We start from the raw sequence: 57,671 nt of genomic DNA on the forward strand, positions 1-57,671 counted from the left end.
AATATAATTTTGTTTATATATGATTGATGTCAAATATTATAAGCAGAAATTTCTTATATTTCGAAACATACAGTTCTGTTAGATGGTAAAACTGTATGAATTTTTTAAAAAGAATAATGCAGAGGGATTTTTTTGCCTCAAAAAATAGTTGTAAATGAAAAGGAATTTAGTGTATTTGCTCGCGGCCATACTGGTTTCTGCGGCATCGTGTAGTTTTACTAGCAAGTTTGACAACCCTGATAAAGACAAACTTTTACTCGATTTGATATCGTATGTGCTGGAAAATGGTCATTACAATCCGAGGACAATCGATGACGATTTCTCAGAACATGTTTATGATGATTATATTGAAGCGTTAGACCCGCTTAAAAGATATTTCTTGCAAAGCGATATTGACGAGTTTAAAAAATACAGATCGACAATCGACGATCAAATAAAAACATCAGATCTAACATTCTTCAACCTTACCTACGACAGGCTAATGCAACGTATGGACGAGGCATCTGTAATGTACAAGGATGTTTTGGAGAAACCTTTTGACTATTCAAAAGAAGAAAACATAGATGTAGATTACGATAACTTGCCATATGCAAAGACCAAAGAAGAACTTTGGGAACGTTGGAGGAAGCAATTAAAGTTTTCAACTTTGGAGCGTTATGCCTATGGAATAGAAGGCATAGAAAAGAAAAAAGAGCCCCAAAAGAAAATGACCAAGCAAGGGGTAGAAGATGTTATTGAAGAAGATCCAATTGCGCCCGGTTTGGAAAATGACGACGATTTGCCCGATGACCCTATTGCCTTGGAAAAGAAAACCAGGGAAGATACCCAAAAAACAATTGGTGAATATTTTGACTTTATGAACGATTTGGAGCGCAAAGATTGGTTTGTGGTTTATCTAAATTCTATAGTTGAAGAATTCGATCCGCATACGTTTTATTTCGCACCCGATGAAAAAGAACGGTTTGACGTGGGAATTTCTGGTAAATTTGAAGGAATAGGAGCTAGGCTTCAAAAGAAAAACGACCATATTAAAATTGTAGAAGTTATCTCGGGCGGGCCGGCCTGGAGAGGCGATAAAGTAGAAGTGGGAGACGAAATAATGAAGGTAGGCCAAGAAAACGAAACTCCAGTGAGTATAGTGGGAATGCGACTTGAAGACGCCGTTAAGCTTATTAAGGGGCCTAAAGGAACCAAAGTAATACTTACCATAAAACGCGTAGACGGAACCATTGCCGAAGTGCCTATTGTAAGAGACATTGTGGAACTGGAAGAAACCTACGCCAAATCGTCTATTGTAAAAAAGGACAACAGGACTTTTGGAGTTATCAACCTTCCTAAATTTTACATAGATTTTGACGATTATAACAATAGAAATGCCGCTTCTGATGTGGCCAAGGAAATTACCGAACTTAAAAAGGCAGGAGCCGAAGGGCTTGTTCTGGATCTTAGGGACAATGGCGGCGGGTCTTTAAAGACAGTGGTGGACATGGCCGGGCTTTTCATCAAAGATGGCCCTATTGTGCAGGTAAAATCTACCGGAAAGCGCAAAGAAGTGCTTGCCGATACCGATAAAAATATTCAGTGGGACGGACCTTTGGTTATCCTTGTAAACGAGTTGTCGGCTTCTGCCTCAGAAATATTGGCGGCCGCAATGCAAGACTACAAAAGGGCTATTATTTTAGGAAGCAAGCAAACCTATGGAAAAGGAACGGTTCAAAACGTAATTGACCTAAACCAATTCTTAAGGGGCGATAACGAATATGGAGATGTCGGAGCATTAAAAGTTACCACCCAGAAATTTTACAGGATTAATGGTGGCTCGACACAATTGGAGGGTGTTAAGAGCGATGTGGTGGTTCCAGATAGGTATAGTTACAGGGATATTGGCGAGAAAGATCAGGAAAACCCTCTTCCGTGGGATAAAATAGATGCCGTGCAGTACAACGATTGGGCCGGTTATATTGATTATGATGAAACCATTGAGAAAAGCAAAGAAAGAATGGCCAAAAATAGCCAATTAACACTTATAGACGAAAATGCCAAATGGGTGAAGAAACAACAGGAAGACAAAGAATACCCGCTTAATATAGACCAATATCTTGCAGAAACAGAAAAGGACGAGCAGGTTTTAAAAGAATTCAGGAAAATATCCGATTATAAAACCAACCTTACCTACGAATCACTTCCTTATGAAGTGGAACTGATGGCAAAAGATAGTGTACTTAGACAAAAAAGAGAACGTTGGCATGCCAATCTTTCCAAGGATGTTTATATGGAAGAAGCCTTAAATGTTTTGGAAGATTTAAAAATGAACAATATCAAGAATAATAAGGTAGCCAATATCAAGGATTAATAAAGAAATTAATAGAGGATAAAAACCCGTGTCACTTATCTGTGGCACGGGTTTTTTGCATATATGTAAAAGTATCGTTCCTCTATTGTTGTTATTTTACGTGCTTATTTTTATGTATAAGATGTTGTAAATCAGAAAATAATAAATAAATTTAAAAAATTTTGATATTGAAATAATAAAACACGAATGCCTTAAAACTCATAAAAACTAATCGATTAACTAAAAATAACGTATATGAAATTTCTTAAAAATTTATTGATTGTTATCATTGTAATTATAGCAATTCCATTGATTGCTGCCTTATTTGTTAAAAAGGATTATAAAGTAACTCGGGATGTAATTATCGAGCGGCCAAAAGAGATGGTCTTTGATTATGTAAAGTATCTAAAAAATCAAAACAATTATGGTAAATGGGCAAATATAGACCCAAACATGAAGCAAACCTTTGAAGGGACCGATGGTACCGTTGGCTTTGTGTCTATGTGGGAAAGCGATAATAATGAGGTAGGAACAGGGGAGCAGGAAATTACCAAAATTGATGAAGGGAAAAGGATAGAATACGAATTCCGATTTAAAAAACCTATAGAATCAACCTCGCCAGGATTTATGAGTACCGAAGAAATAGCCGATAACCAGACAAAAGTTACTTGGGGATTCAATGGGCACATGAATTACCCCATGAACCTTATGATGCTTTTTATGGATTTTGAATCGCTTATTGGTAATGACCTGCAAGTAGGCCTGGACAAACTAAAAGAAATATTGGAATCTCAACCTATAGAAGCAAAAGTAGGAACAAAGGCATTTTTGTTGCAGTACTTTAACCAAACCACCGACAACCTTATTGCCGATGTAAGTACTCTTACCGAAGCACAATTAACCTTTAAGCCCGCACCAGACAGTTGGTCGGTAAGTCAATGCCTCGAACATATTGTTGCTTCAGAAAAAATGCTTTTTGATATGGCCAAAAAGGAAATGGAAAAGCCTGCCCAGCCCGAACTTAAAGATCAGGTTAAAACATCGGATACGGCATTGATAAGCATGATGACAGACAGGAGCAAGAAGTTCCAGGCCCCGAAAGAATTGCAGGGCACCGGGGAATACAAAGATCCGCAAGTGGCCATAAACGATTTTTTGGCAGCCAGGAAACCTGTCTTGGAATATATAGAGAATACAGATGTTGAAAACATGCGAAACCACATAAGCGATTATCCAACCGGAAAGTCCGACGGTTATCAAAACCTATTGTTTATTGCCGCACATTGTGCAAGGCATACCAAACAGATAGAGGAGGTAATGGTCAATCCTAATTTTCCGAAGGGTTAATGTTAACTGAAATAGAAAATTAAAAAATAATGCTTCTGATAAAATTGTTTTGGAGGCATTATTTTTTTACCATTCATTAATTCTGTTGGCATCGAGTTTTATAAAAATAAATAGCAAAAGGGTAAAACCCAATAAACCGGAACCTCCATAACTAAAGAAAGGGAGCGGAATTCCAACTGTTGGCAACAAGCCAATAACCATCCCGATATTAATGGCAAAATGAAAAAATATAATCGAGGCTACCGAATAGCCGTAAATTCTGCTGAAAGCTGACTTTTGCCTTTCGGCTACAATTATGAGGCGTAAAATTAATAAGGTAAACAATACCACGACCAAAGCACTGCCAATAAAACCCCATTCTTCGCCAACAGTACTAAAAATATAATCTGTATGTTGTTCGGGTACAAAATTTCCTTTGGTGCGGGTCCCCTCTAAAAAACCTTTTCCAATAAAACCACCAGAACCAATGGCCGATTCGGATTGATAAGTGTTATAACCAATGGTTTTACGTATTTGCTCTAGCTTAACAGGGTCTTTTTCTAGCCGCAACCATAAACCAAAACGGTCCCTGTGCCTTTGCTCGAAAACATTGTTGTAGATAAAATCTACTGAATAAGAGAATAGGCAAGTAGTAATAAGGATGAGGATTAGCTTAAAAACCGATACTTTTTTCTTTCTTTTTTTAGAAATAAAATAAGTGATTGCCAATAAAATAGCAGCTCCAATAAAAACCCATATCGTGCCGTAAATTAATGTAGAGACAAATAGTATAACTGCAAAAACGCCAATAAGTAAATAACTGGCAGGAAGCCCTTCGCGGTAAAGAACAAAAAAGAAAGCAGCATATACCAAAGCACTTCCGGGGTCTGGTTGCGGTATAATTAAAAGTGCCGGTATGCTAATTATTACAAAAGCCCTAAATAAATCTTTTATATTGTGGATGTCTGTTTGAATGTCGCATAAAAACTTGGCTAACGCCAAAGCCGTGGCTGCCTTTGCAAATTCTGATGGCTGAAGGGTCATGCCCCCCATGGCATACCAGGAAGTAGCCCCGTTTACATTTTTTCCAAATAAAAATAACCCGGCGAGCGAAAGTAGGGAAATAAGGTATATTACGCCCGAAAAGCGCTCGTAAAATTTTGCTTCGACAGAAAGTACAAGAATAATCAATACAAGACTTGCCCCTATAAAGAAAAGTTGTTTTCCATAAAAGGCATCCGTGTTAAAAATAGACGAAGTTTCGCCACTGTAAGAAGCAGAATAGATATTTAACCAACCAATAAAAACCAAGAAGAAATAGATGAGAATACTTAACCAATCTATTTTTTTTAAAAAATTGCTCATTTATGGTATAGGTTTATCATTATTTGGGACTTTAATGTTTACGGTATCCTTAACGGGCCATTTTATAAATTTTCCATCATTAATTGTAAAGGATTTTCCACTCAATGGTTTGGCGTATTCTTCTTCAAGGCTACCGTTTAACACATATTCTTCCATATCTGTCCTTGTAATTTCGCCTTTTATGTATTTTTCAATCATCAGACCTGCAATTCTACCGGCCCATCTGCTTCCCCAATAACCATTTTCAACAAATACTGCGATGGCTATTTTAGGGTCTTCCACAGGAGCAAAGGCCACAAATATGGAATGGTCTGTAAGCTGTACCCTTTTGTCGTTTATTTTGGTAAAGTTTTCTGCGGTACCTGTTTTTCCCGCCATGGATATATCGGGGATTTTTATCCATTGGGCCGTTCCTTTTTCATACACGTCTCGCATGCCCTCTACAACGGGTTCAAAATACTGTGGATCTACCGTTGTTTGATGTTTTTCTACAAATTTATGGGCTATGGTATCGTTTTCTATTTTTTTAATAATATGCGGGGTAAAATAATATCCCCTATTGGCTATGGTGGCCGTTAAATTTGCCAATTGAATGGGCGTTGTTAAAACTTCCCCTTGCCCTATAGCGTTAGAGAGGGTATTGGTTGCAAACCATCTTTTTGGACCGTATACCAAATTGTAATAATCTTCATCAGGTACTTTTCCAGATTGCCCGGTTGGAAGGTCGTATCCTAAATAATTTCCCAGACCAAAACTCTCCACATGTTTTTGCCATGCATCCATTCCTTCGGCAGCCGATGGATATTTTTCAATAATGCGCCTGTATGTATTTGCAAAATAGGCATTACAGGACATATAAATTCCCCTGTCAAGGTTGTTTACGCTCCCATAAGGGCAATGACAGCCCATAAAAGAGTTTCTTCCGTATCGGTAGCCATGATAACAGGTAAAGGTAGTTTGTTCGTCTATAACGCCCTCTTGAAGTCCTATTAAAGCATTTACTGTTTTAAAAGGAGATCCGGGGGGGTATGTAGCATTGAGTGCCCTATCGTAAAGTGGCTTTGCAATAGAGTCGTAATAAAGTTCGGTATAATTTTTAGAGCGTTTTCTACCAACCAACAAATCCGGATCGTAATTTGGGGCGGTAATCAAAGCCAATATTTGGCCTGTCTTAGGGTCGAGGGCAACAATGCCTCCCCGCTTATGGATCATTAATTTTTCTCCATAAGCCTGTAATTTATTGTCTATTGTTAGTTCAATATCTTTTCCGGGAACGGGAAGCGTATCGTAAATTCCTTCTTTATAGGGCCCAATAACCCTGTTAAAGCGATCTTTTTGAATAAATTTCACTCCTTTTCTCCCTCTTAATACTTCTTCATATTGTTTTTCAACTCCTTGTCTTCCTATAAGCTCCCCCGATTGGTAATAAGAATACTCTTTTAAGTCCCAGTCGTTTACTTCACTAATGTAGCCCAATATATTTGCCCCGACGCTGGTCATGTAATGCCTTAAGGATCTCTTTTGAATGTAAAACCCTTCGTATTTCCTCATTTTCTCTTGAAGGATGGCATATTCTTTTTTGGATAATTGAGGAACAAATACCGACGGAAGCCTTGGGGAATAGGTATATGCTTTTTCAAATTTTCTGCTGAAGTCTTCTTTGCTAATGTTCAGAAGCGTGCAAAATTCTACCGTATCCAAAGGCTTTACATCCCTTGGGATTACCATAACATCATATGAAGGTTGGTTTGCAACTAGCAATTCCCCATTTCTATCGTAAATATAGCCACGTTCGGGATAGTCGTAAACCGCTTTTATTGCTGTATCGTCTAGAGGATTTTTATTGGTATTATCCAATAACTGCAAATAAGAAAGCCTTCCTATGTAAACAATAGCAACAATAACGATAATGGACGATAAAAGTAATTTCCTCATGAACTCTTCCTACTAAACAACGAGATAAAAATTAAACACAAAATTAGTGTGAATATTGCAGAAAATATGGTTTTTTTTAGAATTAGCAAAATATGTGCAAAGCTAAAAATCTCTAAACTGAAAAGTATGAAATGGTGTGTTAAAATTAAGATAATTAAGTAGTTAACCCGTTGCCCAAAATGTGTTTTCTCTATTTTTATGGTGTGGTAGTCGTAACTTAGCCCAAATACCGAGCGCATCATGAGTGGCCGACAATAAGCAGTACAAACACAGGCGGCAGCATGTACGCCGCCACTGTCGCAAAAAATATCGATACTGAGCCCCAATAGAAAAGAAAAAAAGAGGAACAATATCCTATTGTCCTTATCAAATGGAAAAAATATAATAAACAGTATGTAGATATATGGGTTTATATACCCCAAAAAATTAATGTTGTTAAAAATTATTACCTGTAAAAGTATCAACAATATAAAGCGGACCGTATTTATAAAAGTTGTTTTATTCATCGATACTATTTTCCAGGTTCATTATTTCATTCCTGTCCAGATTTTCAATAACATATACATGATCAACGGTGGTCATGTCATTAAAAAGTTCAACATCAATAAGGTAGTAATTTTCTGAAACGTCTAATGAAAAATCTTTTATGGTCCCTATTAAAATCCCTTTAGGGAAAATGCTGGACATACCGCCGGTAATAATGGTATCTCCTTTTTTAATGGGGGCAGCCCTTAAAATATCTACCAATTGTACTGTATTAAAATCTTTGCCGTTCCATTTTAAAGAACCAAAGTTGTTGGTATTCTTAATGGAAGCGTTTATTTCTGAAAGCGAGTTTAAAACAGATTGTACATTGGCGTAGTTGCTCGATGTATTCTCTACAATCCCAACTATACCGTTGGAAGTAATTACTCCCATGTCTTGGCGTATACTGTCGTTGGAACCTTTGTTTATAACCAGGTAATTGCGTTGTAAATTGTAACTGTTTTTAATAACAGCAGCTTGATGCAACCTGTAATTTGAAGACAGCGAATCGGTATACGATATTGAATCGTTGACATTTAGTCCTTCCTTTAACAATAACTTTCTTAACCGAAGGTTTTCTTCAACTAACTGTTTGTTATAATCTTTTAAGTGAAAATAGTCTGAAATATTGTTGGTACTATTGTAAATACCTCCTGAAACCCAATTTGCAGAGTTAAGGAGTTTTGTTTTTTGATATGAATGCGATTGTACAATAAGAAAAAGTGAGAAACTAAAAAGCAATAGAAAGGTAATAAAGGTCTTATTCCTTATTAAAAAATTGACAATCTGTTGCATTCACTAATTCTATTTTATCAAGATTGGTTTATACTTTTCTAAATTCTTTAAAGCAATTCCCGTTCCACGCACAACGGCCCGCAAGGGGTCTTCTGCAATATAAACAGGAAGGTCGGTTTTTTGCGAAATACGTTTGTCCAACCCGCGGAGCATCGATCCACCGCCGGCTAAATAAATACCGGTATTATATATGTCGGCAGCCAATTCTGGCGGGGTCTGCGATAATGTTTCCATAACGGCATCTTCAATCCGTAAAATGGACTTATCCAAAGCCTTTGCTATTTCCCTGAACGAAATTTGTACCTGTTTGGGTTTTCCGGTAAGTAAATCGCGTCCTTGAACACTCATTTCTTCCGGTGGAATTTCTAAATCTTCCGTTGCGGCACCAATGGCAATTTTTATATTTTCGGCAGTTGTTTCCCCAACATATAGGTTATGCTGGGTACGCATGTAATAAATAATATCGTTTGTAAAAACATCACCGGCAATTTTAACCGATTTATCGCATACAATACCGCCTAATGCAATTACTGCAATTTCGGTGGTACCGCCACCTATGTCCACGATCATGTTCCCTTTTGGCTGCATAATGTCCAGACCAATACCAATAGCGGCGGCCATAGGTTCGTGTATTAGGTAAACTTCTTTCCCGTTTACGCGTTCGGCCGATTCTTTTACCGCCCGCATTTCTACTTCCGTAATCCCGGAAGGGATACAGATAACCATTTTTAAGGTAGGCTGAAAAAAGCGCTTTTTTAATGCCGGAATCCCCTTAATGAACATGTTTATCATTTTTTCAGAAGCATCAAAATCGGCTATTACACCATCTTTAAGCGGCCGTATGGTTTTTATGTTTTCATGGGTTTTCCCCTGCATCATGCTGGCTTCTTTTCCAACTGCTATAATTTTGCCGGTCATTCGGTCTCTGGCTACAATAGACGGGCTGTCCACAACAACTTTGTCGTTGTGTATAATCAGCGTGTTGGCTGTTCCGAGGTCTATTGCAATTTCTTCGGTTAAGAAGTCAAAAAATCCCATGAATTATTCTGGTGTTAATCTGGTTATTCCTTTTAATTTTCCGGCATTAAAACCGGCTGTTTATATTTTATTGAATCCCTTACAGAAAACCTATAAGGGATTTTTATTTATAATCTTTCAAATGTAATAAAATTAATGTTTAAAATGGCGCGTTCCGGTAAATACCATTGCAACATTATTTTCATTACAATAATCTATGCTTAATTGATCTTTTATCGAGCCCCCTGGTTGGATAACGGTTGAAATCCCGGCTTTGTGAGCAATCTCAACACAGTCTGGAAAAGGGAAAAATGCATCGCTTGCCATGGCTGCCCCGTGAAGGTCGAATTTAAAAGATGCTGCTTTCTCTATTGCCTGCCTCAATGCATCAACCCTACTGGTCTGTCCTGTGCCGCTGGCGCATAATTGCTGGTTTTTGGCGAGGACAATGGTGTTGGATTTGGTGTGCTTGCATATTTTGGAAGCAAATAGCAAATCATCTAACTCCTTTTCGGATGGTTTATTGTTGGTTTCGTAAGAAAGGTCTTCTTTTGTGTCGGTTTTTAAGTCTTTTTCCTGAACCAAAACCCCGTTTAAGCATGAGCGTACCGACGAGTTAGGAAGGTTGATGTCTTTTTGAACCAATATAATCCGGTTTTTCTTTCCTTTTAAAACTTCCAACGCTTCATTGGTATACGAAGAGGCGATAACCACTTCGCAGAACAAATTATGAATTTCTGCTGCCGTCGCTTTGTCAATTTCAGTATTTGCAATTAAAATCCCACCAAAAGCCGAAACAGGATCGCCAGCCAAGGCGTCTACATATGCCTGATGGATAGTTTTTCTGGTTGCAACTCCACATGCATTGTTGTGTTTTAAAATGGCAAATGTAGGGTCGTCGTTTTTAAATTCTCCAATTAAATTAACGGCCGCATCAACATCCAGTAAATTATTGTAAGATAGTTCTTTTCCATGAAGCTTGTCGAACATTTGGTCGAGGTTTCCGTAGAAATATCCTTTTTGGTGCGGATTTTCTCCATATCTCAATGTTTGTCCTTTATGTTCGCTAACTTTAAATGCTTCCAGCTTTTCGGTCTGGTTGAAGTAATTAAAGATAGCACTGTCGTAATGAGAGGAGATATTAAAAGCTTTGGCCGCAAAGCGTCTTCTGTCTTCTAAAGAAGTTTGTCCGTTTTGGTTTACTAAAATGCTTAAAGTTTCGTCGTAATCTTCCATGGAGGAAACACAAAGCACATCTTTGTAATTCTTGGCAGCGGCCCTTATTAAAGAAATTCCGCCGATGTCAATTTTTTCAATTATATCTTGTTCGCTTGCTCTACTGGCCACTGTTTTTTCAAAAGGATATAAGTCTACAATAACAATGTCCAATTGGGGAATTTCGTATTTTTCAAGCTCGGCAGCATCGCCTTCATGGTCTTGACGGTTCAAGATTCCGCCAAAAACTTTAGGGTGAAGTGTTTTAACCCTTCCTCCCAAAATGGAAGGATAACTGGTAACATCTTCTACGGGAACTACTTCTATGCCAAGGTCTTTGATGAATTTCTCGGTTCCTCCTGTAGAATAAATAGTTACACCCAGTTCGTCTAATTTTTTTACAATGGGTTCCAGGCCGTCTTTGCTGAATACGGAAATTAAAGCTGATTTAGCTTGTTTTAAATTGTTCATTGTTATTGAGTTGTTTTGGAGTGCAAAAGTAGTTTTTTTTGCTTTAAAATGTTGTGTTGTATCTATGGAAAATCTTGGTTTTATTGCTAAACCCCAGCTGATTTACAAAATTTTTGCAACCTCGCCGTTTACAAATTCCAAAAAATCTTCGTCTTTATGGGTAAAAGGGTCTGCCGTATGCGAATCGATATCGATCTGCCCCACATTTTCACCATTTACAAACAATGGTATAACTATTTCTGCTTTTACAAAAATACTGCAAGCTATATAGTTGTTTTGTGCTTTTACATCGGGAACTACAAAATTCTTATTGGAAACCGCTACTTGCCCACAAATCCCCTTTCCAAACGGTATAATGGTGTGGTCTGTTGGCTCTCCCGCAAACGCGTGGAGCTTTAACTCATCTTTGTCGCCATTCTTAAAATAAAAACCTACCCAATTGTAGTATTCTATATTTTCTTTTAAAAGTTCGCATATTTTGGAAAGCTTTTCTTCGGTAATCAGTACTTTGTCATTAATTATCGAGGAAACCATGGGTTTTAGAGCTTCAAATGTCATAAGAATTTAATTTTGGCAAAATTAGGATAAAGTTTATTGCTGATGAAGTTTGTGCCGCAAAAGTTTTCTGTTATAAAAGACATCCTGCATGACAAGGCGTATTTTTTTAATGAAGGCGCTATCCGTTATCCTAAGACATGCAGAAATGGGTTTATATACTGTTATGGCTTGGTTACTTTTAACAGGAATTTTTTTACTTCTAGAAAAAAACTTATATTGTTGATTTATAAACTTATAAAAACACACAATTATGAAAAAGATTGTATTAAGTTGTGCCATGTTGTTATTTTTCGGTGGCACATTTATTTCCTGTAAAGAGAAAACAAAAGAAAAAGAAGTGATAATTAAAGAAGAATCCACAACCACAGAAGATGTGGAGGAAGAAGGTGTTCTTGAACGTGTTGGAAAAGAGGTAGATGAAGAGGTGGACGAAGAAGTAGATGAAACCATCGACAAAATAGGCGATGAATAATTGCAAACAAATATGTTGGTCAAGCCCGTTAAAGCAACTTTAACGGGCTTGTTTTTTTAGATGTTTTGCAGTTGTTTAACCGGGCATTTTTATATAAGAATCGTCGTTGGCCACTTTTGGAAATTATTTGTTTTTCCATCGTAGTTTTGCCTTTTCAATGGTTTCTTGAGATGAAGCTACAAAATTCCAAAAAATAAAGCGTTCCTCGGGAAAGGCCTCGCCGCCAAACAATAATAAATGGCTGTTTGGGGCAATCGTTACCTTGCAGGCATCTTCTGTTTTTGAAACAATCATATTGCCTTCTTCAATTTTTTCACCATAGGCCATGATATTCCCTTTTACCTGGTCTATGATTTGCAACGGGGTTTCGTTACTGGTTTTTACCTCAATCATAAATAAAGGAGAATGTACGGGCACGGGCGATTTTCTTGCGTAACCTTCGCCAGCTATTAAAGTGAAATCCGCACCGTTTTCTTCCCACTTAGGAAGTTGTTCTTTTTCAATATGATGGAATTCGGGTTCCATTTGTTCCAGTTCTTTGGATAGGGCAACCCAAATTTGAAAACCATGCATGGAATATTATCCGTTGTCCCGCAAATGTTCGGGGGGTACGTTCGGTGTGCATTACAGCGTTTCCGGCAGTCATCCAGTTTACCACTCCAGCCGTAATTACCTGGTCGCTCCCTAAACTATCGCGGTGCCTTATTTCGCCTTCAAATAGATATGTTAAAGTAGAGAGCCCGATATGTGGGTGCTGACCAATATCTACGTAACTGTTTTTTTTAATGGTTGCAGGCCCCATATGATCGATAAAAATAAACAGACCCACCATTCTTTTTTTCTGAAAGGTAGTAATCTTCCAACGAGAAAGTAGCTAATATCGAGGGCGCGTTCTTCTATAATTAAACCTTTGTTGGACATGGAATGAGTTTTTTATAAAGATAGTTATACTTAACGGACCCGTTTAAGCTTTTTCGCTACAACCGAAAAAAATAAACCTGGGTTCAACAAAAAACCGCACTGAATTTTCAATGCGGTTTTAGAAAGTTTTACGGAAAGTATGATTTTTACATCATTCCTGGCATTCCGCCACCACCCATTGGAGGCATTGCCGGAGCATCTTCCTTGATATCTGTAAGTGAACACTCGGTAGTTAAGATCATACCAGAAACAGATGCAGCATTCTCCAGTGCAATTCTTGTTACTTTGGTAGGGTCTATAATACCTGCTTTTAGCATTTTTACGTATTCGTCTGTTTTGGCATTGTAACCAAAGTCGCCTTTTCCGTCGTATACCTTGGCAACAACTACAGAGCCTTCTTTACCTGCATTCTCTACAATAGTCCTTAATGGTGCTTCAATGGCGCGTGTTACAATTTGGATACCTGTTTCTTCGTCATCGTTATCGGCTTTAACTTTGCCAAGTACCGATTTGGCGCGTAACAAGGCCACACCGCCACCGGCAACAATACCTTCTTCTACGGCTGCTCTTGTAGCATGTAGTGCATCGTCAACACGGTCTTTTTTCTCTTTCATTTCAACTTCAGAGGCTGCACCTACATAAAGAACGGCAACACCGCCGGCCAATTTGGCCAAACGCTCCTGAAGCTTTTCTTTGTCATAATCAGATGTAGTTGTGTCTATTTGTGCCTTAATCTGGTTTACTCTTGCTTTAATGGTTTCTGCATCTCCGCCACCGTTTACAATTGTAGAGTTGTCTTTATCGATGGTTACGGTTTCGGCAGTACCAAGCATATCTAAAGAAGCATTTTCAAGAGAGAATCCTCTTTCTTCAGAAATTACGGTACCTCCGGTTAAAATTGCAATATCTTCAAGCATTGCTTTACGTCTGTCTCCAAAACCAGGAGCCTTAACGGCAGCAATTTTTAACCCGCCTCTTAATTTGTTTACCACCAACGTAGCCAATGCTTGACCGTCTACATCTTCAGCAATAATTAAAAGAGGTCTTCCAGATTGGGCAACAGGCTCAAGGATTGGAAGGATTTCCTGAAGGTTCGATATTTTCTTGTCGAATAAAAGGATGTACGGATTATCTAGGTCGGCAATCATTTTATCGGTATCGGTCACAAAGTAGGGAGAAAGGTATCCTCTGTCAAACTGCATACCTTCAACAACATCTACATAAGTGTCTGTTCCTTTGGCTTCTTCTACGGTTATAACGCCTTCTTTGCCGACTTTGCCAAATGCCTGAGCTATTAATTCTCCAATGGTATCGTCATTATTGGCAGAAATAGCGGCAACTTGTTTTATTTTTTCTGAAGAATCCCCAACTTCCTGTGCTTGTTTTTTAAGGTCGGCTACAATAGCGTCAACAGCTTTGTCGATACCTCTTTTAAGGTCCATTGGGTTAGCACCCGCAGTAACGTTTTTAAGGCCTTCTTTTACGATTGCCTGAGCAAGTACGGTTGCAGTTGTTGTACCATCTCCGGCAAGGTCGTTGGTTTTAGAGGCTACTTCTTTTACCATTTGCGCTCCCATGTTTTCAAGCGCATCTTCCAATTCGATTTCCTTTGCAACAGAAACACCGTCTTTTGTTACTTGTGGGGCACCAAAGGATTTGTTTATAATTACATTACGTCCTTTAGGGCCTAAGGTTACTTTTACTGCATTTGCCAAAGCGTCAACACCGCGCTTTAGTCCGTCGCGTGCCTGAATGTCAAATTTTATATCTTTTGCCATGATTTTATTTGCTTTATGCCTAAAGTTGTTGTGCTTTAAGCTTGTTTAACTTGTTATTAAATTTTTGTTTTAAGTTTTTGTAGCGAATTGCAAGCTTAAACAATTGCAAGGATATCGCTTTCACGCATAATTAGGTAGTCTGTACCTTCAAGCTTTAGTTCGGTACCTGCGTATTTCCCGTATAAAACAGTATCGCCAACTTTTACAGTTACTTTTTCGTCTTTAGTACCTGGGCCTACTGCTACCACGGTTCCCTTTTGAGGTTTCTCTTTGGCGTTGTCTGGGATAATAATTCCTGAAGCCGTTTTAGTTTCAGCTGCTAAGGGTTCTATAAGAACTCTGTCTGCAAGTGGTTTAATGTTTAACTTCGACATATTTTTTAATATTTGATTAATTAATTTTAAAATTTACTTTCAAGTATGAGGCAGAAATTATGCCATTGAAAGGAAACTGACAATTTTACTCACTTAAGTGTATATGGTTGCATATTTTGTCGTATACGGTAGGGAAGGAAGCCATTTTTAGGGCTTTTATGACTGGTGACAGTTATTTGGACAACAAAAAATGCCAGCTTAGTGACAAGCTGGCATTTTTTTATATGGTATTATAGTTTTATTGTGCTTCTGTAGTGTCTGAAGTGGTGTTGGCTGGTGCTTGTTGTTCAGCAGCAGGCAACGTTGTGTTTGGTGCCGTATTTTCAACATCGCTGTTTTCTAGCAATTTTGAGTCGGACGTATTGTTGTTTGACATTAATGTAATGTTTGACAGCAAGATTAAAGCTACCAAAACAGTTGCCAAAGTCCAGGTGCTTTTGTCCAAGAAGTCTCCTGTTTTTTTTACACCGCCAACTATTTGGCTCCCGCCACCTCCAAAAGAAGAAGACAGCCCGCCTCCTTTAGGGTTTTGCACCATAATCACTAAAACTAACAAAAAGGCTACTATTATAATTAGCACCAAAAAAATTGAAAATGTACTCATTTCTATATCAATTACTTTCTTTTAATTTCTTTATTGCATTAATTTGGTCTGCAAAGAAACCACTTTTTTCCGGATATTTCAAACTTAAAATTTTATATGCCTGAATTGCTTTTTTATACTTCTTTTGTTCCAGGTATACCCGGGCCAAAGTTTCGGTCATAAGTTCGCTTTTTTCAACCATGTTCCCTTTGGCTAGGTTTACTTTGCTTATTTTATCGCTAACCGGGGGTATTTTTGGGTTATTTTCTATAAATTTATCAATAAGTTTTAATTTTCCTTCAATGGAAGATTTTTTTTCTTTTTTTGTTTCCAGCGTTTTCTCTTGAGCCTGTTCGTTTCTATTTACGGGTTTGGCTGTAGAGGAAAGCTGCATCCATTCTGTGAATGAATGTGTTTCGGAGCGGTCAAATTCCAAGGGTTTCCCTAATTGTAGGTTGTTATGGTTCTTCTCCGGCTCCTCTTCATCATCAATTTGCCCGTCTTCTTTTTTTGGCTGAAACAATTCGGGATCCATTACGGCATGGGCATTTACCTCATTAAAGTCAAAAGATGTTTTGTTGTTCCTTATAATGAGTTCTTCGGCATCTACGTTTATGGCATACAATTCTTCATTGGCCGTTTGCAGGGTTATTTTTTTGGCAATGGCATGCTGGTTAAATTCCTTTGACGTGATGTATTCAAAAAGTATGGAACGGTCGGTGGTATATGCGGCGGTAGATTTTAGCGCTGCATTGTATTTAAAACTTTCCCCGTCTTTTAGCGCTTTTAGGTAAATGGTGCGTACCGCCTGAAAATAAGGGTACTCCTCGATAATCTTTTTAAGGGAATCGACATGTTCCTGTGAAATATTTTCAGGTTTTTGTAATAGATGAGAAAAATCAGATACATTCATGCATTACCAGTTTGCCAGGGTTTCGTTAAAAATGTCTTGCGTAATTCTTTCAAATATTTCTTCGTGCGCCGTTTGTTTTACCGTTACCAATTGTGTCGCTGCCGGATAATCGTAAAAGAAGGAGAATTTCCTTTCAAAGTCTTCTTCCGGGTTGTCGGCATTAAAAAAGCGAACATTCACACCAATTGTAAGCCTATTCTGGGCAGCGGTCTGGTCGGCCGTGGCCGACATGGGGGAGACGCGGTAATCTGTAATTTCGCCTTCATAAATCAAATCGGCGTTCCGGTTTACCAACTGTAAATTGGTCTGGTTTACAATCAAGTCCTGTAAGGCGTTGGTAAAATCGTAATCCAGTCCCGGCTCCACAATGGGGGCTTCGTTTCTAAAAAAGTTTACCTGAAAGGTTTCTGCGGTAGTGTTTACCCCTGTAAAAGAGTATGGGCCGCAACCTTGCATTGTTATTATTGCTATAAAAAGTACAAAAATTTTTTTCATGTTACTGAAGCAGGGTGTTTAATTTTTTTAGTTATCAATTGATAAATTTAATTGGGTTTGCTCTTCGGGATTAATTGTTATAAATCATATTGTTTGATTTTCCGGTAAAGTGTGCGTTCGGAAATTCCCAGTTCGGTAGCTGCCGCTTTTCTTTTCCCTTTATTGCGCTCCAAAGCCTTTTTTATTAATTCTAATTCTTTATCGTGCAGGGAAAGGGTTTCTTCTTCCTCGATTTCTTCGGCAAAATGGTATTTATCTTCAACAACGGGTGGTTGCGGATTGCTGCTTTTTTGGTGTTCTATTTGAAGGATTTCCATGGCATCTTCCTCGTCGGCCTGCTCGTAATCTATTTCGCTTTCGTTTCCGTAGATTTTATTGATGAGCGTTTTGTTTTCCTGTTGCACCTTCTCTCCGTTATTGCCATCTTTCATTAATTCCAGGGTGAGTTTTTTTAGGTCGTTGAGGTCGCCTTTCATATCAAAAAGGATTTTGTACAAAATTTCCCTTTCACTGCTAAAGTCGCTTTCCGATTTCTGGTTTTTTATAACAGCGGGTAGGTTGCTCCCTGCATCGGGCAGGTAACTGCGGAGCGTTTCGTACGTAATGCTCCTGTTTTGTTCCAGAACGGAAATTTGCTCGGCAATATTGCGTAGCTGACGCACATTTCCGGACCATCTGTATTTGTTTAGCAGTTTAACGGCATCGTCTTCCAGGCGGATTGTGGGCATTTTGTATTTCTGCGCAAAATCTGAAGCGAATTTCCTGAATAATAAATGAATGTCGTCTTTGCGCTCGCGAAGGGGTGGCAAGTGTATTTCAACGGTACTTAAACGGTAATATAGGTCTTCGCGAAATTTTTCTTTCTCAATGGCTTCAAACATGTTGATGTTGGTAGCGGCTACAATCCTGACATCTGTTTTTTGAACTTTTGAAGAACCTACTTTTAGGAATTCCCCATTCTCCAAAACCCTGAGCAAACGTACTTGGGTGGTTAACGGAAGCTCGCCCACTTCGTCTAAAAAAATAGTACCGCCATTGGCTTCTTCAAAATAACCGCTCCGTGTTTGTGTGGCTCCTGTAAACGCCCCTTTTTCGTGCCCGAATAATTCAGAATCTATGGTTCCTTCGGGAATGGCGCCACAGTTTACGGCAATAAATTTCCCGTGTTTTCTGTGCGATAGGGAATGGATTATTTTGGGCAAAGCCTCTTTTCCAACCCCACTTTCCCCGGTGATGAGCACCGAAATGTCTGTTGGAGCCACCTGAATGGCCTTTTCGATGGCACGATTTAGTTTGATGTCGTTGCCAATAATGCCAAAACGTTGTTTGATAGCCTGGACGCTTTCCATGTTTTATCTTGTTTTGTTGAGGATTTCCTGTTAATTGTTTTCAGAATATCCAACGGCTTCGCCAATTAGCGTTGCCGCGGTACATTCGTTTATCTTAACGTTGACAAATTCTCCTATTTTATAGCTTTCTTTTGGGAAAACAACTACAGTATTTTGCGTATTTCTCCCCATCCAGTGTGCATTAGATTTTTTTGAAGTCCCTTCAATAAGAACTTCTTCTGTTTTGCCTATATGCTGTTGTGTACGGTACAGCGCGTGTTTTTGCTGAAGATTGATAATTTCTGTCAATCGTCGTTTTTTAACTTCCCCTGGAACGTCATCTTCCATTTTTCTTTCGGCTAAAGTCCCCGGGCGTTCCGAATAGGCAAACATAAAGCCGAAATCGTATTTTACATATTCCATCAGCGATAAGGTATCTTGATGGTCTTCTTCTGTTTCGGTAGGGAATCCGGCAATCATATCCTGTGAAATGGCACAATCGGGAATAATGTTACGGATGTTGTCGATGAGTTCAAAATATTCTTCGCGGGTATGAAGCCTGTTCATTTCCTTTAAAATCCGGTTGCTGCCGCTTTGCACCGGAAGGTGAATGTATTTACAGATATTGTTGTGTTTCGCCATGGTTTCAATAACGTCCAAAGTCATGTCCTGTGGATTGGAAGTTGAAAAACGGATGCGCATTTTAGGTTGTGTTTCGGCAACCAATGCCAATAGACCGGAAAAATTTACGGCCGTGGCTTTTTGCATATCGGTAGCCTTGTCGTAATCTTTTTTAAGCCCGCCTCCATACCATAAATAGCTGTCTACGTTTTGCCCTAAAAGTGTTATTTCTTTAAAGCCCCTGTCCCAAAGATCGTTTACTTCGTCTAAAATTGATTGCGGGTCGCGGCTTCGTTCTCTTCCTCTAGTAAAAGGCACAACACAAAACGTGCACATATTGTCGCAACCGCGTGTAATGGAAACAAAGGCGCTTACGCCGTTGCTGTTTAAACGCACCGGGGCAACGTCGCCATAGGTTTCTTCTTTAGAAAGGATAACGTTTACGGCATTTCTTCCTTCGTCTATTTCCTGTACTAAATTGGGGAGGTCTTTGTAGGCATCGGGCCCCACGACCATATCTACAATTTTTTCTTCTTCGAGAAACTTGCTTTTTAGCCGTTCTGCCATACAGCCCAACACGCCAACTTTCATTTTTGGGTTAATGCGCTTTACGGCATTAAATTTCTCCAAGCGCTTGCGGACGGTTTGTTCGGCCTTGTCCCGAATGGAACATGTGTTTACCAAAACCAAATCGGCTTCTTCCATTTGCTGGGTTGTATTAAACCCTTCTTTGGCAAGAATGGAAGCTACAATTTCGCTATCTGAAAAATTCATCTGGCAACCGTAACTCTCTATATAAAGTTTGCGGTTGTTTGCCTTGTTTTGTTCTAGGACCAAACTGTTCCCTTGTTGTTTTTCGTCAATGATCTTCTCCATTGTATCCTTAAAAAATCAATTTGTGTGCAAAGATATGATTAAAATTATTCTAGTGACAAATTGTCAGCGTAATTTTAACGCAACTTTTCAATGAATTCAATTTAAAAAAACGGTCATTTTTATCTGTGTTTTCTTAGTTATATGATGAAAAAACCTATTTTTGGGCAATAAACCATCAAAAAAAACAAACATTAATGAACTTTTCTTCCGTACTATCAAGGATAGAGCGTAACAATCCGCTAGATTTTGGAAATATATTCAGCAAATCAATAGACCTTTTTAAAAAAACATGGGGTCAAGGCGTGCTTTTGGTTGTAGCAACCATTATTTTAATGATCCCAGCTATGATTATTCTGTATATCCCTATTATTGGGGCGGCCGTTGTGGGCTCGAACAATCCCGAAATGCAAGCAGGAAATGTTTCTCCCTGGACCATGCTCCCTTTCTTTTTATTGCTAATCCCGGTTATGTTGGTTATGCAAACCGGCATGCTTGGCTTAATGGCGGGTTATTATAAAATGGTGCACAAAAGGGACATGGATATGGAAACGCCCACGGGTGATATGTTTGTATTTCTTAAGGGTGTATATTTAAAAAAATTGTTCACACTTTCTTTTTTTAGTATTGGCATAGCTTTGTTGGCCACTTTGTTGTGTTATTTCCCCGTTATATACGTATCGGTGCCATTGGCATTTGTTTCGGTAGTATTTGCTTTTAATCCGGAATTATCCCCGAAGGAAATTATTAAGCTTTGCTTTAAACTGGGCAATAAAAAATGGTTGATTTCTTTTGGATTGATATTTATAAGTGGCTTTTTGGCTCAGCTGGTCGGGATGCTCCTATGCGGAATAGGTATCTTCTTTACGGCATCGTTTGCATATTTGCCGGTTTATCAGGTCTACAAAGAAACTGTAGGTTTTGAAGACGAAGACGAAATTGGGCAAATAGGAATCTCCGAGGTTTAACCCTCTTTTGCATGCTTATTTGTACAGCTTGATTTATTGTAAATAAAAAGCGACATCATAATACATAAGGTGCTATTGACCTCTTTTTAAAGATGTTTTTATGTCCTTTAAAGTGTGCTTTGTATTGCAAATTAAAAATTCTGTATACTTTTGTACTCTTAAAAAATGGCTTATGGCAAAGAATTTGGTTATCGTTGAGTCTCCTGCTAAAGCGAAAACTATCGAGAAATTTCTTGGAAAAGATTATAAGGTAGCTTCGAGTTTTGGGCATATAGCAGACCTTCCTTCAAAAGAATTAGGAGTAGATGTAGAAAAGGATTTTAAGCCTAAATACATTGTTTCTTCTGATAAGAAATCGGTTGTAAAAAAATTGAAAGACCTTGTTAAAGGTGTTGAAACAGTTTGGCTGGCAAGTGATGAAGATCGGGAAGGAGAGGCTATTGCATGGCATTTGGCAGAAGAACTTAAATTGGATAAAGACAAAACCAAACGGATTGTTTTCAACTCCATTACCAAAAACGCTATCCAGAAAGCTATTGAAAACCCCCGCTCCATAGATTACAATCTTGTAAATGCCCAGCAGGCAAGAAGGGTCTTGGATAGGCTGGTGGGTTACGAGCTGTCTCCCGTTCTCTGGAAAAAAATTAAAACGGGACTTTCGGCAGGGCGCGTACAATCGGTTTCCGTACGCCTTATTGTAGAAAGGGAACGCGAGATAAAAGAATTTACCCCCGAGGCATCCTTTAGGATTGTCGCCGAGTTTAAAAATGAAGAAGGAAAAACGTTTAAGGCAAGACTTGGCAAAACATTTAAGACAAAGGAAGAAGCCAAAGCTTTTTTAGACAATAATATAGGTGCCCGCTTTAAAATTGCCGATCTGGATACAAAACCGGCAAAGAAAAGTCCGGCGGCACCGTTTACAACATCAACGCTTCAGCAGGAAGCATCAAGGAAACTTTATTTTTCGGTAGCCAAGACCATGAACATGGCCCAGCGTTTGTATGAAGCTGGACTTATAACTTATATGAGGACCGATAGTGTAAACCTTTCCGGCGAAGCTATTGAAGCGGCTAAAAACGAAATTGTAAAATCATACGGGGAAGAATTTAGTAAACCAAGAAATTATTCCAATAAATCCAAAGGGGCGCAAGAGGCTCACGAAGCAATACGCCCAACAGACATGTCACGCCACAGGGTTCAAATAGAGCGCGACCAAGCACGTTTGTATGAGTTGATATGGAAACGCACACTGGCTTCCCAAATGAGCGATGCCAAATTGGAACGTACCAATGTAAAAATAGAGGCAGATAAGCATGGCGAACTTTTTACCGCCAACGGGGAGGTTTTAAAGTTTGAAGGTTTCCTAAAAGTTTATCTGGAAGGTACCGATGAAGAAGATGAAGAACAAGCAGGAATGTTGCCAGCCCTAAAAGTTGGTGAAAATGTATACGAAAATTACATAACCGCAACCGAACGTTTTACAAGGCCCCCGTACAGGTATACAGAAGCATCATTGGTGAAAAAATTAGAAGAATTGGGTATTGGGCGTCCATCTACATATGCGCCAACCATTTCTACCATTCAAAATCGTGGATATGTAGATAGAGGTACAATTGATGGAGAAGAACGCAAGTATCTTCAGTATACATTAGAAAATAGTAAAGTCAAAGAAGAAACGCTTACCGAAAATGTGGGCTCGGATAAAGGGAAATTGGTGCCAACGGATATTGGAATGATTGTAAACGACTTCTTGGTAAACCATTTTGCGGGAATTCTTGATTACAACTTTACGGCAAAGGTCGAACAAAGTTTCGATGATATTGCTTCTGGGGAAGAAGATTGGACACAAATGATTGAATCGTTTTATAAAGATTTTCACCCCAATGTAATAGATGTGGAAGAAAATGCCGAAAGGGAAAGTGGAGAGCGCATTTTGGGGAAAGATCCAAGTACCGGTCGCCAGTTGAGCGTGCGTTTAGGGCGTTTTGGGCCAATGGCTCAAATAGGGACCGCCGATGAAGAAGAAAAGCCAAAGTTTGCAAGTTTATTGCCAGATCAGTCCATAGATACCATTTCTTATGAAGAAGCGTTGGACCTGTTTAAACTTCCGCGCAAGTTAGGGGTTTACGAAGGCGATGAGGTTGAAGTAAACGTAGGGCGTTTTGGTCCGTATGTGCGCTTTGGAAAGAATTTTGTTTCGCTCGAAAAAGGAGAAGACGTTTTTGATGTCGATATGGATCGTGCCAAGGAACTTATCTCTCAAAAGAAAAAAGCCGATGCGCCAATTGCAAGCTATAAAGGAAAAGAAGTTACCAAAGGAAAAGGGCGTTTTGGACCGTTTATAAAATGGGATGGAATGTTTGTCAACGTTAATAAAAAGTATGACTTTGACAACCTTTCCCAACAGGATATCGAGGAACTTATTGAAGACAAGCTTAAAAAAGAGCGCGAAAAAGTAATTCAGAACTGGGAAGAAGAAGGTATAAGGATAGAAAAAGCCCGTTGGGGGCGTTTTAACCTTATTAAAGGGAAAACCAAAATAGAACTTTCCAAAGATACCGACGTAGCAAGCTTAAGTCTGGATCAGGTCAAGGAAATGATCGAGAAAAAGGCCCCGAAGAAAAAAACGGCAACAAAAAAGAAAGCTAAAACAAAAAAATAAAATAGATGAATGTCGAATTTTTGTCGCCGGTAAAGAGCATGGTTTTGGCGCATAACGAATTATTGCCAAAACAGGCTCTTGGAAGAACAATAAGCATTCATACCGAAAAAGAGGGGTTTCCAGGACTCGAAAATATACAAATAGCCATTATTGGCATTAATGAATCCCGAAGCGAACATATAGAAAACAAGGAAGAAGTCGACCTTGCCTCTGTACGGTTGGAATTTTACAAGCTCTTTGCCGGTAACTGGCATGGTAAAATTGCAGACCTTGGCGATATCCAACCGGGCAACACATTGACCGATACGTATTACGCAGTAAGTTCTATTGTAGCCGATCTACTTAAAAAAAATATTATCCCGATAATTATTGGCGGAAGTCAGGACCTAACATATGCCGCATACCGCGCATATGATAAAATGGAGCAAATGGTAAACTTGGTTTCCATAGATAGTAAGTTCGATTTCAGTGCCTCCGATGAGTTGATAACCGAAAGTGCCTATATGAGCAAGATTATAATGGAGCAACCCAATAATTTGTTCAATTTTTCCACGGTAGGCTATCAAACATATTTTAATGCCCAAGAAGAGATAGACCTCATGGAAAAGCTGTTCTTTGATGCCTATCGCTTGGGCGAAGTTGTAAACGATATTACCATAGTAGAGCCCGTATTTAGAGATGCCGATTTGGTAAGCCTAGATGTAACGGCCATAAAGGCGGCAGAGCTGGGGCATGCGCCCAGTACCCACCCGAACGGTTTTGACGGGAGAGAGATATGTGCCATAGCCAGATATGCGGGTATAAGCGACAAAGTAACGGCCTTTGGGGTGTTTAACTATAAAAATACCGTGCAGTGCGCACAATTAACCTCACAAATTCTTTGGTATTTTATTGAAGGATACAATTTTAGAAAAAAAGATTACCCTTTTACGTCAATTGCCAATTATGTCAAGTATATCGTGCCTTTAGACGATATGGATATATGCTTTTTTAAGAGCAATATTTCAGGTAGATGGTGGATAGAAGTGCCACAAATAGAAAATTTGAATAATAAATTAAAAAGACATACGTTATTACCTTGCACACATAAAGAATATCTCGAAGCCAGCAATGGGGTAGTGCCCGAAAGATGGTGGAAAGCATATAAAAAAATGTTAGTGTAATGACCATAGAAATAACACGATATTTTAAATTGACTGTGTTTTATGGGCATTTGACAACAAAAATTAAGAGTTTATTGTTTTTTTGAAATTTATTAAATAGGTTTACCATCTTAAATCTAAGAATGTAATTTAACCTCAATTATGTATATGAAAAAGCTATTTCTATTAGCATCTGTTACATTAATATTAACCAGCTGTGGTTCTAATGACAGAGGAGAATTAGTTGGCGTTAGCGGAAAAAAATGGCATCCCGAGAAGCCCTACGGAATGTCGCTTGTCCCGGGAGGTGCCTTCATAATGGGTAGGTCTGAAGAAGACATGGCCGATGTTCTCAATGCTCCAACCAAAACCGTAACCGTACGTTCATTCTATATGGACGAGACCGAGATTACAAATAGCGAATACCGCCAGTTTGTAGAGTGGGTAAAAGATTCTATTGTTCGTACCAAATTGGCCATTTTGTCCGATGAACTCGGGGAAATCCCCGGAAATGGAGGGATAGGCGAGTATGCATTTAAAGATGCAGATACAACAGACCTTTCCGAATACGAAAAATACATGCTTTTCAACTATTCCGGAATGGGAGAGACAGGATACGAAGGAAGACGCTTGAATAAGGATGTAGACCTTATTTGGGACGTTTCGGAATATCCCGATGAGTACTATACAGAGGTTATGGATACAATGTACATTCCTGTGGAAGAATCGTACAACGGGCAACGCACCATAGACGTTACAAAATTAAAGTTTCAATACGACTGGATGGATATTCAGGCGGCTGCCAGGGCAAAAGGCGGTGGAAAACGTAAAGACTTTATCAAGCACGAAGAAGTATTGGTGTATCCAGATACTACTGCATGGATAAAAGATTTTAGCTATTCATACAACGAACCGATGCACAACGACTATTTTTGGAGTGAAGCATACAGCGATTATCCAGTAGTTGGTGTTTCCTGGAAACAAGCAAAAGCATTTTGTGCATGGAGGACAAAATATAAAAACGATTATCAAAAAGAAAAAGGAGACCAATTTGTAAATCAGTTTAGGTTACCAACAGAAGCCGAATGGGAATATGCAGCCAGAGGAGGAATTGAATCTGGAACATATCCTTGGGGTGGGCCTTATATTTTAAATAATAGAGGGTGCTTCATGGCCAACTTCAAGCCGTTAAGGGGCGATTACGCAGCAGATCAATCGCTTTATACGGTCGAAGCCGACTCATACGACCCCAACGATTATAACTTATATAACATGGCCGGTAACGTTTCTGAATGGACAAACTCTTCATACGACCCCAATTCGTACGAGTATGTTTCTACAATGAACCCTAATACTTATGATGGTGAAAACAAACGTAAGGTTATTAGAGGTGGATCGTGGAAAGATGTGGCTTACTTTTTACAAGTAAGTACAAGAGATTATGAATATCAGGATTCTGCTAGGAGCTATATTGGCTTTAGAACAGTTCAAGATTATATGGGTACAGAAGCTACCCAAAACTAAACCTAATCCAAATACTACTTATTAATAACTTAACTTAACTAAAAATTTTTATTACTATGGCACAATCAAAATCGACTAAGAAATTATTTAACATGGCCTACGGGCTTGGAGCATCAGTGGTGATTATTGGTGCGTTATTTAAAATTTTACACTGGGAGTTTGGTCCCATTAACGGAGGATTGTTACTGGCTATCGGCCTTATTACCGAAGCATTGATATTTGCTATCTCTGCTTTCGAACCTGTAGACGACGACTTAGACTGGACATTGGTTTATCCAGAATTGGCAGGTGGATCTGGCATTGCCAGAAAAAAAGATGCATTGGAGATTAAAGAAGCCGAAGGGCAACTTTCTAAGAAATTAGACGATATGCTTAAAGAAGCCAAAATAGATTCGGCATTAATGTCGAGCCTTGGGGACAGCATCAGGAATTTCGAAGGTGCCGCAAAAAATATTTCCCCTACCGCAGAAGCATTGACTTCAACAAAAAGATATAGCGAAGAGCTTTCATTGGCCGCTGCGCAAATGGAATCGTTAAACAGCTTGTATAAAGTTCAATTGGACAGTGCAAACAGGCAGGCCGCTATTCAAGAAGAAGTAGCTGCAAATGCTGGAAAGCTAAAAGATCAAATGGAGTCTTTAACAACAAACTTGTCTTCGTTAAATGGTGTATATGGCGGAATGCTTTCTGCTATGAACAGACCGGCCAATTAATTGAGTTTTATTGAAATTATAACTAAACATTAAAACCGATTAAGATATGGCAGCAGGAAATTTATCACCACGTCAAAAGATGATTAACCTTATGTATTTGGTTTTCATTGCAATGTTGGCGTTGAATATGAGTAAAGAGGTTTTGTCGGCTTTCGGACTTTTAAACGAGAAGCTTACAAACTTTAATAATAAAGCCACTGAACGTAATGCAGCTGCTTTTGCAGATTTAAAATTGAAATCTACAGAGCAACCCGAAAAATACGAAGCATTATTTGGTGAAGTGGAAAAGATCAAACAGACATCGGGGAGTTTCAACAGTTACCTGGACAGCTTAAAATCTCAAATGGTAGCCAATATAGCCCCCGAAGACCGAAGCGATTATGAAGTAATGGACAAATCCGACTTTTTGGATCAGGCATTTTTTCAAGGAGATCGTTATTCCGCAGAAGGACAGAAATTTGTAAACTATATCGATAATTTTAGAACCAGTACTATTGAAACCATCAATAAAATACCTGATTCTTTAATGAAACCTTCTCAAAAAGCCAGTTTGGTGGGGTCTATAGAAACCCGCTTTTTTACCGGCGATGAGAATGGAAAGGTCGAAAACAGAGATGGACGTCCTGTGGAATGGTTAAATTATCATTACGAAGGGTTTCCTTTAGTAGCATCTTTAACCAAAGTTACTTTGTTGCAATCTGACATTAAGACGACGCAAGACGAAATCTTAAAGGCAATGTTGCAGGGGCAAATGACTTCCGACCTTTCAATGACCAATTACACCACCTTGTTGGAGCAACCAAAATCTGCTTACTATCAAGGTGAAAAATTTGACGGGTCCATCGTTCTTGGAAGAAAAGACGCTACCACACGTCCAAACGAAGTTAAGTTGAAGCTGGACGGAAGGGACCTAAAGGAAAATGAAGATTACGTAATAGAAGACGGTCGCGTTAAACTTACGGTAAATGCCGGAAGTGCCGGAGACCATACTATTGAAGGTAATTTGATATTTAAGCAAGAAGGTGAAGAAATCGAGGTGCCCGTTTCGCAAAAATTTGCAACCATTACAAAGCCAAATGCGGCAGTAATATCGGCAGATAAAATGAACGTGGTATACCGTGGGGTTTCCAACCCGATTACCATATCAATTCCTGGTATTCCCGATAATAAAGTAAGTGCTTCCGCTTCTGGATTGAAGAAAGTTTCAGGCAGCAAATATGCAATGAACCCGGGAACCGGAAGAACGGTAACCATTTCTGCTAGCGGAACCTTGCCAGATGGACAACGTGTGTCTTCATCGTCAGAATTTAGGATTAAAGATATTCCACGTCCTTCAGGAACGGTAAGAGGGGAGTACGGCGAAATAAAAATGCCTAGAAACAACCTTGAAATATCAACCGTTGGAGCTATGCTGGAAGATTTCGACTTCGACTTAAACTTGGCCATCAGCGGATTCAAATTTAAAGTTCCAGGACAGCCAACCGTTCAGGTAAGAGGTAATAAACTGGATGGCCGTGCCAAGTCTGCACTAAAAAGAGCCGGAAGGGGCGAAGCCGTACAGATTTTTGATATTGAAGCTTACATTACCAATAACAGGTCGTATAAACTTAAAAAAGTTTCTCCTGTTGTTGTGGAGCTAACAAATTAATAAAAGATAAATGTTATGAATTGGAAGCGCATTTTATTAACTATAACAACAGTTTTAGTTTCTGCTTTAAGTTTTGGCCAGGCAAATTTGCTTAATGCAAAAACGCCGGACGAAGTAGGAGTGAAAACAGAAGACCAAATCGAGGCCGATAACGATGAGCCTCTACCATATGGATACGTAGACGACAGGGACATTCTCTGGTCTAAAACCGTATGGGAAACAATCGACTTGGACGAACGTATTAATTTCCCGTTCTATTATCCTATAGATACCATAGATATCGGGAGCGACCGTAGGTCTTTGTACGATGTTCTTATCAAGAATATTAAAAACGGAAACTTACAAGATGTATATGTAGATTCTTATTTTACCGAAAAGCGTAAATTTGGTGATTTAAGTGCTACCTTACAAAAAGTAGATACAACCGATCTTGGATACGAACAATTAAATGCCGGGGAGCAAGTTTCTGCTGAATACATCAACAGAAGAAACCTTACCGCTGCCGATATCCAAGAATGGCGTATAAAAGGTGTTTGGTATTTTGATAAGCGTCAAGGAGAACTTAAATACCGTTTGTTGGGGTTGGCTCCGGTAGCACCGGATGTTAACTTTATAGACAGTGAAGATTCTGACCTTGTTGAGCTGTTTTGGGTATGGTTTCCTAGTGCCAGAGATATCCTACACGAAGCAAAAGCTTTTAACAACCAAAATTCGGCCAGGCCTATTTCGTTCGATCAATTGTTGAATGCCAGACGTTTTAACGCGGTAATCTACAAAGAGGAAAACGTACAAGGCGATAGGTCTGTTAAAGATTACATTCCAGATAATGCCATGTTCCAACTCTTGGAGTCGCAACGATTAGAAGAGAAAATAAGGGACAAGGAACAGGATATGTGGAGTTACTAAATTTATATTTTGATTCCAATTCAAAACAAAATAACATTAAAAACCACGCATTGCGTGGTTTTTTCTTTTTAACAAATGCTATTTTTGTACCATGGTAGATTATATAATTGTTGGAATTGGGCTTGGGGGCATTGCCTTTTGCGAGCAATTAGAAAAAAACAATAAGTCGTTTATAGTTTTTGATGATAATTCCCAGCAATCTTCCAATGTAGCCGGAGGGATGTATAACCCTGTTATTTTAAAGCGTTTTACAGAAGTTTGGAAAGCAAAGGAACAATTGGAGCTGTTGGACCGCTTTTACAAAACTATTGAAGAAAAGATTTCAGAAAAAATAAATTATAAAATTCCGGTTTTAAGAAGGTTTGTATCTGTTGAAGAACAGAACATGTGGTTTGAAGCTTCCGACAAGCCCTCGTTACAGCCTTTTCTTTCTACCCAACTTGTTAAAAACAACAATAAGTGCATAGATGCTCCTCTTGGTTATGGAGAAGTGCTGCATACCGGAAGGGTAGATACCGATTTATTACAGCAGTCTTATACCGAATATTTAAACAATGGGGAGAAACTTCGTAAAGAGCGGTTTGAGTATAGCCTTTTAAAAGCCAATGACGGCTTTTTGGAATACAAAGACATAATGGCGAGACATATTGTTTTTTGTGAAGGATTTGGCCTGAAAGGCAATCCGTACTTTAATTATTTACCGTTAAATGGGACCAAAGGTGAGCTGTTGGAAATAGAAGCGCCCGGGTTAAAGTTGGATTTTGTGCTAAAATCTTCCGTATTTATTATTCCGCTAAAAAACGACCTGTATAAAATTGGCGCCACATACAAATGGAAGGATAAGTCTAATACGCCTACAGAAGAATCCCGGAAGGAATTGGAGGAAAAGCTTAGAACCTTTTTTAAATGCAATTATAAAGTGGTAAACCATGTGGCCGGAATACGCCCAACGGTAACAGACAGGAGGCCATTAATAGGCAGGCATCCAAAGTACAAAAATAGTTATGTGCTGAATGGTCTCGGGAGCCGTGGCGTTATGATTGCCCCGTATGTAGCCCAAAAATTATTCAATTATATCGAGCGCGGAACATTGCTGGATGCCGAAATTGACATTGCGCGTTTTCAAAAAAAATGGACAGGGTAATCTGGTTGATGTTTTGCGCATAACAATCTCTATTTCCATAAAACCAATCTTTTATGCTTGCGAAGCTTGATGTTTTTCTACTGCTTTGGGATCGTATTTAAAGAAAAAATTAATCCAGATATTTCTGGACAAACGCATAATTATGGGCATAAAAACAACCAAGGTGCCTATAATGGCAAAAAAAGCGGTTTTTACGCTGGTGCCAATAAAAAGATAAGAAATAACAAAAGCAGCCACCGCAAATGCGGTACCAACACCATAACTTACATACATGGCCCCGTAAAAAAAGGAAGGTTCTATTTTATATTTCGTACCGCAGTGAGAGCAATGCTCGTTCATATGGATGGTTTCGCCGGGATTGTACATGTTTTTGCTTACATACATGCTTTCTTCTTGGCATTTAGGACAACTTCCTGTTAAAATACTGTATAATTTGCTTCCTTTTTTTAACATTTGCAGAAATTTTATGTAAAAATACTATTTTCTAGTATTGTTTCATGTAACAATTATTGCAAAAATGTTGAACGTCCACAACCTTTCTATCTCTTTTGGGGGAGAATATTTATTTGAAGAAATTGCTTTTAGGCTAAACGCAGGAGACCGGGTTGGGCTAATTGGGAAAAATGGTGCCGGAAAGTCCACAATGCTCAAGTTGCTATCAAAAGAAATGGAACCCGACAGCGGCGTGATTTCTAATGATAAAGATGTTAAAATTGGCTTTTTAAAGCAGGATATCGATTTTAAATTGGGGAATACCGTTTTAGAAGAATCGTACCAGGCCTTTGAAGAAATAAAAACCATGGAGCTTCAGCTGGATAAAATTAATAACCAACTTGCCGAAAGAACGGATTACGAAAGTGAGTCTTACAACCAGCTCATGATCGATTTAAGCGACCTAACACACCGCTACGAAATAATGGGCGGTTATAATTACCAAGGAAAAACAGAACGTGTATTATTGGGGCTGGGTTTTAAACGCGAAGATTTCAATAAGCTTACAGATACTTTTTCGGGTGGGTGGCGTATGCGTATCGAGCTTGCTAAGTTATTGCTTCAAGACAATGATGTGCTTTTGCTGGATGAGCCCACAAACCATTTGGACATAGAATCCATTATTTGGCTGGAACAGTTTTTAAGGGCCTACGGCGGTGTTGTTGTGATAGTTTCCCACGATAAAATGTTTTTGGACAATGTTACGAACCGGACGATTGAAATTTCTTTAGGAAAAGCTTATGATTATAGCAAACCTTATTCCGAATATTTGGAACTCCGCTCTGAAATGCGGGAATTACAGCTAAATGCACAAAAAAATCAGGAAAAGCAAATTCAGCAAACCGAAAAGCTCATTGAAAAATTCCGTGCAAAAGCCTCAAAGGCATCCATGGCGCAATCGTTAATTAAAAAACTGGACAAGGTAGAACGGATTGAGGTAGATGAAGAAGACACCGCAGTAATGAAGGTACGCTTCCCAGTATCTATTCAGCCGGGAAAAGTTGTGGTTGAGGCCGAAGATGTGGGGAAGAATTATGGCAACAAGGAAGTCTTAAAAGGTGTTGACATGCTTATAGAAAGAAATTCCAAAACAGCATTTGTAGGCCAAAATGGGCAGGGAAAAACAACGTTGGCAAAAATTATTGTAGATGAGATAAAGCATACCGGAAAATTAAAGCTGGGCCATAATGTGCAATTGGGGTATTTTGCCCAAAACCAGGCCGAATATCTGGATGGGGAAAAGACCATTCTGGATACCATGTTGGATGAAGCCCGTGACGATAACCGGTCTAAAGTGCGCGATATGCTGGGCTCCTTTTTATTTAGGGGAGATGATGTTGATAAAAAGGTAAAAGTATTGTCAGGTGGGGAAAGGAACAGATTGGCACTTTGTAAAATGCTCTTGCATCCGTTTAATGTGTTGGTTATGGACGAACCTACAAACCATTTGGACATTAAATCTAAAAATGTTTTAAAGGAGGCCCTGAAGAATTTTGAAGGGACTTTGATTTTGGTTTCGCACGACCGTGATTTCTTGCAGGGTTTAACAGATAGTGTTTATGAGTTTAGGGATAAAAAAATAAAGCAGTTCCTGGGCGATATTAATTATTACTTGGAACAAAGAAAGGTAGAAGATTTTAGGGAAGTAGAGAAAAAAACAAAAGTTGTAGCCGAAAAGGTTGAGAAAAAAGAAAAAAAGCTATCTTTTGATGAGCAGAAAGTCTTAAAAACATTGAGCAACAAAATTAGCAAGCTCGAAACCAATATTGCAGATCTTGAAAAAGAAATAGCGGTTATCGACAAGAAATTGCTTACAAACCATGATGAAATGGTAGCCGAGCCAGGTTTTTTTGAAGCATACAATGCCAAGAAAAAACAATTGGAAACCCAAACCGAAGAATGGTATTTATTAACCGAAGAACTACAAAGTTTATCCTAAAAGTGCATTTCATCGAAAAAATATGCATTTAACAGATAATTTAGCTAACTTGTATGTATATTCGTGGCATAGATCAACTAAGTGTACTATACATTTTTTTTTGAATGTTCCACTTACAATTGTTCCATATTTTAGTTAGTTTGTTTGATTGATTTACAGAGTGTTAGTTGGTTACTAACACTCTTTTTTTGTTCGTTGCTTTCGATTTTAATTAAAATACCAAGTTGTTAGGCATGATTTGCAGTGTTTTGTAATAATTAATTAAGTCTTGAACGGTATGTTTGAACATTTTTTTCAATGTCCGTATTGTTGGGAAGAAATTTCCATGCTCTTGGATCCCTCGGTAAACCAAACATATGTGGAAGATTGCGAGGTATGTTGCAACCCAATAGAAATTACGGCAAAATTTGAGGAAGGGGAATTAATGGTGTTTAGTGCAGAAAGTATTGAACAGTAATTAACTTATGCCCAAATATGGGCTTCTAGCCCCGATTGAGCCAATTACCCTGCCCCGTCCGGGAGGAACGGGGCATGTATGGGTGAAAGCGGGCAAATGCCTTGGCTACAAACCCAGACCTATGGGCTCCTACTTATTTTTTAAATATTGAATTTCGCTTTTAAGCTCTGTAATGGATTGTTGTATTTGCGAAAGTGCAATATTGCCTGCATCCCCGTCCAGTTCCATGCTTATTTTACTTTTTACTTCCCATAATTCCTGAATGTCAAAAGTGTTGATGGTAATTGGCGGGTATTCGGGGTTTAATGAAATTAAGGATAAGTGCTCGTTGTTGTCGTGCTTTTGTACTTTTTTCACGAGTACGCTGTCGTGCAGGACCACTACGCATATAGCGTGATTGTTGAGCATGTTTACATTTTCTACCGATTTTCCCAAAACCCATTCTTTGGGGTGCAGACCGGGCAACATACTGTCGCCTTCTACCTGAAAGCCCCTATAGGTAGCATTTCTGTACTCGGGGAGGGGAAGGGTGAAAGCGGGGAGCTCTTCGTACCAGTCCAGATCCTGAATGTTGTGCGGATAACCCGCGGCGGCTTTTACATTTACCAAGACAATACCATCGTTGTTTTCGGGGGTGACGGTAAGTATTTTTGGCGCGGTATTGACCGTTGTACTTAATTCTTTTTGGTTGCTTTTTCCATAGAGCCATAAGGGGTTTACCTTAAACTGTTCCATGAGCTCGACTACAATGCTGCCGGAGATTTTTGATTTGCCCCTTTCGATATCGGCCGTAGAACTTTTAATGCCGAGGGTTTCTGCAAAGGTTTGCTGGGTAAAATTATATTTTTCCCTTATTTCTTTAAAGCGTGTTACTTCTATAGGAAGTTTAGATTTCATGTTTGTATGATGAATTAAATACAATATGCAATGTAAATATATAAAAAATTTAGGAATAATTCCTTTTTATTGGAATAATTCCATATATTTGAATCGGTTATTGGTAATAACATTGGCTAATTTAAAGAAAGATATGAAGAATGCATTATTAAATATTGGAATATTTCCAAAAACAGGAGCGTCAATTTTTACCAAGTTTTTTAAAAGAACTAAAAGAAAAACAACTATGAATACAATTTTAATTTACGATGGCAGTTTTATTGGGTTTTTGTCGGCCGTTTACAAAGTTTTTGATGAAAACATAAAAGAAGTTTCCATAGTGAAACCCAAGCATTATGTTCCCGATATGTTTTCGGAAACCGTAAACGTATCTTCTTCTGAAATATATTCCAAGCGGGTCTGGAAATCTTTGGAGGTGAAGCTAACAAAACATGGTGCGAATGAATTGTATAAAGCTTTTTTAAGCGAAATTAAGGGTACGGAAGATGCTTTGTTGAAATATATTGTGCATGTATATGCTACAGAATCTTTTAGGTATACCGATATGCCCGATGCCAATACACTTCGGGTCTCCCAAGTTGCCAGAATGGTAGACAGGGAATTGGGGCATATTAAAAATTTTTTGGTTTTTAAAACAACAAGAACCGGTATGGAAGTGGCTACCATAAATTCTAATTTTAATATGTTACCGCTTATCGGGAATTATTTTAAAAGAAAATACCCCAATAAAAAATGGCTTATTTACGACCAGCGCAGAAACTACGGCCTGTATTTTAATACCAAAGAGATTGACCGCGTGCACTTGTCCATAGACGACCAATTGAAAGTCTTTGAGGAAAACAATGCAATGTTCTATGTTAATTTACAAAATAAGCCATTTTATGGGCTTGCCAAAAGCAACAATAAAGCCGAGATAAATTGTTGATTATACGTTGGGCAATTCCCACCCATTGTGGTAATTGGCCTTTGTAAGTTGGTTGGCGCGGGCATTGTCTTTAAACTGCTCCTTTGTGGCGTCCCAATATATTTTTTCGCCGGTTTTATAGGCAATATTGCCCATATGTGCATTAATGGCAGCAATACTTCCGGTCTCTATACCACAATTTAAATTATTGGTTTCTCCTTTAATGGCATTAACGAAGTTTTGGGCATGGACGTCAAGGGCATTGTTTTTTCCCGGAATAAAATCTACTTTTTCTGTTCTTGGCACTCTTTTGCCGTCTTGGTCCTGAGTTTCTGGAATTACTTCCCAACCTTGCCTGTTTACTACCAGCGTCCCGTTATTGCCAATAAAGGCAATCCCTTCGGATTTTCCGTAGTTGCCACCGTCGATTCCTGTGGCATGTTCCCAAAGTAAGTTGAAATTTTCAAATTCGTATACGGTCTGTAAAGTGTCGGGGGTTTCAGAGGCATTGTTTGGATAGGCAAATTTCCCACCGGATGCAAGAATAGATTTAGGGGCTTTTACGTTCATGGCAAACAAAGCAATATCTATTTCATGTACGCCCCAATCTGTCATTAAACCACCTGCATAATCCCAGAACCATCTAAAGTTAAAATGAAACCGGTTTTTGTTAAAAGGCCTTTCTGGTGCGGGTCCAAGCCACATTTTATAATCTACTCCCTTTGGCGGTGCAGAATCGGGAACTACAGGAACTGGTTTCATCCAACCTTGATACGACCAACATTTTACAAGCCTTATATTTCCCAGTTTGCCCGATTGCACATATTTTATGGCTTCATCATATTGAGAGCCGCTTCGTTGCCATTGACCAACTTGTACTATCCGGCCGTATTTTTTTGCGGCCTTCACCATTACATTGCATTCCTCGATGCTATTGGCTATTGGTTTTTCTTGGTACACATGCTTTCCTGCTTCGCAAGCATCCACCATATTTAAACAATGCCAATGATCTGGCGTTCCTATAATAACAGCATCAATATCTTTGTTTTCAAGCATTTTACGGTAATCGGTATATAGTTTTGGAGTTGTATTGCGCAACTCCTTTACATTGGCGGCCCTTTTATCGAGTACATTTTGGTCGATGTCGGCCAGCGCGATGCAGTTTACCTCCGGGATGTTTAAATGGGCACTCATGTCGCTCCAGCCCATCCCGTTACAGCCAATTACGCCAAAGTTTATCTGGTCGTTAGGGCCCACTTTTTGTTGTAGCGCGGTTAATGTGTTTGCAGATAGGTAATTGGCCATGCCAAGTCCGGTAAGGGCTAAGGATGAATTTTTGATAAATTTTCTTCTGCTGGTATGCTTTGTCATATTACAATGTTTTGGTTGGTTTTACTATATATAACCCCGATAACCAAAGATGGCACGAGCTTATAGGTTTAAATATAAGTAAAATATACTTATATAAAATAAAAAGAGTTTTATAGTAGCTGGTTGTTTTTGTAATATTGTTGTAAAAGGGCTGTACTATATTTACAGCAAGTAAACAAGCAAAAAGGTAAATAAGTCTACTATGTATTTTATGAGGTGAAGCATGATTTGATTTTTTTTGATGATGAATAAACCCTTTTGATTTGATGATTTATGATGAATAACGGTTTTTATACTGAATAGGAGTAAGTCCGGTATATTTTTTAAAAATGGCCCTAAAAGATTTAGGGTCCGAATAACCTACGCTGAACATAATTTCACTTATATTTTTTTGATTTATCTCTAATAACTTTTTTGCGGCCTCTACTTTTACACGTTGGTGATATTCAATAACCGTAAAATGAGTTATCCTTTTAAACCGCCTTTGAAAAGTACGACGGGGTAATTTTGTTAGCATACATATTTGGTCTAGTGTAATCCCTTGAGTGTAATTTTTTTCAATATATTCTTGAGCTTCCAGCACCTTATCGTCTTTATGGCTTTTGTTGCCATTAAAAATAAAGAATTGCGATTGGTCGTTTAGGTTTGGTTCCACCTCAAAATATTTTGCCGTATGCAGGGCCACTTCTGGACAGGTAAATTTTTTTACTAAATAAATCAATAAATTCCAATAAGTATTGGCGCCACCGCTTGTGTAGATTCCCTGCGTGTCTGTAACCGTTTTATGGTGCTTTAGTTTTACTAGCGGATAACGCTCTCTAAATTGGTTTAGTGTTTTCCAGTGGGTGGAGCATTCCTTGCCATTTAAGAGCCCGGTTTCGGCCAAAAGAAAGGCACCCACACAAAGGCTTGCAATATCGGCACCGTTTTTATATTGATGCTTTACCCATTTAATGGTTTTTGCGTTTACATTTATGGACGCTTCCATTTTTCCGCTGGTGGGCGGGATTATTATCAAGTCGAATAATTCTTTTTCCTCAAATGTATGATCTGCCTGAATGGTATAAAGATTGTCGTTTAGACTTATTTCTGGTGTCTCTGCAATTAGCCTGACATCAAAAGACGGCGGCTTGCCAATTTCTTTTAAAAATGTATTTACCATTTTAAACATATACCGGGTATTGCCTATGGCCGCAATAATGCTATAATGTGGAACGAGTACACCAACTTTTTTCATGTTGCTAAGGTATTGATAAACAATGGCATAATCAACCCCTTAAAATGTCGTTAGTGCCAATTATGGTTAGAATGACCATAAAAAAAGGAGGGTGTTTTTATTAATCAACCCCCCTCCTTTTGTTTGGAATAAATCAAAAAATTTATTGCAATAACCACATTTCGGCATTTGTATTATCCCCGTTTGGATATTGGCGTTGAATGGCATCGGTTAAGTTATTTCCATTATTAACGGCTTCATCTGCTGGATACATCCATCGTTTTGGAATTTTAGCGTTGTTTAAAATTCCTTCTCCATCGGTGTTAAATTCTGGAAATCCGGTTCTTCTTTGCTCATAAAATATTTGCCACCCAGTATTTAAAAACATTGAAATGTGTTTTTGGGTTAAAATTGTTTCTATTTCATTTCCTGGTGAAAGCTGAATGTCAGGATTGTTTAAATAGTCGTTAAAATTAGAAATATTATAAAACTCCATAGATGCAGAAATGCCATTTTTATAATGAATATCAATATCGGCCGATATCCAATTTCTGGCAACTGCTTCAGCTAAAATAAATTCTAATTCCGCATAGCTTATTAATAAGCTTGATTCGTTCTCCGGATCTGTAAAATATCGGGGATGAACCCTGGAAGCTTCACCAGCAACAGCCTTGCTTGTGTTATCATTAAGATCTCCACTTCCATAAAGTCCACCATATGCAGAAAAATCGGTATTTGGTAAATCGGCGGCATTCGGTTTCTTTTCTGCAAATGCGAACAAGCGGGGGTCCTCAAAATTTTGGAGGCGCTCGACAAAACTTTCTTCCATGTAATAGGCTGTTTGTAAGTCGTTGTTATTTTGCAATGGGTATCTGTTATCCTGTATATTGTAATAATTTAATGCGGCATTATCTTCATTCGATTCAAAAATAGGGTATTTACCAGGGTTGGTATATACTTCGTTAAATCGGGCAACTATGTTTAATTCATCATTCCCTTCTTTTATGGAAAGATTCATTAAAACCCTTAAATAATATGAATTAATGAGCTTTCTCCATTTTAACTTATCGCCATTGTATATAATATCGCCAAGTATGGTTTCTTCATTAGTGGCCAGTTCGTTGTTTGCATCCTTTAAGTCATTTAAAACCTTAAGATAAATTGATTTCTGTGTATCATATACTGGAGTATAATTGTTTTCGGTTGCTTGAATGGCATCAGAATATGGTACATCACCAAACACCTCGGTAAGCGATATAATAAAGTATGAATTGAAAAATTTACCCAAGATTTGATAAACCCCCGATTCGGTTCTTTGAGCTTCTTCCATCATTTTGGATACCTGTTTAAGGTTGTCATAATCATCGTACCCGGCACGTTGCCAGTTGTAATACTGGTTTGAATTTACCCCATTGGTGTACGTTAAGTAGCGACTTGCCAGAGCGGCAGATAAACTTATATTGTTAAAAGCCTGAATTTCAATATTTGTTAGAAGTAGTTCCGGGCTTACTTCTGTGGCCCTGTTGGGGTCGTCTTGTAAATCTTCTGTTTTGCTACAACTGTTTATGGTTAAGAAAACGAGAAAGCATATAAAGGATGTTGTTATTTTTTTCATTTTAATTAAAATTTGGCATTAATATTAAATCCGATACTGCGAGTGGAAGGTGCTTGTAAATTATCTTTTCCAGAATCTGGGTCTACATTTGGAATGTCTGAAGAAAGCCATAGGTTTCTTCCAACAAACGAAAGGCTCAAGTTGGAAAGAGGCATTTTATCAATAATAGCTTTTCCAAAAGTATAAGTAAGGGTAACTTCCCTAAGTTTAATAAAGGTCTCTTTGTAGTAATGATAATTTTTATTTTGATTATTGCTGGTTGTTTGCATGTAGTTGATATAGTTTACAGCAACATCATTTGGTGCATATTCGCGTGTGTCGTTTACAATGTTTCCATTTACGTCATATTCAACCGAGCCACCAATAACCTTTACGCCCGGGGCAATAAATGTGCTTTCTCCATTATTGGCATCGTCCCTAAACTGGTTTACAGTGCCCGGGGCTGTACCTCCCCACCACATTTTTTGGTTGGTGGTAGAATACATAAGGCCATTGATGCGGCCGTCGAAAAGAAATGATAGATTAAAATTTTTATAGGAAATGTTGTTGGAAATCCCATAAGTCCAATCGGGTTCATCATAGCCTATATAGCGTTGATATGGGTCGGATACCGGGAAACCATTCTCTAAAATGAGTTCTCCATTTTCATTGGTTTGATAAACATTTGCATAAATTTTGTCGGTACGGTCGCCTACACGGATAAAACCTTCTGTTTGTTCTTTATTGCCATATATTTCTTCTTGATAACGCCTATACTGACTTAAGTTAATTTGAGTGTTCCATTGAAAATTTTCATTTTTAATAGGGGAAGCATCTAGTGTAAATTCAATTCCTTTTCGTTTGAATACATCGCCATTTAATAGCAAACTTGTATATCCCGACGTTTCAGAAAGCGGGCTGTAAATAAGATTGTTGTAGTCCCTTGCTTGATAATAAGCAACATCCAAACCTAATCGGTTTTGAAAAAACCTAATATAGGAACCTATTTCCCAAGTGTCTGAGGTTTCTGGTTTTAAATTAGGAGACAATAGCGCGCTTCCAAAATAAGCCGAAGGTGTTCCATCCCAACTCGTACCTTTTTCATAGGCTTGAATATGGCTATATGGATTGTTGGATTGTTTGTCTATTTTTCCTTCGGATACCCGGGACCAAGAGCCCCTTAACTTAGCAAAAGAAGCCCAACTTGGAAGGTCGAATATGCTTGAGAGCACCACAGAACCTGAAATTGACGGGTAAAAGAAAGAATTATTTCCTTCGGGAAGACTGGATACTTTGTCGTTCCTTCCCGTAAAAGTAAGATAAAAAGCATTGTAAAACTCAAGATCTACAAAGCCGTAAAAACTATGAATGGTTTCTTTGGTTATGTCATTTTCCCCAAATAGCGTAGCTCCCGAATTATTGTCAAGATTATAAAAGCCCGGTATGTTTAACCCGTCGGTTGCAGTAGAATGATACGTTGAGTTTCTATAATAATTTGCATAAGCAAACTCGCCATTTATAGAAATGTCTTCAGTAAGGTCGTTTTCATATTTTATACCAAGCTCACTTGTAATGTCGAAATAATTAGAGTCTTCAACGGTAAAGTTGCCTCTGGATTTATCTCCATACCCAATATAACTCTTAGGTTCTTTATAAGTTCTGTATAAGCTGTAAATATTTGCCCCGCTACGTCCTTTTAAGCTAAACTCTGGGGTAATATTATATTCAAAATTAATATTTCCAAAAACATTATCTTTATTATATCCTCTTAAATATTCGAAAGCCTGAAAGTAAGGGTTATTGTAATAAGAAACGTTGAAATGCCTTTGCTGATAGCCTTCTTGACCCTCTCTCCAATAATTTTTTAAATCGTTTACATCTACATCTACTCCCGTCCAAAGAATTAAATTATAAAGATAGTTTGTTGGCCCATATCCTACTTCGGGAAAATTGTTGGTGTATTGTTTATTATAGGTTAAGGTGGAGTTTACCTTAAAATTATCTGATGGGTTTATGGATCCACCAACGCTAAAAGATGTGTTTTTTAAATCGGTATTGGGAACAATTCCTTTTTGGTATACATTGGAAAGCGACATCCTATAACTGGCTTTTTCGCTTCCCCAATCTACACTTATGTTATTGGATTGAATAAGGCCGGTTCTAAAAAAATCGTCGATATTATTTTTGCCTCTACTTATATATGGAATTGGAATCAGCTCACCAGTTTGAGGGTCTATAGGGCTATTGTATTGTGTTGTTTCCACATAGCCGCTAGGGGTGGAGGGGTCTAATTGGTCTAGTTTTGGCCCCCAAATCCAGCCACCGCCTTCGGTACCCGAGCCACTTCCGTCCACATAAGCATATACCCCTTGATTACCGTTTCCGTAGGTAGTCTGTACATCGGGCACCTTAATAAAGGAAGGTTGAAACATGGTTGAATTGTTAAAGGAAACAGACATTTTGCCTTTTTTGCCTTTTTTTGTAGTAATCATAATGGCGCCATTTCTTCCTGCCGAACCATATAATGCAGATGCGGTGGCACCTTTTAACACACTTACGTTTTCGATATCGTCGGTATTTACTTTCCAAATATCGGTTGTCCTGTCTGGAATTCCATCAATCACCAGCAAAGGGCTAGCGCCCCGTAAATTGATTTCTGGATTTTGGAATAAATCTGTTGAGTTTTTTACAGTTAAGCCAGCCACCCGGCCCGAAAGGGAGTTTACAAAATTAGCTTCTTTTGCTTTTTCCAAACTTTCGCCATCAACTTCTTGTACGGCATATCCTAATGCTTTCTTTTCCTTTTTTATGCCTAATGCAGTAACTACAACTTCATTTAGTTGTTCAGAGTCCTCTTGCATAACTATATTTATAGTGTTTTCCCCATTCAAGGCAATAGTCTGCGTTTTAAACCCGATGTACGAAAAAATAATAGAATCGTCGTCTTTAGCTTGAATACTGTAATTTCCGTCAAAATCTGAGACAGTTCCTCCAACGGAATTCTGAATGCTTATGTTTACACCGCCCAAAGGGATGTTGTTTTGGTCTGTTATAGTACCCGAAATTGTGTTTTGCGAAAACCCAATAGCTGTAATTAGTAACAGGATTGAAAGAATAATTCTTTTTTTCATTGGTTTTTTTAGATTAGTAGTTATTTGATTATCCATGTATTGATGCTGTTGTTGTTGGTTTCTAAAACTATTTTGTAGAATTTAGAGTCGTTTTTCCCTAACTTTTTGGTGTAATGTTCTTTGCTTAGGTTTACAGTGCCCAATAGCCGGTATTGATCTTTTCCGCCAGTATTAAAATTGTTGGTTTCAGCGATATATAATTTTCCTTCTGAATTGTTCTGATTAATATTTTTCCAACTTACCTCAAGTTTCCCATCATGTATGTTTGCCTTTAGATTAATAGCATTAACAGGATTGATTAATGAAACCCCATCGATTTCATATTGAATGTCTTTATCAACATTTATATCTAGAAAGTCGATCATGGTAGGGAGAATGTCGACTATCCCGGGCGTTTCATTATTAAAATATTGATTGGTGTTTTTTATGTTGGTAACAATCCATGTGCTTCTTTCCCTGTCTGTTTGCCCTCCATGGTGCTTACCGTCTTTGACGGTTCTTCCGTGGTCGGTTGTAACAAGTAACATCCATTCTTCATCGTGGCTGGCCTCGCGTTCTTTAATCGAGTTCCAGATGGAACCAATAAGTTTGTCTTCAAATTCAATGGCATTGTACAATTGAGGGCTGTCTCCATATTTATGACCTATATCATCTGAAAATTCCAAATAAACCCACGATAGGTCGGGCCCTTTCTCTTTAATATACCTTGCGGCTTCATGAGCTACTTTTTTGTCGATATCCTTAATATATTTCCGTGCATCGTCATGTGGATAAGCAATGGTGTCTAATTCAAATCCGTCATAGGCATAATCCAGTTTTATGTAATTTGTTTGCGGAAGGCTGTCGCCAATAAGTTTGGTTCTGTTGTCCAACCAAGTTGAAAATATGGCAGTTTGTTTATCTGGAAATTGATTTTCAAACAGTCTAAAAATAGTTGGATAGTTATAATTTGGGTTTTTTATGCCATTTCCATATACATTATGCTTATTTACCCAAGTACCGGTAAGCAAGCTGTTGTACCCTACAGCCGAAATGGTTGGCGTTTCGGAATAGGTACCTACAAGGCCGCCAACATATGCTTCAGTAAAACTGCCTTGATTAGAGATATTGTCCAGATTGGGGGTATTAGCCTTTTGTAGCATGTTGAAGGCAATGCCGTCTACAATAATAAAAACAACCTTTTTTTCTTGAGCAAGAACAGTATTGATCAATACTAAAAAGGTGAGAACCGAGAGTGGTAATTGTTTGATTTTCATCTTGACTTGGTTTAAGTTTTTAATTGGGTTAAATGTATTTTATTAAAAAATAAATTGAATGAATGTTCAATTTAAAAAAATATTATGATAATGTTTAATTATTGTTAAACGTATTCTGTTATCCATAAACAAATCAAAGTGTTATATTTGTTTAAAACAGTGCGAGTGGGAAGAAAAAATTTGACAGATAAAAGACGTAAGGAGATTATCAAATCTTTTTATAAGGTGGCCAAAAAAATAGGTTTGGAAAATGCTTCAATTGCCAAGGTTGCCGATGAAATGGGTATAAGCAATGGTTTGGTCATGCACTATTTTAAAACGCGAGACGATTTATTAATAGGGTTGAATGAATATATACTAGAACGGCATTTGAATATTGTTAGCTCCAAAGAGTTTGGGGAAATCAATTCAGAAGAACGGTTGATTAGTTTTATTGAAAGTCTCTTTTCAAGAAAATGGAATCGGTATTTTGACGATGGGGTTTTTTACAGTTGCTATGCTTTGGTTTATAGAAAAAGCGATTTTAAAATAAGTTTTAAGCGGTACTTAGAATCATTGCATGAGGTTTTAAGATCGAAATTATACGAAGCACGTGAAAATAATGTCATAGCAAATACCGATATCGAGGAAGCTACCGAAATTATTTTTGCCTTAATTGACGGAGGATATTATTATTTGGGATTATTTAAAGAAGAAGAAACCGCATATAAAAAGCAAGTACAGTTATATGTATCGTATGCCATGCAATTATTAAAAGCAGGCTAGCCTTTAGACGACAGACTTTTTGTTGATGCGTAGATTGCAATTGCTGCCCAGACTACATTTACTAAAACATTGGGGAAATCTGATAAATAATAGGCATTTGCTATCAGGCAAATGGCTCCAATGGCATTTAAGATATGATACGTTTTTTTTCTGGCCGATATTTTTTTCATGACCAATAACAAGTATGCAATAATGAATATAATGGCGCCTACCCAGCCTATAATAGTGTAAAGTTCAATGTTCATTTTTAATAAATAACGGTTCCTTTCATTGAGCGGTCATACATAACAATACTACCTGCAACTGCCACGTTCAAGCTATAGGTAGATTTGAATTGAACTAATATATGCGATTTTTTAATTGCTTCATTGCTCAAGCCATGATCTTCTGCTCCTAATAAATAGACAGCCCTCCGGGGATGTTGAAAGGTTTCGAGTGGTTTGGCATTTTCGTTAAGTTCAACTCCAATTAATAATGCACTCTTTGGCAAGTGCCTATAAAAATCTTCAAAAGTGTCGTAATGAAAATAAGGCATGGCGCCTACAGCTTTGTGGGTGTCGCTTGCTTGTTTATGATAACGGTTGCCAATTGTAAAGATAAAACTTGCACCCATATTTTGGGCAGACCTCCACAATACGCCTAGATTTGCAGGTGTTTTTCCATTTAGGATTCCAATACCAAAATAGCCTTGTTCTAAGTTGTCTACAACCATGAAAATAGATTAATATTTTTTTCAGATGGGCATAAAATTAGGCGTTTTAATAATGATACTCAAAAAAAGAAATTTGCACTTTTCCATTTTGGTAAAATACTATGGATTGTGAGCTATCTTGAAATAATCAAACATGGCAGGTTTTTCGGACTTTCCGTATTGAATGAGTCCAGGGCGGGGGCTCCTGTCCCATTGTGGAAGAAAGGCTCCGTTTATGGTTGATTCACCTTCAAGTTTTATGGGTTTCCAGTTGCCTTCATCCTTCCAATAAAAGTGACATTCATTATTTTTCATGGAAATTTTAAGTTGAAGCATTTTGTAACCTTCAATAGAAACGGTTGATAAGACTTTCCGTTCATTGTTTTTTACCTGCCAAGCAATAATATTGTTATCAACAACGCCAAGACCAAGACATTGGTTGGCATCGCCATACACGGTTAGTCCTTTTAGGCTTTCATTTTTATTGGTGATACCGGCTTCAATGGTGTAGTTTCCATAAAAAGGGCGAACGGTCAGTGCGGTTCCTGCAAGATTTGTTTCTTTGGTCTGTCCAGATAGCAAAAGTTTGCCATTGTCTATGGTAACATTAGGCACAACGTTTCTAAAATCCCATTGCCAAGATTTATTCAGTTCATTATTGTTAAAATCGTCGTGAAATCCTGAATCAATATTTTGAACGGAATTGTATGGCGATTCATTTTGTTTAGAAGGGGCTACATTACTTTTTGGTATGGGCCACCCGGTTTTTTCGTCCCAAACAATTTCGTCTATCAAGCCTTGTCTTCCGGTATAGATGTCACTTTTCTGGCTATAGGCATGGTACATATATACCCATTTCCCTTCTGTAGTTTTAACCATGGTTCCATGGCCGGGGCACTTCCAGGTATCGTTGGCGGTTAAAATGGGGTTTTTGGTATATTTTTCATATGGGCCCTGAAGTGTTTTCGACCTTGCTATCCGCACATCGTAATCGCATTTGCTGCCACAACAAGCTCCTTCAGAATAAAAAAGATAGTAAAAACCATCTTTTTTAACCATATATTGACCTTCTATTCCCCGTAAATTATCATCCTTTAATATAGTGAATGGGTCGCCAACCAGTTTTAGTCCGTCATTGGAAAGCTTGGTGGCTAATAATTCTATTGGTCGTTCATCGAGCCCATATGCTTTCCAGCTTATATATAAATTGCCGTTGTCTTCCATTACAAACGGATCGATGGCTTCGCTGCCGTATTCAATTAAAACGCCATGGTCTTTAAAGCCATTTTCAATGTTTTTTGTAGTAGCCACACCAATGTAAGAAACGCCATCGCTTTTTCTTCTGGCAACATAATACAAATAAAATGTATTGTTATAATAGAATAATTCTGGTGCCCAAAATGAAGACGAAGCCCATATGGGTGTTTTATCGAAAGCATAGGTTGTTTGCGTCCAGTTTACAAGGTCTTTGGACGTAAATATTGGAAAATGTGGAGCCCATTCTGAGGATGTCCCGATTGCATAATATGTATTGGCGACCCTAATTACAGACGGGTCTGCAAAATCCCCAGGGATAACCGGATTGACATATAAAGAGGTGTTTTTTGCGAGAATTTCGGTTTGTGACCTACTTTTTTGCTTACAACCCATAAAGGTCGATACAATAAGCAGGGTTACTAAAAAAGCTGTGTTCTTCATGCTTGGTCAATGTTTTACGGCCTAAATATAACAAATAATTAATGTCTTTTTTACTTTTATTTTTCATTGTAGTATTCTTTAAGTTTCATATAAAAAAACCTTTCAAACGAAAGGTTTTTTTTATGTAAAGGTTGCAATCTCAAGCTATTCCAAAACAGGGAAAGTACTATAAATAGTTACCTTTCTCCAACCCAATGTGGATAAATAGGTTCTTGAAAGCTAACATTATTTAGTCTTTCCATTTGGTTTTTATTTAAGTTCCAGCCAACCGAATCTAGGTTTGAGATTAATTGTTTTTCATTTCTCGCACCTATAATTACATTATTGACCGTGGGATTTTGAAGCAACCAATTAATTGCAACTTGAGGGATGCTTTTTTTGGTTTCCGAAGCAATCTCTTCGAGCACGTCAAGAACATTGTAGAGATGCTCGTCTAATACAGGTGGGGCGCCTACCAAACCACCCGATTTTACTCTTCCTTCTGGAAGTGGGCTGTTCCTTTTTATTTTTCCGGTTAGCCTTCCCCAGCCCAATGGGCTCCAGACCATTGTCCCGAGTCCTTGATCCTTTATAAGAGGCATTATTTCCTGTTCGTAATCACGGCCTATCAATGAATAATATCCCTGATAGATTACATATTTTTCCAAGTTGTTTTTTTCTGATACCGAGAGCGACTTCATTAACTGCCATGCAGCAAAATTTGAAGCACCTATATACCTCACCTTGCCACTGGAAACCATTTTGTCCAAGGTATATAGTGTTTCTTCAATGGGTGTGGACGAATCAAAGCCATGCATAAAATAGACATCTATATAATCTGTGTTCAATCTTTTTAAACTGTCGTCCAGTGCTTTAATGATATGGTAACGCGACGAACCCTTTTCATTAGGGCCTTCCCCCATTTGAAAAGAACTTTTTGTAGCTATTAAAACCTGGTCCCTTTTTCCTTTAATGGCTTCTCCTAATATGGCTTCGGAATCGCCAAGGGAGTAAACATTAGCGGTGTCAAAAAAATTAACACCCCTTTCAAGTGAAATATCGACTAGCCTTGTTGCTTCCTTGACATCGGTTTCTCCCCACCGTTGAAAGAACTCGTTGGTGCCACCAAATGTTCCTGTTCCTAAACTGAGTATGGGGACTTTTAACCCCGATTTCCCTAAATTTCTGTACTCCATTTTCTTTGTCTTTTTTTATTTGATCAAAATTCCAACAAAGCATGGATTGATTAAAGGACAAATGTCACAAATAAAATGTGATAATTATCACATTATGCATGAGATAGCCTGCTTAATGTCTCTCTGGAAACGCCCAAGTATGATGCGATCATGGTTTTGGGAATGCGTTGTATCAAATTTGGATATTGCCTTAAAAAATCCTCGTAGCGATTTTGTGCATTATTACTTATTAAGCATAAAATCCTTCTTTGTAAGGTAATTTGTTCAAGACTTGTTTTTTTGCTGAAGAATTTTTCCATTTTGGTTAAATCTGCACATAATTTTTCTTTCTCCTGAAAGCTGATGAGGTATGTTTGAGTATCCTCCAGGCACTGTATATTAAGCGTTGCCTTGGCATGGGTATGATATGCCTGGGGATCTGAGACCCATGAGTTTTCTGTTCCAAATTGTAAAATATGTTCTTTTCCTTCCTCGCCAATGTGCGAGGACTTTACCAGTCCATTTATAAGGAAATAGTCATTATGTGCATAATTGCCTTCTTGAATAATAAATTGATGTTTCAAAAAAGATTTTTGGTCAAAATGCGAAAAGACAAAGTCAAATTCCCGATCAGATAATGCAATCGTTTTTTCTATATGCTGTTTAAGTTGCTGCTTCATTTACTAAATATAAACGATTTTTGAAACACAGGCTTATATTTAATGGCTTTTGCGTGAAGAACTTTATTATATTTACCATGTAAACAAAAAACCTCTCTAAGTGGAGAGGTTTTTGCTTTTGTATCCTTGATAAAATGGTTAAAACAATCATTTTATATATGATTTGAAAAAATTGACCAGCAGATATTCTTTTATCAATAATGATTTTTCATATTCATTTTATAATGAGGTTTTCGAAATTGATCAACAAAAAAAAGTAACTTTTATCAAATTCGAACCTCTATTTAAAATTATTTGGTCTAAAAGTCTATTTTTATTTATCTTTGATACAAAGATATTTAGATAATAAGATATTTTGTTATCAAACTAAAAAAATATGGAGACAACTAAGAACTTCAGCCAAATTAGTCGTGCCTATTCCGACACTTCAATATTAATGCATGAGGCCATTGCACGAAAAGTGGGCCTTTCTGGAACAGACCATAAATATCTCGGACTAATAATTGAATATGAAGAGATGACTGCTGGAAAGATAGCCGAAATAACAGGATTGACAACAGGTTCGGTAACGGGACTGATAGACAGGCTTGAGAAAAAGAAACTTGTACGACGGAAAGCGGATAAAAATGATCGTAGAAAAGTTTTAATTGTTCCGAACGTCACTAAAATAATGGGACTTCTTCAGCCCATTTTTTCAGATTTACAAAGAAGAACCCAAGAATTGATCGATACATTTTCTGATGAAGAAATTAATGCCATAATAAGATACTTTCTATCGGCAACTGAAATAATGAAAACCGTAACCATGGATTTAAAAAAGTGAAATAATGAATATTACTGAAAGTTACTTGTCAAGAGCTGAGCTTTGGATGCTCATTACTACATTGTTCTATTTTTTAATGAACGGGGCTCAAATTTTTGAAACAGCAGTTTTAGTACCTAAATGGACGGCCAACCCACCAGATACATTTGCTCTGTTGGCCAATAAAAATGGCGCAAGTTTAAAGGTTTTTTGGATAATTCTTCATTCCTTGCACGAGCTCACTTTTATACTGGCTATTGTTTTTTGCTGGAAATTAATTCCAATTAGAAATGGGTTGTTGATATTTTTTGCCATACATTTTGCTGTAAGGGCTTGGACACTTTCTTACTTTGCAACTAATATTATTGAGTTTCAAAAAGTGGCCGAAGGCCTAAGTCCAACAGCAGACATGGTAAAACGGGCCAATATGTGGCAAAGTTTAAACTACATCCGTGTGGCTATTTTTGTAGCCTTATCAATAGGAATGATTCCCTTGTTCTTAAAATTATTAAACATAAAAAACAATTGAAAAAATTGCTCCTTATTTAATGCTTGAAAATATGGAAAAGACTCAATTTAAAAAACTGAAAAGGGAATATCAACTTGCCAATAAAAATGGAATTGACTTTATCATATCGGCAGGTATTATATGGTTCGGATTTTTCATCATATGGGCCTTGGATTTTAAGGCCTTTCAAAAGGGTATCTGTTCATTTATATGGGGTGCCGCACTTACACCGTTAGCCATTGGGATATCAAAAATATTGAAAACGAGATGGAACGTAAAGAAAAACCCTTTGCAATCCTTGGGGCCTTGGTTGCACTTTGCCCAAATGATCTATTTTCCAATTCTGATCTTTATCTTATTGAAAAGCCCACAATATTTCATAATGGCTTATGCGGTAATGATTGGGGCTAATCTTTTTCCATATGCATGGTTCTATGACGAAATGGGCTATTTTGTTTCTGCCATCTTAATATCTGTAGGAGCGGTAATAATGGCACTAACTGTTCCTGTCGGCAAAATCTATTATATACCCCTATTTGCCTTTTTGGTCTTTTTGATCTTTGCAATTAGGGTATATAGGAACTACAAAAAAATTTCTCCTCAACATAATTAGAAAAAAGCCGCTTAGTTAAAATGTCACGATCGCACAAATCAACCATACTATTTGTTTTAATTGTAACAGCAATGGACACTGCAGGATTAGGGATTATCTATCCGGTTTTACCACAACTCATACAAGATTTAATAAATACAGATGTTAGCAGTGCAGCCACCTATGGAGGATGGCTAACGTTTGCCTATGCGTTGATGCAGTTTGTTTTTGCACCGGTTTTAGGCAATTTGAGTGATCGGCATGGAAGGCGGATTGTATTATTAATTTCTTTATTGGGCTTCGCTATTGATTGTTTGTTCCTTGCATTTGCTCAGCATATTATTTGGCTTTTTATTGGTAGGTTTATAGCTGGAATAGCAGGGGCTAGTTATTCTGTAGCTTCTGCTTGCATTGCCGATATTAGCAATGATGAAAATAGAACCGAAAATTTTGGCTATATCAATGCTGCATATAGTTCAGGGTTGATAATTGGTCCCGTAATCGGGGGGCTTCTTGGTCAATTTGGAACGCATATCCCATTTATCGCAGCTGCTATTTTAAGTTTTGGAAATTTTATTTTCGGTTATTTTATGTTTCCAGAAACATTGGAGAAAAAGGACCGAAGAAAATTTGAAGTTAAAAGAGCCAACCCATATGGGGCATTCAAGCACTTGAGCAAATTCCCAGCGGTCATAACATTGATTGTTGCAATGTTCTTTGTTGCAATTTCAGGACATAGTATGCCGAGTGTATGGGCGTATTTTACTATTGAAAAATTTGATTGGGATACACGATTAATTGGTTATTCATTAGCGTTTTTAGGAGTGCTTTCAATTGTTGTTCAATCTTGGCTGGTAAGGTTATTGGCCAAAAAGTTTGGAGATGCCAAAATGACAATCTTTGGACTGCTATCTTCTATTTGTGGACTTTTACTAATTGCTTTTTCCGCAGTAGAGTGGTTACTATTTCCAGCTATGATGATTTATGTAATCGGTAGCGTTCAAAGAACAGGCTTTCAAAGTATTATTACATCAAATGTAGCTAAAAACGAACAAGGTGAATTACAGGGGAGTTTAAGCAGCCTTCTCGGTTTATCAACAATTATTGCACCGCCTTTATTAACAATGGCTTTTACTTTCTTTACCAAAGATGAAAGTTCAGGACTTTATTTTCCAGGAACTCCCTATTTGATTGCTGTCGGACTAACGGTAATAAGTCTTTTAATAATGATAAAAAAGTATAGATCTATATAAAATAAAAGAAATAATGTTTGGTCAAAACGGAAGTAGGAATTTTTAAAACTATGAATAAATCGATACCTTCATACCAAGAATTCAGGTTAAATAAAGGATATAAATTGATTATATGTTCTAATTGTTTCCACAACACCTTTAATGCTCAAACCCTACAATTCGTAAGCAATCATGAGTATTTTACCGATTTAACCAAAGACCGGAAAAAGAAGCTAAGGATAATGCTAGTTTAATTTTGAAAGAAGCTTTTAATAAAGCTAAGGTTATACAAATGGCTTCTTAAGGTGTTGCTCCACTTGTTAGATACACACCATACGTAATGAACAAAAGACATACATAATGAAACAGTTTTTTAAGGAGTTATTTGAATATAGTCATCATTTCAACCAAGAGTTGTCAGATATTTTTATAGATAAGCCAGATAAAACATCTGAAAAAGCAGTGAAGCTGTTTAATCATCTTTTGAATGCTCATCAAATTTGGAACAATAGAATTAATCCTGAACAGCCGACCTTTGGTGTTTGGGAACTTCATGACACGAAAGATTTGAAGAACATAGACAAGATAAACTATGAACAAACCATGCAAATACTTGACAAATTTGATTTGAATGGCAATTTAAATTACACAAACACAAAAGGTCAAGTGTTCAACAACAGTATTCAGAACATTTGTTTTCACATCATTAACCATTCGACCTATCACAGAGGACAAATTGCTACAGAATTTAAGCTGCACGGAATTGAGCCATTGGTTACAGACTACATTCTTTATAAGTGATAAACAGACAGCATATAATATATCTATGTTAGATGATATCTATAAAAATGTAGGGAATGCTTTTAAATATTATTTAAAACAGCGAGAAATGACTCACAAATTTATACGGCATCTTCATCATGACTTTTACTAAACGCCTTAAAAACTTCAATATAAATGCTTTAAAATTTTATTTTTGGGTTTATTAAGGGCCAAGCCTAAGCAAGTCAAAAACCTTGCAAGATCGATGATTAAAAAGACTTTTGCTGTTATATGACCTTTTTTAAAGAGGGTGTAAACTGAACTCTGTCTGAATAGATTTAAATTATTAATTTTATTCAGATAGTAATTATGAGCAACAAAGCACAACCAGAGAGAGTTTAATTTACAGACCCAATCAAAGATTAAAGATTGAAGCGTTTAAAATTACAGTCTTCAATTATTTTTATAGTACTTTTCTTTTTGTACTAGAAGTACCAAACAACTTTAATATGTTCTTTTATAATGTGAGTTAATCGTGAGTTCCGAAATAGGTAATCCTGATAAACCTTATAAATACTCGGAGTTTCAGAATATTAAAAAGCGTAATAAATTGTACTTGCTAATTTGTATTTTTCATTCAATTTTCTATTCTGATTTTAGGTAGCTTTTGTTATAAATCTCCGGTAAGAAATTGTGCTTTCCCTTCCCCAAAAGACCAGTCCTCTTTTTTGTTTTCCACCACAGAAATAATCAAATCGGTAGGTGGAATACCTATGACTTTAAGTTTTTCACTCATTCTGGCATACATCGCTTGTTTTTGCGCTCTAGTGCGTCCTTGTTGGGTAATCTGAATAAAAACAATTCTATCGCTTCGGGTATAACCAAGACCTGCATCGAGTATTTTCAGTTGACCGGGTTTATGTTCGTTGATGATCTGAAAACGGTCCCGTTTGGGCGCAGCAAATGTTTCCATCATCACTTCTTGAATCACATCGGTGAGTTGGGTTAATTCTTCCTCATTTCGGCCTTCTATAATATCTATTTTAACTAATGGCATAAATTTTCGGTTTAATTAATTTGTGGTTTAGGTTTGTAATTGTTCACTTCGGAAATTAAATGTTTAAGAATATCAGTTGTGGAGGTGCCCGAAAATTCTGGCAATACCTGACCGGTCCAAAGACTAAGGAATTCTGTATTTTGATTTGTGTTGGCACTTTTCCGAAGTGCTTTTGTAAGTTTGTTCTGATAAGGATAGGGCAAGATATTTCCTGAAGCTTCCATTGCCTTAATAAAAGTATTATTGATTCCTCGAGCAGAACGACCTGAAAAACTTTTGGTCAATATAAGTTCCTCATCTTTCGCTTCCCGAAGACGCTCCTTAGCAAATTCAGGTAAATTACTTTCTTTTGACCCAAGCAGAAGGCTTCCCACTTGAAAACCCTGAGCTCCCAAATCTCGGACAGCCAACAGCGTTTTTGCATTATGTATTCCACCAGCATAAATAATCGGAATATTTACTTTCTCATATATTTCTGATAAAATGGAAAATCCATCAATTTCAGAATGGTCATCCTCATCAAAACTTCCGCGATGGCCACCAGCTCCCGTTCCTTGAAGACAAATGATATCGATCCCAGATGCTTCTAGTTCTTTGGCTTCCTTAAAAGACGTACACGTACCAATTAGAATTGTTTTATTTCTCTTTAATTTTTCAATACTCTCCGAATCGAGATTTCCGAACGTAAAACTGAAGATCTTCACCTCTTCCTCAATAATAACTTCTATTTGATCGTGGTAATCGGTTAGTTTTATTTCTTCTAGCATAGGAAAATCTACTTCTAATTGGTGCTCGCTTGCAAGCTTTTCAAGGAATTTTCGTGTTTCTTTATAATCTTTTCTCAGAGAATCATCAATCTCTGGAAGCTTGTGGACAAAAATATTAACGGCAAAAGGTTGCTTAGAAATTGCGTTTGTTTTTTGAATCTTCGCTTTACATTCCTCTGCAGGTAAATCACCTAAAGGCAAAGAGCCGAGTGTTTCAGCCCTCGTTGCAGCCGCTACCATTTGTGGGGTTCCCACGCCAAGCATAGGTGCTTGAATTATAGGATATTTTACATTCAATAATCGCGTAAGCTCATTTCCCCAGTCCATTTCAATTCATTTTTTGATTTCTCCACTATTTATAACTATTAGTCCAAAATTATAATTAATTTTGAAACACTACAAACGATTAATTATAATGAACACTAATCATAAATAGTGATAAATGAATATTAACGACCTAAATATTTTTATTGCCTCGGCAGAATACGAAAGCTTGACCAAAGCAGCATTATTTTGCAATACTGTACAATCCAATGTTTCTGCCCGAATCAAATTTTTAGAAAACGAGTTGAACACTAAATTATTTATCCGCAGCACCAGGCAAATTGAACTCACACCAGAAGGAACCGATTTTCTGAAAGTCGCGAAGAAAATAACCACATCGTTATCCGATTTTCAACGCTCGGTAAATGGAAAAAACACCAATCCCCAAGGATCTATTAGAATCGGCTGCATCCAAACCACAGCAGCGTTAAGGGCTCCAGAAGTTTTGAAGAATTTTTCACAAGCATATAGTGAAGTAGGATTTAAACTGAAAACAGGAACGACATCGGCTTTAATCAAAGAAGTCCTTTCTTTTAAATTGGACGGCGCATTTGTCAGCGGTGCCATTGCTCATCCTGACCTTGAAGTGTGTCCTGTTCTTTACGAAAATCTCGTACTTGTATCTTCTCCTACTTTTGAGGATTTCAATAAAAAGAATACGCACAAAACGCTGAAAATAGTGGTTTTCAGTAAAGGCTGTTCGTATCGTGATCTTTTAGAAGCCGTTCTCAAAGATATGGGCTTCAGTAGAATTAAGTTCATTGAAATAGATACGTTAGAAGGTATTATAAATACCATTGAGAGCGGTATAGGTTTAACGCTTTTGCCACGTGAATTGATCGAAAAACATTATCCCTATCGTAATTTAAAAATCAAAACCCTTCCAGAAAAAATATCCCAAGTGCCGACGGTGTTTATAAAGCACAAAGATTTTCCAATGAGTGAAGCGTATTCGCTGTTTTTCAAATCGATTATTAATGGATACAATTGAGATATTTTTTTGTTTAGATTTTTATTTGTGGAAATAAAATCAGAAGCTTTGGAATTATGTCCAAGACTTTTTTAATGAAAGGTTTTTCCCAAAATGTATTGAGATTGTCAAATATAGAATTAAATGTCACACATTTGAGAAATATTTATATCTTTGCCTTAACTTATGGCTGATACAAAAAAACGAATCATAGAATCTGCAATCAAGATCTTCAATGAAGACCTATCGGCTCCTTTGCAAAAAGTTGCGGATAATGCAGAAGTGACCAGAAGAACATTACATCGTTACTTTAAAGACCGTAATGAACTTGTGGAGGTCTGTAAACAAGCCATCGAGTCAAGTTGTAAAAAAGCAATGATAGCAGCTATTCAGAGTAGCGATGAGCCTATTATCCAGTTAGAACGAATGCTTTATGCCGGAATTGATTGCGGGGCAAAATATTCAGTTTTTTATAAACTGCACCAAAGTAAAGATCATAAACATACCCACCAAAATAAGAATTGTGTGGATTACGATTATATCTATAATCAATTCCAAGGTATTATCATCGAATTACAGAAAAAGGGTAGGGTAAGTCCAGCAATGTCACCTGAATGGATACAGGTTCTGCATTCAGGGATTATAGAGAGTACAGTCCACGCAAGAGAAACCACAACTAAAAGTTTTAAGGAAATTAAGGAACTCGCCTGGACTTCCTATATAAAAGCAATAGCAACTTAAAAAAATTTATATCGATATGTCTCATTTTTGAGACAATTTAAATTTAAAAACAATGAGAACTAAAAATTTTGAAGTAATTATCGTGGGCGGAAGTTATGCGGGTCTTTCTGCAGCAATGGCATTAGGACGTTCCCTGCGAAAAGTGTTGATTATTGATAACGGTCAACCCTGTAATCGGCAGGCCCCGTATTCGCACAATTTTATTACTCAGGATGGTGTACCTCCTGGGAAAATTGGGGCAAAAGCCAAAGAGCAAGTTCTGAAATACAAGACGGTTGAATTTGTTACTGACCTTGTAGTTAGTACAGAAAAAACTAAAAAAGGCTTCTCTATTATCACTCAATCAGGTAATGTAGTTACCGCTGACAAACTAATTTTTGCTACTGGGGTAAAAGATGTAATTCCTAAAATTCCAGGTCTTTCAGAATGCTGGGGAATTTCGATGATCCATTGTCCTTATTGTCACGGCTACGAAGTTCGAAATAAAAAAACAGCTATTATAGCCAATGGTGAGCGTGCATTTCATTTAGCCTCACTGGTAAACAACCTTACGGATAATTTAACCATTCTGACGACCGGCAAAGCAGATTTCTCATCCGAACAACTGGTTAAGCTGGAATCACATCGGATTTCTATCATTGAAACCGAAGTCTCAGAAATTGAACATCAGGAGGGCCATCTCCAAAAGGTAATCCTTAAAAACGGAGAAAAACTAGCCTTCGATGTAATTTACGGAGGATTTCCTTATACCCAACACTCTGACATTCCTGTTTCTTTAGGCTGTGAATTGACAGAGCACGGCCATATCAAGGTCAATGAATTTCAGCAGACAACTATTGAGGGCATTTATGCCTGTGGGGACAATTCGACAATGATGCGTTCCGTTGCCAATGCGGTTGCCAATGGAAACCTCGCCGGCGCAATGGTGAACGCCGAATTAACCAAAGAACATTTTTAATTAAATTCAGATAATGATTGAAGTATTCACCACCAATATCCCAAATCAAATGTCGGGAAACCAAATCATAAAAAGCCTTAAAATGTCTTTTTCAGCATTGCAGATTGAT

53 protein-coding genes (1 of these 53 cut by a window edge) are annotated in these 57,671 nt (G+C 37.8%); 24 read left to right on the forward strand and 29 right to left on the reverse strand.

The features are described 5' to 3' along the window. The first annotated feature begins 154 nt into the window (after nucleotides 1–154). On the forward strand, nucleotides 155–2,353 hold the full coding sequence (locus PSF86_RS16920) for a carboxy terminal-processing peptidase (protein ID WP_277901274.1): 2,199 nt from the start codon (nucleotides 155–157) through the stop codon (nucleotides 2,351–2,353). Nucleotides 2,354–2,587: 234 nt separating this feature from the next. Next, on the forward strand, nucleotides 2,588–3,679 hold the full coding sequence (locus PSF86_RS17820; RefSeq protein ID WP_338424040.1) for a DinB family protein: 1,092 nt from the start codon (nucleotides 2,588–2,590) through the stop codon (nucleotides 3,677–3,679). A 66-nt stretch (nucleotides 3,680–3,745) separates the two neighbouring features. Here the strand turns inward: PSF86_RS17820 and rodA are convergent, their stop codons facing one another. From rodA to PSF86_RS16965, 6 genes are all read right to left on the reverse strand, one after another. Then, nucleotides 3,746–5,023, reverse strand: coding sequence for a rod shape-determining protein RodA (gene rodA / locus PSF86_RS16935; RefSeq protein ID WP_277901275.1), 1,278 nt, complete (start codon nucleotides 5,021–5,023; stop codon nucleotides 3,746–3,748). Next, nucleotides 5,024–6,958 (reverse strand): penicillin-binding protein 2, encoded by a 1,935-nt coding sequence (mrdA, locus tag PSF86_RS16940; RefSeq protein WP_277901276.1) that lies wholly within the window; start codon nucleotides 6,956–6,958, stop codon nucleotides 5,024–5,026. A gap of 498 nt (nucleotides 6,959–7,456) precedes the next feature. Further along, nucleotides 7,457–8,278: a rod shape-determining protein MreC gene (gene mreC, locus PSF86_RS16950; protein ID WP_277901278.1), complete on the reverse strand. Its 822-nt coding sequence runs from the start codon at nucleotides 8,276–8,278 to the stop codon at nucleotides 7,457–7,459. A 9-nt stretch (nucleotides 8,279–8,287) separates the two neighbouring features. After that, nucleotides 8,288–9,316, reverse strand: coding sequence for a rod shape-determining protein (locus tag PSF86_RS16955; protein WP_277901279.1), 1,029 nt, complete (start codon nucleotides 9,314–9,316; stop codon nucleotides 8,288–8,290). 132 nt (nucleotides 9,317–9,448) lie between these two features. Then, nucleotides 9,449–10,981 (reverse strand): bifunctional phosphoribosylaminoimidazolecarboxamide formyltransferase/IMP cyclohydrolase, encoded by a 1,533-nt coding sequence (gene purH, locus PSF86_RS16960; RefSeq protein WP_277901280.1) that lies wholly within the window; start codon nucleotides 10,979–10,981, stop codon nucleotides 9,449–9,451. Nucleotides 10,982–11,083: 102 nt separating this feature from the next. Then, complete coding sequence (locus PSF86_RS16965) at nucleotides 11,084–11,539, reverse strand: GAF domain-containing protein (RefSeq protein ID WP_277901281.1); 456 nt, start codon at nucleotides 11,537–11,539, stop codon at nucleotides 11,084–11,086. A 250-nt stretch (nucleotides 11,540–11,789) separates the two neighbouring features. Here PSF86_RS16965 and PSF86_RS16970 point away from each other — a divergent pair, with 250 nt between their 5' ends. Beyond that, nucleotides 11,790–12,011, forward strand: a complete 222-nt coding sequence (locus PSF86_RS16970; protein WP_277901282.1) for a hypothetical protein — start codon at nucleotides 11,790–11,792, stop codon at nucleotides 12,009–12,011. Between the two features lie 123 nt (nucleotides 12,012–12,134). On the opposite strand, the gene PSF86_RS17925 is transcribed toward PSF86_RS16970, so the two are convergent. The 9 genes from PSF86_RS17925 to miaB form a co-directional block, all read right to left on the reverse strand. Then, on the reverse strand, nucleotides 12,135–12,536 hold the full coding sequence (locus tag PSF86_RS17925) for a pirin-like C-terminal cupin domain-containing protein (RefSeq protein WP_407933341.1): 402 nt from the start codon (nucleotides 12,534–12,536) through the stop codon (nucleotides 12,135–12,137). After that, on the reverse strand, nucleotides 12,511–12,843 hold the full coding sequence (locus tag PSF86_RS17930; RefSeq protein ID WP_407933342.1) for a pirin family protein: 333 nt from the start codon (nucleotides 12,841–12,843) through the stop codon (nucleotides 12,511–12,513). Before PSF86_RS17930 ends, PSF86_RS17925 begins: the two co-directional genes overlap by 26 nt. A gap of 235 nt (nucleotides 12,844–13,078) precedes the next feature. Further along, nucleotides 13,079–14,710 carry a chaperonin GroEL gene (gene groL, locus PSF86_RS16980; RefSeq protein WP_277901283.1) on the reverse strand — a complete coding sequence of 544 codons (1,632 nt, stop codon included), beginning with the start codon at nucleotides 14,708–14,710 and terminating at the stop codon, nucleotides 13,079–13,081. A 95-nt stretch (nucleotides 14,711–14,805) separates the two neighbouring features. Further along, nucleotides 14,806–15,084 carry a co-chaperone GroES gene (locus PSF86_RS16985; protein ID WP_277901284.1) on the reverse strand — a complete coding sequence of 93 codons (279 nt, stop codon included), beginning with the start codon at nucleotides 15,082–15,084 and terminating at the stop codon, nucleotides 14,806–14,808. 238 nt (nucleotides 15,085–15,322) lie between these two features. Beyond that, nucleotides 15,323–15,688, reverse strand: coding sequence for a preprotein translocase subunit SecG (gene secG, locus PSF86_RS16990; protein WP_277901285.1), 366 nt, complete (start codon nucleotides 15,686–15,688; stop codon nucleotides 15,323–15,325). 7 nt (nucleotides 15,689–15,695) lie between these two features. Continuing rightward, nucleotides 15,696–16,580 carry a DUF8458 domain-containing protein gene (locus tag PSF86_RS16995; protein ID WP_277901286.1) on the reverse strand — a complete coding sequence of 295 codons (885 nt, stop codon included), beginning with the start codon at nucleotides 16,578–16,580 and terminating at the stop codon, nucleotides 15,696–15,698. Nucleotides 16,581–16,583: 3 nt separating this feature from the next. Then, the gene (locus tag PSF86_RS17000; RefSeq protein ID WP_277901287.1) at nucleotides 16,584–17,075 is read right to left on the reverse strand and encodes an LptE family protein; all 492 of its coding nucleotides are present in this window, start codon (nucleotides 17,073–17,075) and stop codon (nucleotides 16,584–16,586) included. A gap of 77 nt (nucleotides 17,076–17,152) precedes the next feature. Next, nucleotides 17,153–18,424 (reverse strand): sigma-54 interaction domain-containing protein, encoded by a 1,272-nt coding sequence (locus PSF86_RS17005; RefSeq protein ID WP_277901288.1) that lies wholly within the window; start codon nucleotides 18,422–18,424, stop codon nucleotides 17,153–17,155. Between the two features lie 30 nt (nucleotides 18,425–18,454). After that, the gene (miaB, locus tag PSF86_RS17010) at nucleotides 18,455–19,900 is read right to left on the reverse strand and encodes a tRNA (N6-isopentenyl adenosine(37)-C2)-methylthiotransferase MiaB (RefSeq protein ID WP_277901289.1); all 1,446 of its coding nucleotides are present in this window, start codon (nucleotides 19,898–19,900) and stop codon (nucleotides 18,455–18,457) included. Nucleotides 19,901–20,094: 194 nt separating this feature from the next. Between miaB and PSF86_RS17015 the strand changes: the two genes are divergently transcribed. The 8 genes from PSF86_RS17015 (at nucleotide 20,095) to PSF86_RS17050 (ending at nucleotide 30,604) form a co-directional block, all read left to right on the forward strand. Next, nucleotides 20,095–20,865 carry a hypothetical protein gene (locus PSF86_RS17015; protein WP_277901290.1) on the forward strand — a complete coding sequence of 257 codons (771 nt, stop codon included), beginning with the start codon at nucleotides 20,095–20,097 and terminating at the stop codon, nucleotides 20,863–20,865. A gap of 172 nt (nucleotides 20,866–21,037) precedes the next feature. After that, nucleotides 21,038–23,527, forward strand: coding sequence for a type I DNA topoisomerase (gene topA, locus PSF86_RS17020; protein WP_277901291.1), 2,490 nt, complete (start codon nucleotides 21,038–21,040; stop codon nucleotides 23,525–23,527). A gap of 5 nt (nucleotides 23,528–23,532) precedes the next feature. Continuing rightward, nucleotides 23,533–24,690 carry a formimidoylglutamase gene (locus PSF86_RS17025; protein WP_277901292.1) on the forward strand — a complete coding sequence of 386 codons (1,158 nt, stop codon included), beginning with the start codon at nucleotides 23,533–23,535 and terminating at the stop codon, nucleotides 24,688–24,690. Nucleotides 24,691–24,837: 147 nt separating this feature from the next. Beyond that, nucleotides 24,838–26,193 carry a T9SS ring complex lipoprotein PorK/GldK gene (gene porK, locus PSF86_RS17030; protein ID WP_277901293.1) on the forward strand — a complete coding sequence of 452 codons (1,356 nt, stop codon included), beginning with the start codon at nucleotides 24,838–24,840 and terminating at the stop codon, nucleotides 26,191–26,193. A gap of 56 nt (nucleotides 26,194–26,249) precedes the next feature. After that, nucleotides 26,250–26,906 carry a type IX secretion system motor protein PorL/GldL gene (gene porL, locus PSF86_RS17035; protein ID WP_277901294.1) on the forward strand — a complete coding sequence of 219 codons (657 nt, stop codon included), beginning with the start codon at nucleotides 26,250–26,252 and terminating at the stop codon, nucleotides 26,904–26,906. A gap of 46 nt (nucleotides 26,907–26,952) precedes the next feature. Further along, the gene (gene porM, locus PSF86_RS17040; RefSeq protein WP_277901295.1) at nucleotides 26,953–28,554 is read left to right on the forward strand and encodes a type IX secretion system motor protein PorM/GldM; all 1,602 of its coding nucleotides are present in this window, start codon (nucleotides 26,953–26,955) and stop codon (nucleotides 28,552–28,554) included. 15 nt (nucleotides 28,555–28,569) lie between these two features. Beyond that, a complete protein-coding gene (gene porN, locus PSF86_RS17045) occupies nucleotides 28,570–29,460 on the forward strand; it encodes a type IX secretion system ring subunit PorN/GldN (protein ID WP_277901296.1) in 891 nt (296 codons plus the stop codon). A 91-nt stretch (nucleotides 29,461–29,551) separates the two neighbouring features. Next, nucleotides 29,552–30,604: an NAD(P)/FAD-dependent oxidoreductase gene (locus PSF86_RS17050; RefSeq protein WP_277901297.1), complete on the forward strand. Its 1,053-nt coding sequence runs from the start codon at nucleotides 29,552–29,554 to the stop codon at nucleotides 30,602–30,604. 51 nt (nucleotides 30,605–30,655) lie between these two features. Here the strand turns inward: PSF86_RS17050 and PSF86_RS17055 are convergent, their stop codons facing one another. Continuing rightward, nucleotides 30,656–31,057 carry a DUF983 domain-containing protein gene (locus PSF86_RS17055; RefSeq protein WP_277901298.1) on the reverse strand — a complete coding sequence of 134 codons (402 nt, stop codon included), beginning with the start codon at nucleotides 31,055–31,057 and terminating at the stop codon, nucleotides 30,656–30,658. Nucleotides 31,058–31,121: 64 nt separating this feature from the next. Between PSF86_RS17055 and abc-f the strand changes: the two genes are divergently transcribed. Continuing rightward, on the forward strand, nucleotides 31,122–33,035 hold the full coding sequence (gene abc-f, locus PSF86_RS17060) for a ribosomal protection-like ABC-F family protein (RefSeq protein WP_277901299.1): 1,914 nt from the start codon (nucleotides 31,122–31,124) through the stop codon (nucleotides 33,033–33,035). A gap of 277 nt (nucleotides 33,036–33,312) precedes the next feature. Further along, nucleotides 33,313–33,492, forward strand: coding sequence for a CPXCG motif-containing cysteine-rich protein (locus PSF86_RS17065; protein WP_277901300.1), 180 nt, complete (start codon nucleotides 33,313–33,315; stop codon nucleotides 33,490–33,492). 129 nt (nucleotides 33,493–33,621) lie between these two features. Here the strand turns inward: PSF86_RS17065 and PSF86_RS17070 are convergent, their stop codons facing one another. Next, nucleotides 33,622–34,389, reverse strand: coding sequence for a LexA family transcriptional regulator (locus PSF86_RS17070; RefSeq protein ID WP_277901301.1), 768 nt, complete (start codon nucleotides 34,387–34,389; stop codon nucleotides 33,622–33,624). A 226-nt stretch (nucleotides 34,390–34,615) separates the two neighbouring features. Here PSF86_RS17070 and PSF86_RS17075 point away from each other — a divergent pair, with 226 nt between their 5' ends. Then, a complete protein-coding gene (locus PSF86_RS17075; RefSeq protein ID WP_277901302.1) occupies nucleotides 34,616–35,314 on the forward strand; it encodes a TIGR03915 family putative DNA repair protein in 699 nt (232 codons plus the stop codon). On the opposite strand, the gene PSF86_RS17080 is transcribed toward PSF86_RS17075, so the two are convergent. The 5 genes from PSF86_RS17080 to PSF86_RS17100 form a co-directional block, all read right to left on the reverse strand. After that, nucleotides 35,315–36,664 (reverse strand): Gfo/Idh/MocA family protein, encoded by a 1,350-nt coding sequence (locus PSF86_RS17080; protein WP_277901303.1) that lies wholly within the window; start codon nucleotides 36,662–36,664, stop codon nucleotides 35,315–35,317. A 271-nt stretch (nucleotides 36,665–36,935) separates the two neighbouring features. Next, nucleotides 36,936–37,901 carry a GlxA family transcriptional regulator gene (locus PSF86_RS17085; protein WP_277901304.1) on the reverse strand — a complete coding sequence of 322 codons (966 nt, stop codon included), beginning with the start codon at nucleotides 37,899–37,901 and terminating at the stop codon, nucleotides 36,936–36,938. Between the two features lie 142 nt (nucleotides 37,902–38,043). Then, nucleotides 38,044–39,495 (reverse strand): SusD/RagB family nutrient-binding outer membrane lipoprotein, encoded by a 1,452-nt coding sequence (locus PSF86_RS17090; RefSeq protein WP_277901305.1) that lies wholly within the window; start codon nucleotides 39,493–39,495, stop codon nucleotides 38,044–38,046. 5 nt (nucleotides 39,496–39,500) lie between these two features. Next, the gene (locus PSF86_RS17095; protein WP_277901306.1) at nucleotides 39,501–42,605 is read right to left on the reverse strand and encodes a SusC/RagA family TonB-linked outer membrane protein; all 3,105 of its coding nucleotides are present in this window, start codon (nucleotides 42,603–42,605) and stop codon (nucleotides 39,501–39,503) included. A 20-nt stretch (nucleotides 42,606–42,625) separates the two neighbouring features. Then, nucleotides 42,626–43,861, reverse strand: a complete 1,236-nt coding sequence (locus PSF86_RS17100) for an alkaline phosphatase family protein (RefSeq protein WP_277901307.1) — start codon at nucleotides 43,859–43,861, stop codon at nucleotides 42,626–42,628. Between the two features lie 165 nt (nucleotides 43,862–44,026). Here PSF86_RS17100 and PSF86_RS17105 point away from each other — a divergent pair, with 165 nt between their 5' ends. Beyond that, nucleotides 44,027–44,626 carry a TetR family transcriptional regulator gene (locus PSF86_RS17105; RefSeq protein ID WP_277901308.1) on the forward strand — a complete coding sequence of 200 codons (600 nt, stop codon included), beginning with the start codon at nucleotides 44,027–44,029 and terminating at the stop codon, nucleotides 44,624–44,626. Here the strand turns inward: PSF86_RS17105 and PSF86_RS17110 are convergent. The 5 genes from PSF86_RS17110 to PSF86_RS17130 form a co-directional block, all read right to left on the reverse strand. Further along, the gene (locus tag PSF86_RS17110; RefSeq protein ID WP_277901309.1) at nucleotides 44,623–44,871 is read right to left on the reverse strand and encodes a CBU_0592 family membrane protein; all 249 of its coding nucleotides are present in this window, start codon (nucleotides 44,869–44,871) and stop codon (nucleotides 44,623–44,625) included. The genes PSF86_RS17105 and PSF86_RS17110 overlap by 4 nt on opposite strands. Nucleotides 44,872–44,873: 2 nt before the next feature. Then, the gene (locus PSF86_RS17115) at nucleotides 44,874–45,338 is read right to left on the reverse strand and encodes an RNA methyltransferase (RefSeq protein ID WP_277901310.1); all 465 of its coding nucleotides are present in this window, start codon (nucleotides 45,336–45,338) and stop codon (nucleotides 44,874–44,876) included. 99 nt (nucleotides 45,339–45,437) lie between these two features. After that, the gene (locus tag PSF86_RS17120; RefSeq protein ID WP_277901311.1) at nucleotides 45,438–47,015 is read right to left on the reverse strand and encodes a family 43 glycosylhydrolase; all 1,578 of its coding nucleotides are present in this window, start codon (nucleotides 47,013–47,015) and stop codon (nucleotides 45,438–45,440) included. A gap of 176 nt (nucleotides 47,016–47,191) precedes the next feature. Further along, the gene (locus PSF86_RS17125; RefSeq protein ID WP_277901312.1) at nucleotides 47,192–48,190 is read right to left on the reverse strand and encodes an aldo/keto reductase; all 999 of its coding nucleotides are present in this window, start codon (nucleotides 48,188–48,190) and stop codon (nucleotides 47,192–47,194) included. A 92-nt stretch (nucleotides 48,191–48,282) separates the two neighbouring features. Continuing rightward, entirely contained in the window at nucleotides 48,283–48,849 is a 567-nt protein-coding gene (locus tag PSF86_RS17130) for a Crp/Fnr family transcriptional regulator (protein WP_277901313.1), read from the reverse strand. A gap of 376 nt (nucleotides 48,850–49,225) precedes the next feature. Here PSF86_RS17130 and PSF86_RS17135 point away from each other — a divergent pair, with 376 nt between their 5' ends. The 5 genes from PSF86_RS17135 to PSF86_RS17155 all read left to right on the forward strand — a co-directional run bounded on the left by PSF86_RS17135 (nucleotide 49,226) and on the right by PSF86_RS17155 (nucleotide 52,784). After that, the gene (locus PSF86_RS17135) at nucleotides 49,226–49,672 is read left to right on the forward strand and encodes a MarR family winged helix-turn-helix transcriptional regulator (RefSeq protein ID WP_277901314.1); all 447 of its coding nucleotides are present in this window, start codon (nucleotides 49,226–49,228) and stop codon (nucleotides 49,670–49,672) included. Between the two features lie 4 nt (nucleotides 49,673–49,676). Continuing rightward, entirely contained in the window at nucleotides 49,677–50,180 is a 504-nt protein-coding gene (locus PSF86_RS17140; protein ID WP_277901315.1) for a transposase, read from the forward strand. 31 nt (nucleotides 50,181–50,211) lie between these two features. Continuing rightward, nucleotides 50,212–50,772, forward strand: coding sequence for a DUF7010 family protein (locus PSF86_RS17145; RefSeq protein WP_277901316.1), 561 nt, complete (start codon nucleotides 50,212–50,214; stop codon nucleotides 50,770–50,772). A 20-nt stretch (nucleotides 50,773–50,792) separates the two neighbouring features. Then, entirely contained in the window at nucleotides 50,793–52,004 is a 1,212-nt protein-coding gene (locus tag PSF86_RS17150) for a TCR/Tet family MFS transporter (RefSeq protein ID WP_277901317.1), read from the forward strand. Nucleotides 52,005–52,343: 339 nt separating this feature from the next. After that, nucleotides 52,344–52,784: a DinB family protein gene (locus PSF86_RS17155; protein ID WP_277901318.1), complete on the forward strand. Its 441-nt coding sequence runs from the start codon at nucleotides 52,344–52,346 to the stop codon at nucleotides 52,782–52,784. 631 nt (nucleotides 52,785–53,415) lie between these two features. Here the strand turns inward: PSF86_RS17155 and PSF86_RS17160 are convergent. Both PSF86_RS17160 and PSF86_RS17165 read right to left on the reverse strand, forming a co-directional pair. Beyond that, on the reverse strand, nucleotides 53,416–53,802 hold the full coding sequence (locus PSF86_RS17160; RefSeq protein WP_277901319.1) for a tautomerase family protein: 387 nt from the start codon (nucleotides 53,800–53,802) through the stop codon (nucleotides 53,416–53,418). Nucleotides 53,803–53,813: 11 nt separating this feature from the next. After that, the gene (locus PSF86_RS17165; protein ID WP_277901320.1) at nucleotides 53,814–54,896 is read right to left on the reverse strand and encodes an NAD(P)H-dependent flavin oxidoreductase; all 1,083 of its coding nucleotides are present in this window, start codon (nucleotides 54,894–54,896) and stop codon (nucleotides 53,814–53,816) included. Between the two features lie 115 nt (nucleotides 54,897–55,011). On the opposite strand from PSF86_RS17165, the gene PSF86_RS17170 reads away from it, so the two are divergent. The 4 genes from PSF86_RS17170 to PSF86_RS17185 form a co-directional block, all read left to right on the forward strand. After that, nucleotides 55,012–55,884, forward strand: a complete 873-nt coding sequence (locus PSF86_RS17170) for a LysR family transcriptional regulator (RefSeq protein ID WP_277901321.1) — start codon at nucleotides 55,012–55,014, stop codon at nucleotides 55,882–55,884. A gap of 165 nt (nucleotides 55,885–56,049) precedes the next feature. Next, the gene (locus tag PSF86_RS17175) at nucleotides 56,050–56,604 is read left to right on the forward strand and encodes a TetR/AcrR family transcriptional regulator (protein WP_277901322.1); all 555 of its coding nucleotides are present in this window, start codon (nucleotides 56,050–56,052) and stop codon (nucleotides 56,602–56,604) included. 52 nt (nucleotides 56,605–56,656) lie between these two features. Further along, nucleotides 56,657–57,562, forward strand: coding sequence for an NAD(P)/FAD-dependent oxidoreductase (locus tag PSF86_RS17180; RefSeq protein WP_277901323.1), 906 nt, complete (start codon nucleotides 56,657–56,659; stop codon nucleotides 57,560–57,562). Between the two features lie 13 nt (nucleotides 57,563–57,575). Beyond that, nucleotides 57,576–57,671 carry the beginning of a hypothetical protein gene (locus PSF86_RS17185; protein WP_277901324.1) on the forward strand. The gene runs 150 nt beyond the window's last position, so the window shows 96 of its 246 coding nt (coding positions 1–96); its start codon is at nucleotides 57,576–57,578; its stop codon lies beyond the right edge, outside the window.

The sequence above is a fragment of the Galbibacter pacificus genome (genome assembly GCF_029603165.1).
GTDB classification, from domain to species: domain Bacteria; phylum Bacteroidota; class Bacteroidia; order Flavobacteriales; family Flavobacteriaceae; genus Galbibacter; species Galbibacter pacificus.

Excerpts from the sequence above, each read along its gene's own strand:
- purH (WP_277901280.1), bottom strand. The coding sequence starts at position 10,981 with ATGAACAATTTAAAACAAGCTAAATCAGCTTTAATTTCCGTATTCAGC.
- mrdA (WP_277901276.1), bottom strand. The coding sequence starts at position 6,958 with ATGAGGAAATTACTTTTATCGTCCATTATCGTTATTGTTGCTATTGTT.
- abc-f (WP_277901299.1), top strand. The coding sequence starts at position 31,122 with ATGTTGAACGTCCACAACCTTTCTATCTCTTTTGGGGGAGAATATTTA.
- PSF86_RS17175 (WP_277901322.1), top strand. The coding sequence starts at position 56,050 with ATGGCTGATACAAAAAAACGAATCATAGAATCTGCAATCAAGATCTTC.
- PSF86_RS17115 (WP_277901310.1), bottom strand. The coding sequence starts at position 45,338 with ATGGTTGTAGACAACTTAGAACAAGGCTATTTTGGTATTGGAATCCTA.
- PSF86_RS17180 (WP_277901323.1), top strand. The coding sequence starts at position 56,657 with ATGAGAACTAAAAATTTTGAAGTAATTATCGTGGGCGGAAGTTATGCG.
- PSF86_RS17140 (WP_277901315.1), top strand. The coding sequence starts at position 49,677 with ATGAATATTACTGAAAGTTACTTGTCAAGAGCTGAGCTTTGGATGCTC.
- PSF86_RS17120 (WP_277901311.1), bottom strand. The coding sequence starts at position 47,015 with ATGAAGAACACAGCTTTTTTAGTAACCCTGCTTATTGTATCGACCTTT.
- PSF86_RS16920 (WP_277901274.1), top strand. The coding sequence starts at position 155 with ATGAAAAGGAATTTAGTGTATTTGCTCGCGGCCATACTGGTTTCTGCG.
- rodA (WP_277901275.1), bottom strand. The coding sequence starts at position 5,023 with ATGAGCAATTTTTTAAAAAAAATAGATTGGTTAAGTATTCTCATCTAT.
- PSF86_RS16995 (WP_277901286.1), bottom strand. The coding sequence starts at position 16,580 with ATGAATGTATCTGATTTTTCTCATCTATTACAAAAACCTGAAAATATT.
- PSF86_RS17155 (WP_277901318.1), top strand. The coding sequence starts at position 52,344 with ATGAAACAGTTTTTTAAGGAGTTATTTGAATATAGTCATCATTTCAAC.
- PSF86_RS17165 (WP_277901320.1), bottom strand. The coding sequence starts at position 54,896 with ATGGACTGGGGAAATGAGCTTACGCGATTATTGAATGTAAAATATCCT.
- PSF86_RS17930 (WP_407933342.1), bottom strand. The coding sequence starts at position 12,843 with ATGGTGGGTCTGTTTATTTTTATCGATCATATGGGGCCTGCAACCATT.
- PSF86_RS17070 (WP_277901301.1), bottom strand. The coding sequence starts at position 34,389 with ATGAAATCTAAACTTCCTATAGAAGTAACACGCTTTAAAGAAATAAGG.
- PSF86_RS17090 (WP_277901305.1), bottom strand. The coding sequence starts at position 39,495 with ATGAAAAAAATAACAACATCCTTTATATGCTTTCTCGTTTTCTTAACC.
- porM (WP_277901295.1), top strand. The coding sequence starts at position 26,953 with ATGGCAGCAGGAAATTTATCACCACGTCAAAAGATGATTAACCTTATG.
- PSF86_RS17075 (WP_277901302.1), top strand. The coding sequence starts at position 34,616 with ATGAATACAATTTTAATTTACGATGGCAGTTTTATTGGGTTTTTGTCG.
- porN (WP_277901296.1), top strand. The coding sequence starts at position 28,570 with ATGAATTGGAAGCGCATTTTATTAACTATAACAACAGTTTTAGTTTCT.
- PSF86_RS17150 (WP_277901317.1), top strand. The coding sequence starts at position 50,793 with ATGTCACGATCGCACAAATCAACCATACTATTTGTTTTAATTGTAACA.
- PSF86_RS17145 (WP_277901316.1), top strand. The coding sequence starts at position 50,212 with ATGGAAAAGACTCAATTTAAAAAACTGAAAAGGGAATATCAACTTGCC.
- PSF86_RS16965 (WP_277901281.1), bottom strand. The coding sequence starts at position 11,539 with ATGACATTTGAAGCTCTAAAACCCATGGTTTCCTCGATAATTAATGAC.
- PSF86_RS17080 (WP_277901303.1), bottom strand. The coding sequence starts at position 36,664 with ATGACAAAGCATACCAGCAGAAGAAAATTTATCAAAAATTCATCCTTA.
- topA (WP_277901291.1), top strand. The coding sequence starts at position 21,038 with ATGGCAAAGAATTTGGTTATCGTTGAGTCTCCTGCTAAAGCGAAAACT.
- groL (WP_277901283.1), bottom strand. The coding sequence starts at position 14,710 with ATGGCAAAAGATATAAAATTTGACATTCAGGCACGCGACGGACTAAAG.
- PSF86_RS17005 (WP_277901288.1), bottom strand. The coding sequence starts at position 18,424 with ATGGAAAGCGTCCAGGCTATCAAACAACGTTTTGGCATTATTGGCAAC.
- PSF86_RS17130 (WP_277901313.1), bottom strand. The coding sequence starts at position 48,849 with ATGAAGCAGCAACTTAAACAGCATATAGAAAAAACGATTGCATTATCT.
- PSF86_RS17085 (WP_277901304.1), bottom strand. The coding sequence starts at position 37,901 with ATGAAAAAAGTTGGTGTACTCGTTCCACATTATAGCATTATTGCGGCC.
- PSF86_RS17135 (WP_277901314.1), top strand. The coding sequence starts at position 49,226 with ATGGAGACAACTAAGAACTTCAGCCAAATTAGTCGTGCCTATTCCGAC.
- PSF86_RS17095 (WP_277901306.1), bottom strand. The coding sequence starts at position 42,605 with ATGAAAAAAAGAATTATTCTTTCAATCCTGTTACTAATTACAGCTATT.
- PSF86_RS17125 (WP_277901312.1), bottom strand. The coding sequence starts at position 48,190 with ATGGAGTACAGAAATTTAGGGAAATCGGGGTTAAAAGTCCCCATACTC.
- PSF86_RS17000 (WP_277901287.1), bottom strand. The coding sequence starts at position 17,075 with ATGAAAAAAATTTTTGTACTTTTTATAGCAATAATAACAATGCAAGGT.
- PSF86_RS16985 (WP_277901284.1), bottom strand. The coding sequence starts at position 15,084 with ATGTCGAAGTTAAACATTAAACCACTTGCAGACAGAGTTCTTATAGAA.
- PSF86_RS16970 (WP_277901282.1), top strand. The coding sequence starts at position 11,790 with ATGAAAAAGATTGTATTAAGTTGTGCCATGTTGTTATTTTTCGGTGGC.
- PSF86_RS17100 (WP_277901307.1), bottom strand. The coding sequence starts at position 43,861 with ATGAAAATCAAACAATTACCACTCTCGGTTCTCACCTTTTTAGTATTG.
- PSF86_RS17065 (WP_277901300.1), top strand. The coding sequence starts at position 33,313 with ATGTTTGAACATTTTTTTCAATGTCCGTATTGTTGGGAAGAAATTTCC.
- porL (WP_277901294.1), top strand. The coding sequence starts at position 26,250 with ATGGCACAATCAAAATCGACTAAGAAATTATTTAACATGGCCTACGGG.
- PSF86_RS16955 (WP_277901279.1), bottom strand. The coding sequence starts at position 9,316 with ATGGGATTTTTTGACTTCTTAACCGAAGAAATTGCAATAGACCTCGGA.
- PSF86_RS17055 (WP_277901298.1), bottom strand. The coding sequence starts at position 31,057 with ATGTTAAAAAAAGGAAGCAAATTATACAGTATTTTAACAGGAAGTTGT.
- PSF86_RS17110 (WP_277901309.1), bottom strand. The coding sequence starts at position 44,871 with ATGAACATTGAACTTTACACTATTATAGGCTGGGTAGGCGCCATTATA.
- miaB (WP_277901289.1), bottom strand. The coding sequence starts at position 19,900 with ATGGAGAAGATCATTGACGAAAAACAACAAGGGAACAGTTTGGTCCTA.
- porK (WP_277901293.1), top strand. The coding sequence starts at position 24,838 with ATGAAAAAGCTATTTCTATTAGCATCTGTTACATTAATATTAACCAGC.
- PSF86_RS17050 (WP_277901297.1), top strand. The coding sequence starts at position 29,552 with ATGGTAGATTATATAATTGTTGGAATTGGGCTTGGGGGCATTGCCTTT.
- PSF86_RS17160 (WP_277901319.1), bottom strand. The coding sequence starts at position 53,802 with ATGCCATTAGTTAAAATAGATATTATAGAAGGCCGAAATGAGGAAGAA.
- PSF86_RS17025 (WP_277901292.1), top strand. The coding sequence starts at position 23,533 with ATGAATGTCGAATTTTTGTCGCCGGTAAAGAGCATGGTTTTGGCGCAT.
- PSF86_RS17170 (WP_277901321.1), top strand. The coding sequence starts at position 55,012 with ATGAATATTAACGACCTAAATATTTTTATTGCCTCGGCAGAATACGAA.
- PSF86_RS17015 (WP_277901290.1), top strand. The coding sequence starts at position 20,095 with ATGAACTTTTCTTCCGTACTATCAAGGATAGAGCGTAACAATCCGCTA.
- PSF86_RS17925 (WP_407933341.1), bottom strand. The coding sequence starts at position 12,536 with ATGGAACCCGAATTCCATCATATTGAAAAAGAACAACTTCCTAAGTGG.
- secG (WP_277901285.1), bottom strand. The coding sequence starts at position 15,688 with ATGAGTACATTTTCAATTTTTTTGGTGCTAATTATAATAGTAGCCTTT.
- mreC (WP_277901278.1), bottom strand. The coding sequence starts at position 8,278 with ATGCAACAGATTGTCAATTTTTTAATAAGGAATAAGACCTTTATTACC.
- PSF86_RS17820 (WP_338424040.1), top strand. The coding sequence starts at position 2,588 with ATGAAATTTCTTAAAAATTTATTGATTGTTATCATTGTAATTATAGCA.